This is a genomic window from Streptomyces sp. NPDC052910 (assembly GCF_055585605.1).
Genome location: NZ_JBVJJR010000006.1, coordinates 5,550 through 62,736 on the forward strand (window position 1 = coordinate 5,550; position 57,187 = coordinate 62,736).

General features: G+C 72.8%; 45 protein-coding genes and 5 pseudogenes (1 of these 50 running past the window's edge). 32 read left to right on the plus strand and 18 right to left on the minus strand.

Annotated features, from left to right (window positions below):
* Window positions 1-158 precede the first annotated feature (158 nt).
* Both ACZ6X9_RS21870 and ACZ6X9_RS21875 read right to left on the minus strand, forming a co-directional pair.
* Complete coding sequence (locus tag ACZ6X9_RS21870; RefSeq protein ID WP_469779659.1) at window positions 159-815, minus strand: HhH-GDP family DNA glycosylase; 657 nt, start codon at window positions 813-815, stop codon at window positions 159-161.
* Window positions 816-832: 17 nt separating this feature from the next.
* Window positions 833-2,974 (minus strand): catalase, encoded by a 2,142-nt coding sequence (locus tag ACZ6X9_RS21875; RefSeq protein ID WP_469779660.1) that lies wholly within the window; start codon window positions 2,972-2,974, stop codon window positions 833-835.
* A 510-nt stretch (window positions 2,975-3,484) separates the two neighbouring features.
* Here ACZ6X9_RS21875 and ACZ6X9_RS21880 point away from each other — a divergent pair.
* From ACZ6X9_RS21880 to ACZ6X9_RS21930, 11 genes and pseudogenes are all read left to right on the plus strand, one after another.
* Window positions 3,485-4,450: a UDP-glucuronic acid decarboxylase family protein gene (locus ACZ6X9_RS21880; RefSeq protein WP_469779661.1), complete on the plus strand. Its 966-nt coding sequence runs from the start codon at window positions 3,485-3,487 to the stop codon at window positions 4,448-4,450.
* A gap of 59 nt (window positions 4,451-4,509) precedes the next feature.
* On the plus strand, window positions 4,510-6,165 hold the full coding sequence (locus tag ACZ6X9_RS21885; protein ID WP_469779662.1) for a carbamoyltransferase family protein: 1,656 nt from the start codon (window positions 4,510-4,512) through the stop codon (window positions 6,163-6,165).
* On the plus strand, window positions 6,162-7,262 hold the full coding sequence (locus tag ACZ6X9_RS21890; RefSeq protein WP_469779663.1) for a glycosyltransferase family 2 protein: 1,101 nt from the start codon (window positions 6,162-6,164) through the stop codon (window positions 7,260-7,262). Before ACZ6X9_RS21885 ends, ACZ6X9_RS21890 begins: the two co-directional genes overlap by 4 nt.
* The gene (locus ACZ6X9_RS21895; protein WP_469779664.1) at window positions 7,259-8,548 is read left to right on the plus strand and encodes a D-glycero-alpha-D-manno-heptose-1,7-bisphosphate 7-phosphatase; all 1,290 of its coding nucleotides are present in this window, start codon (window positions 7,259-7,261) and stop codon (window positions 8,546-8,548) included. The genes ACZ6X9_RS21890 and ACZ6X9_RS21895 overlap by 4 nt, the downstream gene beginning before the upstream one ends.
* The gene (locus ACZ6X9_RS21900; RefSeq protein WP_469779665.1) at window positions 8,545-9,612 is read left to right on the plus strand and encodes a glycosyltransferase family 9 protein; all 1,068 of its coding nucleotides are present in this window, start codon (window positions 8,545-8,547) and stop codon (window positions 9,610-9,612) included. Before ACZ6X9_RS21895 ends, ACZ6X9_RS21900 begins: the two co-directional genes overlap by 4 nt.
* The gene (locus ACZ6X9_RS21905; RefSeq protein ID WP_469779666.1) at window positions 9,609-10,571 is read left to right on the plus strand and encodes a glycosyltransferase; all 963 of its coding nucleotides are present in this window, start codon (window positions 9,609-9,611) and stop codon (window positions 10,569-10,571) included. The genes ACZ6X9_RS21900 and ACZ6X9_RS21905 overlap by 4 nt, the downstream gene beginning before the upstream one ends.
* Window positions 10,568-11,800 (plus strand): glycosyltransferase, encoded by a 1,233-nt coding sequence (locus ACZ6X9_RS21910; protein ID WP_469779667.1) that lies wholly within the window; start codon window positions 10,568-10,570, stop codon window positions 11,798-11,800. The genes ACZ6X9_RS21905 and ACZ6X9_RS21910 overlap by 4 nt, the downstream gene beginning before the upstream one ends.
* Complete coding sequence (locus ACZ6X9_RS21915; protein WP_469779668.1) at window positions 11,797-12,408, plus strand: D-sedoheptulose-7-phosphate isomerase; 612 nt, start codon at window positions 11,797-11,799, stop codon at window positions 12,406-12,408. The genes ACZ6X9_RS21910 and ACZ6X9_RS21915 overlap by 4 nt, the downstream gene beginning before the upstream one ends.
* A 25-nt stretch (window positions 12,409-12,433) precedes the next feature.
* Window positions 12,434-13,816 (plus strand): annotated as a pseudogene (gene rfaE2, locus ACZ6X9_RS21920) (D-glycero-beta-D-manno-heptose 1-phosphate adenylyltransferase); the annotation flags it as partial.
* 491 nt (window positions 13,817-14,307) lie between these two features.
* A complete protein-coding gene (locus ACZ6X9_RS21925) occupies window positions 14,308-15,309 on the plus strand; it encodes a glycosyltransferase family 9 protein (protein ID WP_469780056.1) in 1,002 nt (333 codons plus the stop codon).
* A gap of 252 nt (window positions 15,310-15,561) precedes the next feature.
* Window positions 15,562-15,789: a DUF6480 family protein gene (locus ACZ6X9_RS21930; RefSeq protein ID WP_469779669.1), complete on the plus strand. Its 228-nt coding sequence runs from the start codon at window positions 15,562-15,564 to the stop codon at window positions 15,787-15,789.
* A gap of 352 nt (window positions 15,790-16,141) precedes the next feature.
* On the opposite strand, the gene ACZ6X9_RS21935 is transcribed toward ACZ6X9_RS21930, so the two are convergent.
* Together ACZ6X9_RS21935 and ACZ6X9_RS21940 are read right to left on the minus strand one after the other, a co-directional pair.
* A complete protein-coding gene (locus ACZ6X9_RS21935) occupies window positions 16,142-17,518 on the minus strand; it encodes an MFS transporter (RefSeq protein WP_469779670.1) in 1,377 nt (458 codons plus the stop codon).
* A 493-nt stretch (window positions 17,519-18,011) separates the two neighbouring features.
* The gene (locus ACZ6X9_RS21940) at window positions 18,012-18,623 is read right to left on the minus strand and encodes a helix-turn-helix domain-containing protein (protein WP_469779671.1); all 612 of its coding nucleotides are present in this window, start codon (window positions 18,621-18,623) and stop codon (window positions 18,012-18,014) included.
* Between the two features lie 139 nt (window positions 18,624-18,762).
* On the opposite strand from ACZ6X9_RS21940, the gene ACZ6X9_RS21945 reads away from it, so the two are divergent.
* From ACZ6X9_RS21945 to ACZ6X9_RS21960, 4 genes are all read left to right on the plus strand, one after another.
* A complete protein-coding gene (locus ACZ6X9_RS21945; RefSeq protein ID WP_469779672.1) occupies window positions 18,763-19,752 on the plus strand; it encodes an alpha/beta fold hydrolase in 990 nt (329 codons plus the stop codon).
* A gap of 360 nt (window positions 19,753-20,112) precedes the next feature.
* Window positions 20,113-20,838, plus strand: coding sequence for a dienelactone hydrolase family protein (locus ACZ6X9_RS21950; protein ID WP_469779673.1), 726 nt, complete (start codon window positions 20,113-20,115; stop codon window positions 20,836-20,838).
* A 261-nt stretch (window positions 20,839-21,099) separates the two neighbouring features.
* A complete protein-coding gene (locus tag ACZ6X9_RS21955) occupies window positions 21,100-21,879 on the plus strand; it encodes an ABC transporter ATP-binding protein (protein WP_469780057.1) in 780 nt (259 codons plus the stop codon).
* Window positions 21,876-23,807, plus strand: a complete 1,932-nt coding sequence (locus ACZ6X9_RS21960) for an FtsX-like permease family protein (protein ID WP_469779674.1) — start codon at window positions 21,876-21,878, stop codon at window positions 23,805-23,807. Before ACZ6X9_RS21955 ends, ACZ6X9_RS21960 begins: the two co-directional genes overlap by 4 nt.
* Window positions 23,808-24,258: 451 nt before the next feature.
* Here the strand turns inward: ACZ6X9_RS21960 and ACZ6X9_RS21965 are convergent, their stop codons facing one another.
* Window positions 24,259-24,849, minus strand: coding sequence for an alpha/beta fold hydrolase (locus ACZ6X9_RS21965; RefSeq protein ID WP_469779675.1), 591 nt, complete (start codon window positions 24,847-24,849; stop codon window positions 24,259-24,261).
* A gap of 52 nt (window positions 24,850-24,901) precedes the next feature.
* Between ACZ6X9_RS21965 and ACZ6X9_RS21970 the strand changes: the two are divergent.
* From ACZ6X9_RS21970 to ACZ6X9_RS21980, 3 genes and pseudogenes are all read left to right on the plus strand, one after another.
* Window positions 24,902-25,746, plus strand: a pseudogene (locus tag ACZ6X9_RS21970) (IS5 family transposase).
* A gap of 263 nt (window positions 25,747-26,009) precedes the next feature.
* Window positions 26,010-26,171, plus strand: coding sequence for a hypothetical protein (locus tag ACZ6X9_RS21975; protein WP_469779676.1), 162 nt, complete (start codon window positions 26,010-26,012; stop codon window positions 26,169-26,171).
* Window positions 26,172-26,182: 11 nt separating this feature from the next.
* Complete coding sequence (locus ACZ6X9_RS21980) at window positions 26,183-26,458, plus strand: hypothetical protein (RefSeq protein WP_469779677.1); 276 nt, start codon at window positions 26,183-26,185, stop codon at window positions 26,456-26,458.
* A gap of 203 nt (window positions 26,459-26,661) precedes the next feature.
* Here the strand turns inward: ACZ6X9_RS21980 and ACZ6X9_RS21985 are convergent, their stop codons facing one another.
* Complete coding sequence (locus ACZ6X9_RS21985; protein WP_469779678.1) at window positions 26,662-26,856, minus strand: hypothetical protein; 195 nt, start codon at window positions 26,854-26,856, stop codon at window positions 26,662-26,664.
* A 55-nt stretch (window positions 26,857-26,911) separates the two neighbouring features.
* Entirely contained in the window at window positions 26,912-27,496 is a 585-nt protein-coding gene (locus ACZ6X9_RS21990) for a Vgb family protein (RefSeq protein ID WP_469779679.1), read from the minus strand.
* Between the two features lie 243 nt (window positions 27,497-27,739).
* On the opposite strand from ACZ6X9_RS21990, the gene ACZ6X9_RS21995 reads away from it, so the two are divergent.
* Window positions 27,740-29,245 carry an endonuclease/exonuclease/phosphatase family protein gene (locus ACZ6X9_RS21995; RefSeq protein ID WP_469779680.1) on the plus strand — a complete coding sequence of 502 codons (1,506 nt, stop codon included), beginning with the start codon at window positions 27,740-27,742 and terminating at the stop codon, window positions 29,243-29,245.
* A gap of 198 nt (window positions 29,246-29,443) precedes the next feature.
* Here ACZ6X9_RS21995 and ACZ6X9_RS22000 read toward each other — a convergent pair whose 3' ends face one another.
* Window positions 29,444-30,772 carry a GDSL-type esterase/lipase family protein gene (locus tag ACZ6X9_RS22000; RefSeq protein ID WP_469779681.1) on the minus strand — a complete coding sequence of 443 codons (1,329 nt, stop codon included), beginning with the start codon at window positions 30,770-30,772 and terminating at the stop codon, window positions 29,444-29,446.
* Between the two features lie 588 nt (window positions 30,773-31,360).
* Between ACZ6X9_RS22000 and ACZ6X9_RS22005 the strand changes: the two genes are divergently transcribed.
* The 7 genes and pseudogenes from ACZ6X9_RS22005 (at window position 31,361) to ACZ6X9_RS22035 (ending at window position 45,676) form a co-directional block, all read left to right on the plus strand.
* Window positions 31,361-35,593, plus strand: a complete 4,233-nt coding sequence (locus ACZ6X9_RS22005) for a DUF6603 domain-containing protein (protein ID WP_469779682.1) — start codon at window positions 31,361-31,363, stop codon at window positions 35,591-35,593.
* On the plus strand, window positions 35,590-37,560 hold the full coding sequence (locus tag ACZ6X9_RS22010; RefSeq protein WP_469779683.1) for a hypothetical protein: 1,971 nt from the start codon (window positions 35,590-35,592) through the stop codon (window positions 37,558-37,560). The genes ACZ6X9_RS22005 and ACZ6X9_RS22010 overlap by 4 nt, the downstream gene beginning before the upstream one ends.
* A 1-nt stretch (window position 37,561) precedes the next feature.
* Window positions 37,562-40,951 (plus strand): hypothetical protein, encoded by a 3,390-nt coding sequence (locus ACZ6X9_RS22015; RefSeq protein WP_469779684.1) that lies wholly within the window; start codon window positions 37,562-37,564, stop codon window positions 40,949-40,951.
* On the plus strand, window positions 40,948-42,306 hold the full coding sequence (locus tag ACZ6X9_RS22020) for a hypothetical protein (protein ID WP_469779685.1): 1,359 nt from the start codon (window positions 40,948-40,950) through the stop codon (window positions 42,304-42,306). The genes ACZ6X9_RS22015 and ACZ6X9_RS22020 overlap by 4 nt, the downstream gene beginning before the upstream one ends.
* 68 nt (window positions 42,307-42,374) lie before the next feature.
* Complete coding sequence (locus tag ACZ6X9_RS22025) at window positions 42,375-44,372, plus strand: endo-beta-N-acetylglucosaminidase (RefSeq protein WP_469779686.1); 1,998 nt, start codon at window positions 42,375-42,377, stop codon at window positions 44,370-44,372.
* A 110-nt stretch (window positions 44,373-44,482) separates the two neighbouring features.
* Window positions 44,483-44,967 (plus strand): annotated as a pseudogene (locus tag ACZ6X9_RS22030) (IS5 family transposase); the annotation flags it as partial.
* 141 nt (window positions 44,968-45,108) lie between these two features.
* Window positions 45,109-45,676, plus strand: a pseudogene (locus ACZ6X9_RS22035) (transposase).
* A gap of 108 nt (window positions 45,677-45,784) precedes the next feature.
* On the opposite strand, the gene ACZ6X9_RS22040 reads toward ACZ6X9_RS22035, so the two are convergent.
* Window positions 45,785-46,255 (minus strand): Lrp/AsnC family transcriptional regulator, encoded by a 471-nt coding sequence (locus ACZ6X9_RS22040; RefSeq protein WP_469779687.1) that lies wholly within the window; start codon window positions 46,253-46,255, stop codon window positions 45,785-45,787.
* A 113-nt stretch (window positions 46,256-46,368) separates the two neighbouring features.
* On the opposite strand from ACZ6X9_RS22040, the gene ACZ6X9_RS22045 reads away from it, so the two are divergent.
* The 3 genes from ACZ6X9_RS22045 (at window position 46,369) to ACZ6X9_RS22055 (ending at window position 48,927) form a co-directional block, all read left to right on the plus strand.
* The gene (locus ACZ6X9_RS22045) at window positions 46,369-48,009 is read left to right on the plus strand and encodes a GNAT family N-acetyltransferase (RefSeq protein WP_469779688.1); all 1,641 of its coding nucleotides are present in this window, start codon (window positions 46,369-46,371) and stop codon (window positions 48,007-48,009) included.
* Window positions 48,006-48,230: a hypothetical protein gene (locus tag ACZ6X9_RS22050; RefSeq protein WP_469779689.1), complete on the plus strand. Its 225-nt coding sequence runs from the start codon at window positions 48,006-48,008 to the stop codon at window positions 48,228-48,230. The genes ACZ6X9_RS22045 and ACZ6X9_RS22050 overlap by 4 nt, the downstream gene beginning before the upstream one ends.
* A gap of 145 nt (window positions 48,231-48,375) precedes the next feature.
* Window positions 48,376-48,927, plus strand: coding sequence for a DinB family protein (locus ACZ6X9_RS22055; RefSeq protein ID WP_469779690.1), 552 nt, complete (start codon window positions 48,376-48,378; stop codon window positions 48,925-48,927).
* A gap of 537 nt (window positions 48,928-49,464) precedes the next feature.
* On the opposite strand, the pseudogene ACZ6X9_RS22060 reads toward ACZ6X9_RS22055, so the two are convergent.
* The 3 genes and pseudogenes from ACZ6X9_RS22060 to ACZ6X9_RS22070 all read right to left on the minus strand — a co-directional run.
* Window positions 49,465-49,743 (minus strand): annotated as a pseudogene (locus ACZ6X9_RS22060) (transposase); the annotation flags it as partial.
* A gap of 122 nt (window positions 49,744-49,865) precedes the next feature.
* Window positions 49,866-50,363, minus strand: a complete 498-nt coding sequence (locus ACZ6X9_RS22065) for a hemerythrin domain-containing protein (protein WP_469779691.1) — start codon at window positions 50,361-50,363, stop codon at window positions 49,866-49,868.
* Between the two features lie 125 nt (window positions 50,364-50,488).
* A complete protein-coding gene (locus ACZ6X9_RS22070) occupies window positions 50,489-50,911 on the minus strand; it encodes a winged helix-turn-helix transcriptional regulator (RefSeq protein ID WP_469779692.1) in 423 nt (140 codons plus the stop codon).
* A 102-nt stretch (window positions 50,912-51,013) separates the two neighbouring features.
* Here ACZ6X9_RS22070 and ACZ6X9_RS22075 point away from each other — a divergent pair, with 102 nt between their 5' ends.
* The gene (locus tag ACZ6X9_RS22075) at window positions 51,014-51,871 is read left to right on the plus strand and encodes an alpha/beta fold hydrolase (RefSeq protein WP_469779693.1); all 858 of its coding nucleotides are present in this window, start codon (window positions 51,014-51,016) and stop codon (window positions 51,869-51,871) included.
* 220 nt (window positions 51,872-52,091) lie between these two features.
* Here the strand turns inward: ACZ6X9_RS22075 and ACZ6X9_RS22080 are convergent, their stop codons facing one another.
* The 3 genes from ACZ6X9_RS22080 to ACZ6X9_RS22090 form a co-directional block, all read right to left on the minus strand.
* Entirely contained in the window at window positions 52,092-52,757 is a 666-nt protein-coding gene (locus ACZ6X9_RS22080) for a UdgX family uracil-DNA binding protein (RefSeq protein WP_469779694.1), read from the minus strand.
* On the minus strand, window positions 52,754-53,719 hold the full coding sequence (locus ACZ6X9_RS22085) for an SDR family NAD(P)-dependent oxidoreductase (protein ID WP_469779695.1): 966 nt from the start codon (window positions 53,717-53,719) through the stop codon (window positions 52,754-52,756). The genes ACZ6X9_RS22080 and ACZ6X9_RS22085 overlap by 4 nt, the downstream gene beginning before the upstream one ends.
* A gap of 129 nt (window positions 53,720-53,848) precedes the next feature.
* Window positions 53,849-54,376 carry a DUF1360 domain-containing protein gene (locus ACZ6X9_RS22090; RefSeq protein WP_469779696.1) on the minus strand — a complete coding sequence of 176 codons (528 nt, stop codon included), beginning with the start codon at window positions 54,374-54,376 and terminating at the stop codon, window positions 53,849-53,851.
* Window positions 54,377-54,550: 174 nt separating this feature from the next.
* On the opposite strand from ACZ6X9_RS22090, the gene ACZ6X9_RS22095 reads away from it, so the two are divergent.
* The gene (locus tag ACZ6X9_RS22095; RefSeq protein WP_469779697.1) at window positions 54,551-55,561 is read left to right on the plus strand and encodes an SMP-30/gluconolactonase/LRE family protein; all 1,011 of its coding nucleotides are present in this window, start codon (window positions 54,551-54,553) and stop codon (window positions 55,559-55,561) included.
* 45 nt (window positions 55,562-55,606) lie between these two features.
* On the opposite strand, the gene ACZ6X9_RS22100 is transcribed toward ACZ6X9_RS22095, so the two are convergent.
* Both ACZ6X9_RS22100 and ACZ6X9_RS22105 read right to left on the minus strand, forming a co-directional pair.
* Window positions 55,607-55,930, minus strand: a complete 324-nt coding sequence (locus tag ACZ6X9_RS22100; protein ID WP_469779698.1) for a plasmid stabilization protein — start codon at window positions 55,928-55,930, stop codon at window positions 55,607-55,609.
* A gap of 164 nt (window positions 55,931-56,094) precedes the next feature.
* Window positions 56,095-56,601, minus strand: coding sequence for a DUF6328 family protein (locus ACZ6X9_RS22105; protein WP_469779699.1), 507 nt, complete (start codon window positions 56,599-56,601; stop codon window positions 56,095-56,097).
* A 224-nt stretch (window positions 56,602-56,825) separates the two neighbouring features.
* On the opposite strand from ACZ6X9_RS22105, the gene ACZ6X9_RS22110 reads away from it, so the two are divergent.
* On the plus strand, window positions 56,826-56,981 hold the full coding sequence (locus ACZ6X9_RS22110; protein WP_004955622.1) for a hypothetical protein: 156 nt from the start codon (window positions 56,826-56,828) through the stop codon (window positions 56,979-56,981).
* Window positions 56,982-57,129: 148 nt separating this feature from the next.
* Here the strand turns inward: ACZ6X9_RS22110 and ACZ6X9_RS22115 are convergent, their stop codons facing one another.
* Window positions 57,130-57,187 carry the 3' portion of an HAD family hydrolase gene (locus ACZ6X9_RS22115; RefSeq protein ID WP_469779700.1) on the minus strand. The gene runs 623 nt beyond the window's last position, so 58 of the gene's 681 nt are visible here — the last part of the coding sequence; its start codon lies off the right edge, out of view — the gene reads right to left on this strand; its stop codon occupies window positions 57,130-57,132.

Genomic DNA, 57,187 nt, shown 5'->3' on the forward strand with positions numbered 1-57,187 from the left:
CAACGCGCGGCACGCGCAACGCGCGGCACGCGCAACGCGCGGCACGCGCAACGCGCGGCACGCGCAACGCGCGGCACGCGCAACGCGCGGCACGCGCAACGCGCGGCACGCGGCTTCGCCGCTCCCGCGCCCCGGTGTCCGCGGGCGGTGGGCCGCCCTCACTCCCCCGCGCGGCGCCGTACGTCGTCCGCCACCGCCTGGTCGAGTGCGGCGCGGACGAGGGCGGCGGCGAGGGCCGGGGTGTCCTCGGGGGCGACGAGCCGGGCGAGGGCGTCGGGCCGTCGGGGGAGGCCGAGCCGGTCGGCGCCCTGGAGGGCTTTGTCGTCGAGGTAAGGCAGGAGTTCCGGCCAGACGCCCTGGACCTCGCGGAGGAAGATGCTCGCACCGGCCGGGCCGAGGCCGGGGACCTCCTGGAGGATGTCCGGGAGGCGGCCGGGGTCGCCGTCGGCGGCGGCGCGCATCCGGCGGACGTCGCCGCCGTACCGGTCCAGCAGCAGCTCGGCGCCGTCGCCCAGTTGGGTCGCGGTGCGCTCGTCGTAGCGGCGGTAACCGCCCGCGCCGAGCGCGTCGACCCGCCGCTGCCACGTGGCCTCGGCCATGCGGCGCGGGTCCTTCAGGCCCGCCTCGGCGAGGCTGCGGGCGGTGGCCACGGCGACGGATGCCCGGATCCGGGCGCTGAGCAGGCAGGCCAGGACGAGGAGGCGGTACAGCGGCTGCGGGGTGTCCCGCAGCCGGATGCCCGCCTCCTCGGCGTAGGTGCGGCCGTGCGCGTCGAGCAGTGCCCGTACCGTGCGCCGGTCGCCGTCGGCGTTCACCGTGCGTTTCCCCGGGGTCAGTTGAGCAGGCCCGGGCGGCGCGGGAAGCGGTGCAGCGCGATCGCGGCGGCGAAGGCGTCGGCGACGTCCTCGACGGAGGCGGTGCCGTCGCCGGCGAACACGCCGTAGGAGGGCGCCGACTCGCCGAGGACGACGTCCTCGGGCAGCCGGGCCGCCGTCAGCAGGCGCGTACCGTCGCCGAAGACCGCGAGCGGCTTGCCGTGCCGGTACGCCTCCTCGACGAACCGTACGGCCGCGGGGTCGGCGGCCAGCACCGGCACCGCCTGGGCGCCGCCCGGCACGAGGACCGCGTCGTAGAGGACGGACGCCATGGTGGGCATCGCCCGGTCCACGTCGAGGACTTCGCCCCCGGCGCCCCGGACGGAGCCGTCGCGGGCGGCCAGCACCTCGACGATCGCGCCGTGCGCGGCGAGCCGGCCGCGGGCGGCGGCGACCTGCCCGGCGTCCGTCCCGTCCGCCACCAGCACGGCGATCTTGCGGGTGCGGATGCCCTCGCCCATCAGGTTCTCCTGGCTCAGGGCGGGGGACGCGGCGGCGGCCGTCTTCCCGGCACCGCCGGAGTCCGCGGCGGGCGCCGGCGCGGGCAGGCCCAGGCCCTCGGCCACCAGGGCGGCGAGCTCGCCGTCGACGTGGGCCAGGTTGCCCACCATGCGCTCGCGCACCTCGATGGACATGACCTTGCCCAGCTCGAAGCGGAACGCCTCGACGATGTGCCGCTTCTCCCAGTCCGCCATGCTGTGCCAGAACAGCGCCGCCTGGCTGTAGTGGTCCTGGAAGCTCTCGCTGCGCACCCGGATCTTCTCGCCGTCCACCCGTTCGGCGTAGTGCCGGAAGACGCCCGCGCCGCCGCCCGCGCCCGCGTGCGCCGGGCAGCCGCCGCCGAGGGAGTTGGGGAAGTAGTTGGTGCCGGGGTGGATGACCTGCTGGCCGAAGCCGTCGCGGTGGTTGTGGTGGACGTCCGCGATCGGCCGGTTGACCGGCAACTGGCTGAAGTTGGGGCCGCCGAGCCGGATGAGCTGGGTGTCCAGGTAGGAGAAGTTCCGGCCCTGGAGCAGCGGGTCGTTGGTGAAGTCGATGCCCGGGACGACGTTCGCCGTGTGGAAGGCGACCTGCTCGGTCTCGGCGAAGAAGTTCTGCGGGTTCCGGTTGAGGACCATGCGGCCGATCGGGCGGACCGGCACCTGCTCCTCGGGGATGATCTTCGTGGCGTCGAGGAGGTCGAAGTCGAAGTCGAACTCATACTCCTCGGGCACCAGTTGGACGCCGAGCTCCCACTCCGGGTACTCGCCGGCCTCGATGGACTCCCAGAGGTCCCGGCGGTTGAAGTCGGGGTCGCGGCCCGCGATGATCTGCGTCTCGTCCCACACCAGGGAGTGCACGCCCAGCTTGGGCTTCCAGTGGAACTTCACGAACGTGCCCCGTCCGTCCGCCGTGACGAAGCGGAAGGTGTGCACGCCGAAGCCCTGCATCATCCGGTAGCTGCGCGGGATGGCCCGGTCCGACATCAGCCACATCAGCATGTGGGTGGACTCGGGCTGGAGCGAGCAGAAGTCCCAGAACGTGTCGTGGGCCGACGCGCCGGTGGGGATCTCGTTGTGCGGCTCCATCTTCACCGCGTGCACGAAGTCCGGGAACTTGATGGCGTCCTGGATGAAGAAGACCGGCATGTTGTTGCCGACCAGGTCGTAGTTGCCCTCGCGGGTGTAGAACTTGGTGGCGAACCCGCGGACGTCGCGCACGGTGTCGGCGGAGCCACGCGGCCCCTGCACCGTCGAGAAGCGGACGAAGACGGGCGTCCGCCGGCCGGGCTCGGCGAGGAAGTCGGCGCAGGTGTACTCGCTCATCGACTGGTAGGGCTCGAAGTAGCCGTAGGCACCGGCACCCCGGGCGTGGACCACGCGTTCCGGGATCCGCTCATGGTCGAAATGGGTGAGCTTCTCCCGGTTGTGGAAGTCCTCCAGCAGCGTGGGGCCGCGGCGTCCGGCCCGCAGCGCGTTGTCGGTGTCGTCGACGCGCACGCCTTGGTCGGTGGTGAGCGCGTCATGCGCGGGAGCGGCGCGGAACCGTTCCAACTGCTGGTCCTTGGCGTCCTGCGCTGCCGGGTCGTTGGTCCGGCCTGACTCGGGTTGAGCGGGCACGCGCGTCCGTCCTTCCTGGTCGTTGCCTCGTCGCGGCGGCCGTCGGCCGTGGCGTCCCGCGTGCCGCGGTTCCCGCCGCCGACGCGACCGCCCGGAGGGCCGGCGTCCGTGCGGCGCCGATCACCTCCTCAGGCTCACCCGCCTGCCCCGGGCGGGCAAGCCGAAACGGGCGGGGCGGACTGGTGCCAACGGGTGCACACCCGCCCATGCCTGCCCCAAGTGGCCCAACCACCGGGGCTGTGCGACGCTTCTTGCCTGAACGCATTCGCTACGGCGGGTCACGACCGCGAGCCCCGGGTGAACCCCCGGGCCGGGTGACCGCCCCCGCGCCAGCCCTCCCGCGGCCGGTCGCAGAGCAGAAGCAGAACTCCATTCCGCGTCGTCCCCGGGCCCCGGTCACCGGACGGTCCGATGCCGCGGCAGCCCTCCGACGGGACGACGAGGACCGGTCCCGTACCGGTGGGCCGTACCGCACCGGGATCCGGTGCCCGTACGCGAAGGAGTGAGATCATGGACGAACGACGCTGGACCCGTGCGGTGATCACCGGAGGAGCGGGTTTCGTCGGATCCCACCTGTGCGAACGGCTGCTGGCCGAGGGCACCGAGGTGTGCTGCGTGGACAACCTCGCCACGGGATCGCGCGACAACATCGCTCATCTGGAAGGGGATCCACGGTTCTCCTTCGTCCGCGCCGACGTGTCGGACCCGGCCGCCCTGGCCGCCGTCCCCGGCCCGGTGGACCTGGTCCTGCACCTCGCGTGCCCGGCCTCGCCCGTCGACTACCTGCGGCTGCCGATCCAGACGATGGAGGTGGGCAGCAACGGCACCCGGGCGGCCCTGGAGCTGGCCCGCCGGAACGCCGCGCGTTTCCTGCTGACCTCCACCTCCGAGGTCTACGGCGATCCGCTCGAACACCCGCAGCGCGAGGACTACTGGGGCAACGTCAACCCGATCGGCCCGCGCAGCGTCTACGACGAGTCCAAGCGCTACGCCGAGGCCCTGGTCGCCGCCTACCGGCGCACCCACGGCACGGACACCGCCATCGTCCGCCTCTTCAACACCTACGGTCCCCGGATGCGGGCCGACGACGGGCGGGCGGTGCCCAACTTCATCCGGCAGGCGCTCGACGGCCAACCGCTGACGGTGGCCGGTGACGGCAGCCAGACGCGGTCCCTCACCTACATCGACGACACGGTGGACGGCATCCTGGCGCTCGCCGCCCGCGGCCACCCGGGCCCCGTCAACATCGGCGGGACGGACGAGACCACCGTCCTCGACCTGGCCCGGTTCATCGTGGACCTGACCGGCTCGGCCTCGGTGATCGAGTTCGTGGACCGGCCGGTCGACGACCCCGGCAAGCGCCGGCCCGACACCACGCTGGCCCGCCGCCTCCTCGGCTGGTCGCCCCGCGTGGACTGCGCGGAGGGGCTGAAGCGGACCGTCGAGTGGTTCGCGCGGACGGCCCCCTCCGCGTAACCCCCTCCCCCGGCCCCGCGAGTCCCGGCGTCCGACCCCCACCTGAGACGGAGCACGGCATGCGCATCCTCGGTATCAACGCCCTCTTCCACGACCCGGCCGCGGCGCTGGTCGCCGACGGGCGGATCGTCGCCGCCGCCGAGGAGGAGCGGTTCTCCCGGCGCAAGCACGGCAAGCGGCCGGTGCCGTTCGCGGCCTGGGAACTGCCGGCGCTCTCCGCCCGGTGGTGCCTGGAGCACGCCGGGCTCGACCCCGGCGACCTGGACGCCGTCGCCTACTCCTACGACCAGGCACTCGCCCTGCCCGCCGCCGAGATGGGGCTCGACGACCCGTGGGACCACCTGCGGCAGACCTACGCCCGCGAGGCGCCGGGCTTCCTCGCCGACGCCCTGCCGGGCCTGGACCCCGCGCGTGTCCGCTTCGTCCCCCACCACGTGGCGCACGCCGCGTCCGCGGGCCTCGCGGCCCCGCACGCCGACAGCGCGGTCCTCGTCCTGGACGGGCGCGGCGAGTGCGCCTCGCACCTGGCCGGCCGCTACACCGGCGGCGACCTGGAGGTGCTGGCCACCCAGCGGCTGCCGCAGTCCCTGGGCCTGGTCTACGAGGAGCTCACCGAGCATCTGGGCTTCCTGCGCAGCAGCGACGAGTACAAGGTGATGGCCCTCGCGGCGTACGGGAAGCCGCGCTTCCTGACCGAGGTGCGCAAGTATCTGCACGCCACGGAGGACGGCGGGTTCCGGGCGAGCGCGGTGCCGTGGGCGGCGCTCACCGAGCCGCGCGCCCCCGGCCAGGAGTGGACGCAGGACCACGCCGACCTCGCCGCCAGCACCCAGCAGTGCCTGGAGGAGCTGCTCCTGGACCTGGCCTGCTGGCTGCACGGCCGCACCGGCGCCGAGTCGCTGGCCATGGCCGGCGGGGTGGCCCTCAACTGCGTCGCCAACTCGCGTATCGCCGTGGAGGGTCCGTTCCGCCGGGTGTGGGTGCAGCCCGCCGCCGGTGACGCGGGCACGGCCCTGGGCGCCGCGCTCCAGCTCGCGGCGGACGGCGGGGCCCCCACCGCGCCGATGGACGGCGCCGACCTGGGCCGCGGCTGGTCCGACGAGGAGCTGCGCGGCTGGCTGGAACGGGCCCGGGTGCCGTACGAACGGCCGCCGGACATCGCGGCGGCCGTGGCCGAGACGCTGGCCGCGGACGGGATCGTCGCCTGGTTCCAGGGCCGGAGCGAGTACGGGCCCCGGGCGCTCGGCCACCGGTCGCTGATGGCCCATCCCGGGCGGGCGGAGAACCTGGAACGGCTCAACCACGTCAAGGGGCGCGAGGAGTTCCGGCCGGTCGCGCCGATGGTCCTCGCCGAGCGGGCGGCCGAGATCTTCGAAGGGCCGCTGCCCAGCCCGTACATGCTGTTCGTGCACGGTGTGGCCCGGCCGTGGCGGGACCGGATCCCGGCGGTCGTGCACGTGGACGGCACCGCCCGGATCCAGACCGTGGAGCCGCGGCGGGAGCCGCTGGTGGCCCGGATGCTCGCCGAGTTCGAACGACGTACCGGACTGCCCGTCGTCGTCAACACCAGCCTCAACACGGCCGGCCGGCCGATGGTCGACGACCCGCGCGACGCGCTGGAGTGCTTCGGCTCAGCGCCCGTGGACCTGCTGGCCATCGGGCCGTACGCGGTCCGGCGCGGCGGGGCGTACGCCGGAGGGAGGGCCTCGGCATGAACTCCTCGCCCGGCATGAACTCCGTTCCCGGAACAGCGGGTTCCTTCTCCTACGCGGTGGTGATCCCCACCGTGGGGCGGCCCTGCCTCGCCGACTGCCTCGACGCGCTGGCGTCATCGGCCGGCCCGGAACCCCGCGAGGTGGTCGTCGTCGACGACCGCCGGGGCCCCCGGCACGCCCGGCCACCCCTGCCCCTGGCGGCCCTGGGGACGCTGCGGCCCCGCGCGTCCGTGCTGAGCGCGGGCGGCCGGGGGCCGGCCGCGGCCCGCAACACCGGCTGGCGCGCGGTGGACAGCCCCTGGGTGGTCTTCCTCGACGACGACGTCCGGGTGGGGCCCGCCTGGCGCGACGACCTGGCGGGCGACCTGCTCCGGGCCGGCCCCGACGTGGCGGGCGTCCAGGGCGTCATCGAGGTGCCGCTGCCGTCCGGGCGGCGTCCCACCGACTGGGAGCGCAACACCGCCGGACTGGCGGACGCCCGGTGGGCCACGGCCGACATGGCGTACCGCACGGCCGTCCTGGAGGCGGTGGGCGGCTTCGACGAGCGCTTCCCACGCGCCTTCCGCGAGGACGCCGACCTGGCGCTGCGCGTCCTGGCGGCCGGCCGGCGGCTGGAGCGCGGCACCCGGACCACACGGCACCCCGTGCGGCCCGCGGGCCCGTGGGTGTCGGTGCGCACTCAGGCGGGCAACGCCGACGACGCGCTGATGCTGCGGCTGCACGGCTCCGACTGGTGGGAACGGGCGGGCGCGCCACGCGGGCGGCTGCGCGGCCACGCGGCGGTGACCGCGGCCGGGACGCTGGCGGTGGCCCTCGCGCTGTCCGGCCATCCAGGCGCGGGCGCGGCGGCGGCCGCCGGCTGGGCGCTGGGCACGGCCGAGTTCGCCTGGGCTCGGATCGCCCCGGGCCCGCGCACCGCGCCCGAGGTGGCGGCGATGCTCGCCACCAGCGCCGTCATCCCGCCGCTGGCCGTCTGCCACCGGCTCCACGGCACCTGGCGGCATCGCGGCGTCCGCCCGGTCCGGCCGGCGGCACGCGGCCCGCGCGTCGTCCCGGTGACCGTACGGACCGCCCCGCGCAAGGGAGTACGGCCGTGACGGCCCGCCGGCTCCCGGCCGCCGTGCTGTTCGACCGGGACGGCACGCTGGTCCGCGACGTGCCCTACAACGGCGACCCGGCCCGGGTCGTCCCGGCCCCCGGCGCCCGGCAGGCCGTGTCCCTGCTGCGGCGGCTGGGCGTGCCCCTCGGGGTGGTCAGCAACCAGTCGGGCGTGGCGCGCGGGCTGTTGACACCCGCCCAGGTGGAACGGGTGAACGCCCGGGTGGAGCGGCTGCTGGGCCGGTTCGACGTGTGGGCGGTGTGCCCGCACGGTCCGCACGACGGCTGCCCGTGCCGCAAGCCGGCCCCGGGCCTGATCCTGACGGCCGCCCGCACCCTGGGCGTCGACCCCGAGGACTGCCTGGTCATCGGCGACATCGGCAGCGACATGGAGGCCGCGGCGGCGGCCGGTGCCTCGGGCGTCCTCGTCCCGACCCGGGCGACGCGGTTGGAGGAGGTGGCACGGGCCGGGTGCTGGGCCCCGGACCTGCCGTCGGCGGTGCGGATCGCGCTCGCGCGCCGCGCGGGCGGGACGGACACCGCTGAGGGACCGGCGGGGGCTCCGGCCACCACCGGCGCGCCGGGCCCCGCCCGTACGGCGTCCGGCAGCGGCATCCCGCCCGGGGCGGGTGCCCGGGCCGCGGGCGGCGGTGCCGACGGCACGGGCGGGAGCGGGTCCGCCCGCGTCCGGGCCGTCCGCAAGGCGCTGCCGGCCACGGTGGGCCGTGAACGGCGCCGCGCCGCGAGCGTCCGTGAGCCGTCCGGAACCTCGCTCCGTCAAGACTTTTCCCCCGCCACGCCGGGCGCGGTCGGCGACGCTGACGCCGGAACGGCCGGCGCCGCGCTCCGCCACGGCGACGGGACCGGACCCGGGCGCGCGCCCGGCGAGGCCCCCGGCGCCTCGGGCCGGCCCGGACACCCGCACACCCGTCCGGCCACTCTCCGTCCGGAAGCGCCGACCGGCTCGCCCGCCGCCGCACCGACCGGCAAGAACGCCGGCGCCCCCGGCCCCCACGGACACCCGGCCGCCCACCCGGAGACCGGCCCCGCCACGCCCGCGCCGGGTGGCGGGCGGCCGGCCGGTGACGCGGCCGGCGCCGTCGCGCCCCGGCCGGCCGGCGGGTCGGCCGGGGCGGGCGGACCGGCCCAGGGCCCGTACGACGGCGGCCGTGCCGTCCGGCGGCCGGGAGCCGGGACCGGAGCGACGCCGCCGGTCCCGGAAGCGGGAAGGACCGCCGGTGCGGGTGCCCTCGCCCCGGATCCGGCGGAAGGGGGCCGGCCGTGAAAGCGCTCGTGGCCCGTCTCGACAGTTTCGGGGACGTCCTGCTCGCCGGTCCGGCGGTGCGGGCGGTCGCCGCGGGGGCCGGCCGGACGACGCTGCTGTGCGGGCCGCGCGGCGCGCCCGCCGCGCGGATGCTGCCCGGGGTGGACGAGGTGGTGGTGTGGGACGCGCCGTGGGCCGGTTTCGAGCCGCCCACGGTGGAGCGGGCGGACGTCGAGGCGTTCGTGGCGCGGATCGCCGCGGATCCGCCGGACGTGGGCCTGATCCTCACCTCGTTCCACCAGAGCCCGCTGCCCCTGGCGTTGCTGCTGCGCCTGGCCGGGGTGGAGCGCCTGGCGGCGGACTGCGTCGACTATCCGGGCGCCCTGCTGGACGTACGGCACCGCAGGGGCCCGCGCCGGCACGAGGTGGCCGCCGCGCTGGACCTCGCCGAGGCGGCCGGTTTCCCCCTGCCGGAGGGGGACGACGGGCGGCTCGCCGTCCGCGAACCGCCGGGCCCGCTGCCGGAGTTGCGTGACGCGTCCGGCTACATCGTCGTACATCCGGGCGCCGCCGTCCCCGCCCGCCGCTGGGGCGCCGACCGGTGCGCGGCGGCGGTCCGGGCGCTGGCCCGGGCCGGCTACCGGGTGGTGGTCACCGGCGGCGCCGGGGAGCGCGAGCTGACCTCGGCCGTCGCCGGCGGCTTCGCCCTCGATCTGGGCGGGCGTACGGGCCCGGCCGAGCTGGCCGGGGTGCTGGCGCGGGCCGCCGCCGTGGTCGTGGGCAATACCGGCCCGGCGCACCTGGCGGCGGCCGTGGGCACACCGGTGGTGTGCCTGTTCGCCCCCGTCGTGCCGGCCGAGCGCTGGGCGCCGTACGGGGTGCCGCACGTGCTGCTCGGGGACGAGCGGGCGCCCTGCGCGGGCAGCAGGGCCCGGGTCTGCCCGGTGCCCGGCCACCCGTGTCTGAACGGGGTGTCCCCCGAGGACGTGCTGGCCGCCGTGGAGAAGCTGACCGGGCGCACGCCCGGCCTGGAGCCCGGCCCCGCCATGACGGGCCGGCCGGAACGGACGGAGCGCACGCCATGAGGATCCTGCTGTGGCACGTGCACGGCTCGTGGACGACGGCGTTCGTCCAGGGCCCGCACACCTACCTGGTGCCGGTGACGCCGGACCGCGGCCCGGACGGGCTGGGCCGCGCGGCCACCTTCGACTGGCCGCGGTCGGTCGTCGAGGTCCCGCCGGAGGAGCTCCGGGACACCGACGTCGACCTGCTGGTCCTCCAGCGCCCGCACGAGATCGAGCTGGCCCGGGAGTGGCTGGGCCGCCGGCCGGGCATCGACGTCCCCACGGTCTATCTGGAGCACAACGCGCCGGGCGGACCCGTCCCGGACACCCGGCACCCGGCCGCGGACCGCCCGGAGCTGACGATCGTCCACGTCACGCATTTCAACCGGCTGATGTGGGACTGCGGGACGACGCCCACCGTCGTGATCGAACACGGCATCGTCGACCCCGGCCCGCTGTGGACGGGCCGGCTGGAGCGGGCCGCCGTGGTCGTCAACGAGCCGCTGCGGCGCGGCCGGACGACCGGCACGGACCTCCTCCCCTACTTCTCCGAGGCCGCGCCGCTGGACGTGTTCGGCATGGGCACGGAGGGGATCGCCGCCAGGCTGGGTGTCCCGGAGGACCGCTGCCGGGGCCGGGAGCTCGTCCAGAGCGCCCTGCACCACGCCCTGGCCGAGCGCCGGGTGTATCTGCACCCGGTGCGCTGGACCTCACTGGGCCTGTCGCTGCTGGAGGCGATGCACCTCGGCATGCCGGTGGTGGCGCTGGCCACCACGGAGGCGTGCGAGGCGGTACCGCCGGGCGCGGGGGTGCTGTCCAACCGGTTGGACGTGCTGCACGACGCCGTCCGCGGCTTCGTCGCCGAGCCGGAACTGGCCCGCGAGACGGGCCTGGCGGCCCGGAAGGCGGCCCTGGCCCGGTACGGGCTGCCCCGGTTCCTCGACGACTGGGACCGGTTGATCAAGGAGGTGACGCGATGAGGATCGCCATGGTGTCCGAGCACGCGAGCCCGCTCGCCGCGCTCGGCGGCCCCGACGCGGGAGGCCAGAACGTCTACGTGGCGCGGCTGGCGGACCTGCTGGCCGAACGCGGCCACGAGGTGACCGTCTACACGCGGCGGGACGACGCGGCGTCGCCGGACCGGGTGCCGCTGCCGTCCGGGGCGGTGGTGGAGCACGTCCGCGCCGGCCCCGACCGGTACGTGCCCAAGGACCGGCTGCTGGCCCACATGCCGCACTTCGGCGGGCACTTGGCCCGTGCGTGGCGGCACGACCGGCCGGACGTGGTGCACGCACACTTCTGGATGTCCGGCCTGGTGGCGCTGATGGGCACGCACGGGCTCGGGGTGCCGGTCGTCCAGACGTACCACGCGCTGGGCACGGTGAAGCGGCGGCACCAGGGCCAGGCGGACACCAGTCCGCCGGAGCGGCTCGAGGTGGAGCGGACCATCGGCGCGTCCTGCGCGCGGGTGCTGGCCACCTGCTCCGACGAGGTGGACGAGCTGGAGCTGATGGGCGTGGGCCGGGACCGCTGCTCGGTGGTGCCGTGCGGCGTGGACACCGAGCACTTCTCGGCGCGCGGCCGGATCTCCCTGACGCCGGCCCGCCGGGCCCGGCACCGGCTGCTGGTGGTCGGCCGGCTCGTTCCCCGCAAGGGCGTCGACCTGGCCCTGAAGGCACTCCAGCGCATCCCCGACGCCGAGTTGGTGGTGGCCGGCGGGCCGCCCGTCGACGGGCTGCTCAAGGACGCGGAGGCGGTCCGGCTGCTGGGTCTGGCCCGCCGGCTGCGGGTGGCCGACCGGTTCGTGCCGCTGGGCTGCGTACCGCACGAGGAGATGCCCGCGCTGATCCGCAGCGCCGACCTGGTGCTGTGCACGCCGGTGTACGAGCCGTTCGGCATCGTGCCGTTGGAGGCGATGGCCTGCGGCGTCCCGGTGGTGGCCACGGACGTCGGCGGCCACCGCGACACGGTGGCGCACGGCGAGACCGGGCTGCTGGTCCCGGCCGGGAACCATGTCGAACTGGCCGACGCCGTGAACGGGTTGCTCGCCTCCCCCGAGCGGCTGGCGGCGTTCGGCCGCGACGGGCGGGCGCGGGCGGTGGCCCGGTACGCCTGGGAGACGGTGGCCGAGGGCGTCGAGCAGGTCTACGAACAGGTCGTGGAACGGGTCGCGGAACCGGCCCCCGTCCCCTCGGGAGGTGTGCGATGACCGTCACCCGTACCGTACGGCCGCCGGACACCGCCGGCGGCGACCACTGCGGCCGGCTGCTGTCGGCCCTGGAGCTGTTCCGCGCGGAGCAGGCGGCCGTCGCCGAGCGCTGGGGCCGGCGGCTGGCCGGGGTGCTGTCCGCGGGCGGGCGGCTGCTGGCCGCCGGCAACGGCGGCAGCGCCGCCCAGGCACAGCACCTGACGGCCGAGCTGGTCGGCCGCTACCGCGACGACCGGCCGCCGTTCTCGGCCATCGCGCTGCACGCCGACACCTCCAGTTGCACGGCGATCGTCAACGACTACGGCCCGGACGAGCTGTTCGCCCGCCAGGTGCGGGCGCACGCGCGCCCCGGCGACGTGCTGATCCTGTTGTCGACGAGCGGGACCAGCCCCAACCTGCTGGCCGCCGCGGCGGCGGGCCGCGCCTCCGCGACGGAGGTGTGGTCACTGACCGGACCGGCACCCAACCCGCTGGCCGACGCCGGGCACGAGCGGCTGTGCGTGGCGGCGGGGACGACGGCGAACGTCCAGGAGCTGCACCTGGTCGCGGTGCACCTGCTGTGCGCCGCGTTCGACGCGGCGCTCGCGGCGGATCACCGGATCACCTGAGGAACGGCGACAGTAGGGAGCCCCCATGACGTCAAGGACCCCGACCCCCCTGCTGGTCGTCGGCGACGCGCTGCTCGACCGCGACCTGGCCGGCACCGCGGGCCGGCTCGCGCCGGACGCGCCCGTCCCGGTGCTCGACGACTGCGAGGAGCGGCTGCGGCCGGGCGGCGCCGCGCTGGCCGCCTACCTCGCGGCGCGGGCGGGCCGTCCCGTCACGCTGGTGACGCCCCTGGGCACCGACCCGGCCGCCCGTCAGGTGCGCGAACTCCTGGAACCCTGGCTCAGGTTGATACCACTGCCGGCCGACGGGCCGCTGCCGGAGAAGACCCGGGTGATGGCCGGCGGCCGGCCCGTGGTCCGGCTCGACCGGGGCGCCGGCCGGGCGGCCGGCACCACCGCGCGGGCGCTGGAGGCCGTCGCGGAGGCGCCCGCGATCCTCGTCGCCGACTACGCCCGGGGAACCGCCGACGTCCTGCGGGACGCCCTCGCCGCCCGGGCCCCGGCCACGGCCCTGGTCTGGGACCCGCACCCGCGTGGCCGGCCGCCGGTGCGCGGCGCGCGGCTGGTGACCCCGACCGGCGAGGAGGCGCGCCGGTTCGCGGCGGACGGCCCCCGCGGGGCGGACGCGGAGGACGACGCGCTGGGCGCGGTCGCCCGCACGGCGGCCGAACTGGTGCGCCGCTGGCACGCGGTGAGCGTCGCGATCACCCTCGGCGGGCGCGGCGCGCTGCTCTCGCAGGGCGACAGCCCGCTGCTCGTGCCGACCGCCGCCCGGCACAGCGGCGACGCGTGCGGCGCGGGCGACTGTTTCGCCGCCACGGCCGCCGGCCTGCTCGGCGACGGCGCCCTGCCCGCCGAGGCCGTCCAGGAGGCCGTCGCGGCGGCCACCCGGTACGTGGCGGAGGGCGGCCCCCGCGCGGTCTCGGGCGGCCCCAGCCCCGCCCCGCCCTTCACCGGCGGCACCGACACCGACGCCCTGCGCCTGGCCCGCCGGGTCCGCGCCGCGGGCGGCACGGTCGTGGCCGCCGGCGGCTGCTTCGACCTGCTGCACGCCGGCCACGTCAGCCTCCTGCAACAGGCCCGGGGCATCGGCGACTGCCTGATCGTCTGCCTCAACTCCGACGCCTCCGTCCGCCGCCGCAAGGGCGACGGCCGGCCGATCAACCCCCTCCACGACCGCGTCCGGGTGCTCCGCGCCCTCCAGTGCGTCGACGCGGTCGCGGTCTTCGACGAGGACACCCCGGAGGCCCTGCTCGCCGGACTCCGCCCGCACATCTGGGTCAAGGGCGGCGACTACGCCGTCGAACAGCTCCCGGAAGCCCCCCAACTTGCCTCCTGGGGAGGCCAGGCCGTCCTCCTCCCCTACCTCGACGGCCGCTCCAGCACCCTGCTGGCCACCCGGGCGGCCTCATGCGTGGAGCGCGCTGCCGACGGCGCCGAGGACGAACGGACGGCCGGCGCCGCCGGCACACCGGACCCGCCCCCGGCCGAAGACCCGAAGCCGGGCGTCCACCCCCCACCGGCCCGGACCACACCGGCCGCACCGGGTGCGGAACCGGCCACGAAGGCGAGCGGGGCGACCGTACGGGACACGGGCACCGCGACCGCCCCGGCCCGCGGCGCGCGGGCCGGCCGCATGGCCGGACGCGCGGGAACCGGCCCGGGCGTGGACCCGGCCGGCGCCGCCGACGGCGCGACGAGCGGCGCCACAGCCGCGAACCCGCCGCCCGACACCGGCCCCCCACCGGTCCGCGGCACACCGGTCGAACGTCCGGCCGCGAACGCGGAACCAGCCACCAAGGCGGCCGACGCGGCCACGGCGACCGCGCCGGGCAGGAGCCCCGGGCGGCGGGCACCGCGCTCCGCCCGTGCCTCGCGGGACGGGCAACGGTGAGCGACATGCCGGCCGAGGGCTCCCGGGGCGCGCCGCCGGGCCGCCCCCGGGTGCTGGTGCTCCGGGCCCTGGGGCTCGGGGATCTGCTGGCCGGGGTGCCCGCGCTGCGGGCGCTGCGCGGGGCCTGCCCGGAGCACGAGATCGTGCTCGCGGCGCCCCCGGACCTCGCGCCGGCCGCCGCCGCCACGGGCGCCGTCGACCGGCTGCTCCCGGCGTCCGCGCCCGGGCGGGCCGTCCCGCGCGCGCTGCCCTGGACCGGCCGCCCGCCGGAGGTGGCCGTGGACCTGCACGGCAACGGGCCGCCGAGCCACCGGCTGCTCTCCGCCCTGCGCCCCGGGCGGCTGCTCGCGTTCGCGCACCCCGACACTCCCGACATCGACGGGCCGCCCTGGCGCCCCGACGAACACGAGCGCGACCGCTGGTGCCGCCTGCTGCGCGCCTACGGCATCCCGGCGGACCCGGGTGACCTGGCGCTCCCCCGCCCCGACAGCCGGTCCCCCGCCCCCGGCGCGGTGCTCGTCCACCCTGGTGCCGCGTCGCCCTCCCGCCGCTGGCCGGCCGGCCGGTACGCGGCGGTGGTGCGTGCCCTCGTCGCGGCGGGCCGTCGGGTGGTGGTCACCGGGGGCCCGGGCGAGGACGGACTGGTGCGGGAGGTCGCGGTGGCCGGGGCACGCCCGCTGGCCGGCGGCCTGCCGTTCGCCGCCCTGTCGGCGCTCGTCGCCGAGGCGGGCGCGGTCGTCAGCGGCGACACGGGCATCGCCCACCTGGCCGTGGCGCACACCACCCCCAGCGTGACCCTCTTCGGCCCGGTGTCACCCGCCCTCTGGGGCCCCCCGCCCTCACCGCGCCACGCCGCCCTCTGGCATCCGGGCCCCCCGGGCGACCCCCACGGCCGCAGTCCGGATCCGCAACTGCTGCGGATCACGGTGGAGGAGGTCGTGGAGGCGGTTTCGGCTGTCGCGGACCGGCCCACGCTCCCGGGGAGCCCGAGAGCCGCCACGGCCTGACCGGGCCCGCTCGGATGCGATCAGGGAAGCGGCGCCTCGTTCCCGGTCGGTCTGCCGGGACCGTCGGGCCGCCGGGAGCCAGGGCCGGCGGCGAGACGGGCCCGGCGGAACCGGTGAGAAGGGAGGGGGACCCTGGCGCACGCCACCGGCCCGCGTGGCCCGCGTCGCCACCACGCGGCACCCTGGAAGGCGGGGCTCCTGCCCCACACCACCGACCACCGGGGGACGCGTCCAGCAGGAAGGCGAACCGCGATGACCGCCAGCAACCCCGATCCCGACCCGGCCCGCACACCCGGTCTTGAGCCCGGTGGCGGCGTACCGCCGGGCGAGACGCCGCCCGGCGAGGACAGCACGAGCGGCGCGGGCCCACGCGAGACCCACAATCCGACGCGCGGCTGGGCGAAGGGGCCCCTCATCGCGATCGGTGCCCTCGTTCTGGTCTTCGTCGTGACGATGATCGTCTGGGCGGCGCTGGTGTGAGCCGCCCTCGGGGAGGGGGGGGAATCCGCGTTCGGGTGGACCGGTCGGTCCGTCCTCATCGGCGAGCGACGGGACACGAGCCCGCCGGCCGCCGCCTCGTTCCCCCGTCCCGCCGTGCGGAGGCGCGCGGGCCCGCCGGAATCACGGCGGCCCGGCGGCGTCGTCCCGGGCCGGATCCGGGCGCGTACCGGAGCGGGCCGGCCCGGCAGGCCCAGTGGGCGGGGCGGCCCGGTCCCGGCCGCGCGGCGCCCGGGGGCGCGTTTCGGCCGCCCCCTGACCGTTCTCGGGTGACCGTCCTCAGGCGGCCGTCAGACCGCCCTCAGGCCGCCGCCAGACCGCCGTCGGACCGCCCTCAGGCCGCCGTCTGGAAGGCCGGTCCGGCCACCGGCGGCACCGGCGCCACCGCCGGACGGACGACCGGCGCGCCCCGCCGGCGGCGGAACAGCATGCCCGCGCCGATGACGGCCGTGATGACCACACCGCCGACGACGAGCGCGCCGCGCTCGCCCGCGCCCTGGACGAGGAGGCCCAGCAGCGGCGGCCCGGCGAGACCCCAGGCGGTGCTGACGCTGCGCCAGACGCCGAGGACGCGCCCGCGCATGTGCGGCGGCGGGTCGGTCTGCAGGACGGTCGTGGTGGCCGTGTCGGAGACGGACTCGACGATGGCCATCGGCACGACCATCACCAGCAGCATCATCAGCATGGGGCTGACGCCGGCCGCGATCTGGAGGACCGCGCCGGCCGCCGCCAGCAGCGCGACGAGCCGTACGGTCGGCTTCCGCAGCCGGCCGGCCACCACGGCGCCGACGATGCCGCCGACGGCGAGCAGCGCGGAGACCAGTCCGTAGGCGCCGGCGCCGCCGTGCAGCGGCCCGGTGACGAGGGTGGCGAGGGTGAGCTGGTAGTTGCGGCCGAGGACGGCGCTGACGGCCGCGATCACGGCGAGGGCGACCAGGGTGCGGCGGCTGAGGAAGAAGGCCAGGCCACCGCGGCCCTCCGAGGCCGCCTCGGCGGGTGCCGCCTCGGCCGCCGCCCGGGCGTCCGGGTGCAGTCGGAGGAAGGGGATGACCGCGGTCACGAACAGGAACGACACACCGTTCACGGCGTAGGCGCCCGCGGTGCCGATCGTCGCGATGCCGACGGCCGCGAGGGCGGTGCCGGCCAGCCGGCCGACGCTGTGCACGACCGAACCCAGGGCGATGGCCGAGGGCACGTCCTTCTCCGGGACGAGGTCGTTGCCGAGCAGCGAGGTCGCCGGTCCGTCGACGGTGGCGATCAGGCCGGTGACGGCGGCGAGGATCATCAGCACGGGCAGGGTGAGCATGCCGCAGCCCACCAGCACGGCGGTCGTGAAGGCCACGGCGGCCAGCAGCGCCTGGCTGACGGCGGCGGTGACCTTGCGCGGCAGGCGGTCCACGACGGCGCCGCCGAGCAGGCCGAAGAGCAGGCCGGGCGCGGCCTGGACGGACAGCGAGAGGCCGGTCGCGGCGGCGGAGCCGGTCAACTGGAGGACCAGCAGGTTCTGCACGGTGAGCTGCATCCAGGTGCCGAGGTTCGACACCAGGTTGGCCGCCGACCACCAGCGCATGCTGCCGCTGCGCAGGCAGCGCCAGGGCGACCGGTCGCCCTTGGCACCGGCCGGACGGCGGGTGAGCAGGGCGCGGACCGGGCGCACGCGGGCGGCGGGGTCGGTCGTGAGGGCGGCGGGCTGGGCGGGCGTGGGGCGCAAGGGTCCGTCCGTGGGTGGGTAGGGGCGGGCGGGCCGGCACGTTCGGGCCCCACGCGTCCGCGCGCCGCGATGGTCGCGTGCGGATCGGTCGTCCGGGCGTCGAAGACCCCGCCGCGATGCGCGACGGGGGCCGGGGACGCCGTGGACGGGCTCGCGCGGTGGGCGGCGCTCCTGGCGTCCCGGATATCGTCACAAGCGGTTCCCCGCCGGGAGAAGCGCAGGGGGTGTGCGGTGGGTCACCATGGGCGAATTCGCAGGTGGGGGGCTTGATCGCGGGTCAGTAGGCCCGGTCACAGGGTGAGGGTGCCCCGGTCCGCCCGTCCTTTCCCCGTTCCTGCCGCGGCAAGCCCCCTCGCCCTCACGCCGGCGTCGCGGCTCCGCACGCGCGCCCGAGCCGCCCGGGGGCCCGCGCCCGCCGCGCCACGCGGGCAGCCGCCGAGACGTGAAGCCGCGGCGCGCGGTCGCGGAGGGGCCCCCGATGCTGTGCTCTGCCCTACCGGGCCCCGCGGTCGGGGGGCGGGGTACGCGGTCGCAGGCGTTCTCCCTGGGGCCCGAACATGATCAGGTATTCGACCGGTCCGCCGGGTCCGGCGTTCGCGACCCCATGGGCGGTGCGGGTGTCGAACTCGGCCACCTCCCCGGCGCTCAGGACGAGATCCCGCTCGCCGAGCGCCAGCCACAGCCGCCCGTACAGGACGCAGAGCCATTCGTACCCGTCGTGGGCCACCTGCCGCGGCCGCGCCGGCGGCGCGTCGACGGCGGGCAGGACGTGCTTGTGGGCGTGCAGGCCCCCCACGTACCGGGTCAACGGCAGCACCCGCTTGTCGTCACCGGGACGCGGCGGCATCGGGAGGCGCGGTCCGGCCGCGGCGACGGGTACGGTGCCGGCCAGCTCGTCGAGGGAGATGCCGTACGCCTTCGCGAGGCGCAGCAGCGCCTCCAGGGTCGGCTTGCGCCGACCGGTCTCGATCCGCGACAGCGTGCTCGGCGAGATGCCGGTCGCGCGGCTGACGTCGGTGAGCGTGGCGCCGCGCTGTTCGCGCGCGGTACGCAGCCGAGGTCCCATGCCCGCCGGCGTGCCGGCTGTGCCGTCGTCCGTCACCATCGCCCCGCTCCCCCCGGCCGCGCACCGCCGCGCCGCGCCCTGCCAGTTTGCCAGGATGGCAAGGGTCCTCGCGTCGGGCGCCTGCCGCGCCGCAAGATCGGTGGGCAACCGCGGCCGCCCGTGAACACGAGGAGAAACCATGCACCAGTCCGCGCCGTCCGCCGACCCGCGCCACCGCGTCATCGAGGCACCCGCCGGGCGCCTGCATCTGGTCGAGCAGGGCACCGGCCCCCTGGTCCTGCTCGTCCACGGCTTCCCCGAGTCCTGGTACTCCTGGCGCCACCAGCTCCCGGCCCTCGCGGCGGCGGGGTACCGGGCCGTGGCGCTCGACGTGCGCGGCTACGGGCGCTCCTCCAAGCCGGCCGCGACCGATGCCTACCGGATGCTCGACCTGGTGGAGGACAACGTCGCCCTGGTGCGCGCCCTGGGCGAGGAGAAGGCGGTGATCGTCGGGCACGACTGGGGCTCCGTCATCGCGGCGACCTCCGCCCTGCTCCACCCCGGGATCTTCCGCGCCGTCGGCCTGCTGAGCGTCCCCTACGCGCCGCCCGGTGGCCCCCGCCCCAGTGACGTCTTCACACGGATGGGTGGCGAACAGGAGTTCTACGTCTCGTACTTCCAGGAGCCCGGCCGGGCCGAAGCGGAGATGGAGCCCGACCTCCGGGGCTGGCTCGCCGGCTTCTACGCGGCCATGTCCGCCGACACCATGCCCGCCCCGGGCGAGCCCGACCCCCACTTCGTGGCCCGTGACGGCGGCAGGCTGCGCGACCGCTTCCCCGCCGGCAAGCTGCCCGCCTGGCTGACCGAGGACGTCCTCGACGTGTACGCCGGGGAGTTCGAACGCACCGGCATGACCGGAGCCCTCAACCGCTACCGCAACATGGACCGCGACTGGGAGGACCTCGCCCCGTACGACGGCGCCCCGATCAAGCAGCCGTCCCTGTTCATCGGCGGCGCCCTGGACGCCTCCACGACGTGGATGTCCGACGCGATCGCCGCCTACCCGGCCACCCTCCCCGGCCTGGCCTCCGTCCACATCCTGGACGGCTGCGGACACTGGATCCAGCAAGAGCGCCCCGAGGAGGTCAACCGCCTGCTGACCTCCTGGCTCGCCTCCCTCCACGACTGAACGTCGGGCATGCCTCCGGCCGGACCCGGCCGGAGAAGACCCCCGGCCGGCACACCCCAGGGCAGCGCCCGAACCTCACACCCGCCCAGCGCCACGCGTCCCCGGTGCGAGCGGTTCCGATCCCCTCGGCGACGGCCACCGCCGACGGCGTGAAGTACCAGGCAGCGACGGACGTTTACCACCTCCTCGTGCCTGGACCCGGCCGGCAGCACCGGCAGGGACGCGTTCTCCTCCCCGAGGCGGGTCGGTGCGAAGAGCGCCGGCACTCGGGCAGCTCCCGGAACGCGCCGGAGACCTGCCTTCCGCCGGCGGCGGGAACACCGGCCCGACCGGGCTCGACGATCACTACAGTCCAGGCTCATGACGACCGTTACCACGCGCACGATCGCCTACACGGCCGACGGCCTGACGATGTTCGGGCACCTGGCGCTCCCGGCCGGTACCGGCCGCCGGCCCGCAGTCCTGGTCGGACCCGAAGGGGTGGGGCTCAGCGACGTCGAGCGCCGCCGGGCCGACGCGCTCGCCGAGCTGGGATACGTGGCCCTGGCCTTCGACCTCCACGGCGGGCGCTATCTGGGCGACCCCGACGAGATGCTGGCCCGTTGCATGCCGCTGCTCGCCGACCCCCACCGGATGCGAGACATCGGCCACGCGGCACTCGACGTGCTCCGCGCCGAGCCGCGGACCGACCCGGACCGTATCGCCGCCGTCGGCTACGGCACCGGGGGCGCGATCGCGCTGGAACTCGGGCGCGACGGCGTCGGCCTGCGCGCGATCGCGACAGTCAACGGACTGACCACGGGCCGACCCGGCGAGACGGCGCGCATTCAGTGCCCGGTGTGGGCCGGGGTCGGGTCGGAAGATCCGATCATGCCGCCCGCGCAACGGGACGCGTTCACTGCCGAGATGCAGGCTGCGGGCGTCGACTGGCGCCTCGTGGTCTACGGCGGCGCCTTGCATGCCTTCCATCACCCACCGGTCGACCACATCGTGCGTCCTGGGGTCGGTTTTCACGCTCAGCACGCGCAGCGAGCTTGGCGGGACGTCGTCGACCTGCTCGCCGAGTGCCTGCCCATACCGGAGTGATCCGGTCGGCAACCACGATCCCGGACCGCGAACCAAGCCGGGCGACCGGCGGTTTCGGCAAGCCGCGAGCGTGCGTACCGGACGCCGCTGCGCAGATGGAGGTTTGTTCAGCGGCCCTTAGGTGGTCACACCAGTTAACTAGGCTAGGGTGCACGGGATTTACAACAAGCGCCACAACGTCACTGGGCGTCAAGGTCCCCGGGGCGAGAGAGGGCAAGCGTGAACGAGCACGGCGGCGCGGAAGCCGATCGCATCGGGCAGTTGCCTCACCGGTGGACGACCCAGCGGCCTGGAACTCCGGCGCGGAGTCATCCTTGGGCGGTCCGACTGCAGGGTGTGAGCAAGACCCATGGGAAGGGGCGGAACGCGGTGTCCGCCCTCGACGACGTCTCCGCCGAGCTGCCCTACGGCACCTTCACCGCTGTTATGGGACCGTCCGGTTCCGGCAAGAGCACGCTCCTGCACTGCGCTTCGGGGCTGGAGAAACCCGACAAGGGAACCGTCGAGATCGGCGGCCGGCCCCTGGGCGGCCTGAACGAGAAACAGCTCACGCTCCTGCGGCGCGAACGCATCGGCTTTGTCTTCCAGGGCTTCAACCTCCTCCCCGCGCTGACCGCCGAACAGAACATCACGCTCCCTGTCCGACTGGCGGGAAGCCGACTGCGACTGGACCGCGACTGGCTCGATCGTCTGATCGAGTACACGGGACTCGCGGAGCGCCGCCGACACCGGCCCAGCGAGCTGTCGGGCGGGCAACAGCAGCGAGTGGCCATCGCCCGAGCTCTGATCAGCCGACCCGAAGTGGTCTTCGCCGACGAGCCCACCGGTGCGCTGGACACCACCACCGGACGTCTGGTGCTGCGGCTCCTGCGCGCTCTGGTGGACGAGGTCGGCCAGACCGTACTCATGGTCACCCACGACCCTGTCGCCGCCTCCTACGCGGACGCGGTCCTGCTGCTACAGGACGGGCGCGTCTTGGAGGTGCTCCGGTCCCCCACCGCCGAGGCGATCGCCGAGCGCATAGCCCGGCTGGGGGCATGACGATGGCGCTCCTTCACCTGGCCTGGCAGACCGTACGGGCCCGGAAGGTCTCGTTCGCCGGTTCCTTCACCGCCATGGTCTGTGCCCAGGCACTGATCACGGCGTGTGCGGTGCTGCTGCGGTCCGGACACCGCGCACCGGCCGGGCAGGGTGGTACGGACATGGTGTCCTTCGCCGTGCCGTTCGGTTTCATCTGCCTTTTCGTCGCCGCGTTCGCGGTGTCCGGGACCTTCTCCCTCTCTGTCCGGCAGCGCACCCGCGAGATCGCCCTCCTCCGCGCGGTCGCCGCGACCCCGGGGCAAGTACGCCGTCTGATCGCGCTGGAAGCCCTGGTGGTAACTGGGATTTCCGCCGTACCGGGCTGCGGCCTGGGAGTGTTGCTCGCCACCGGGATCCGGGCCGTGCTCGTCGAACAGTCGATGGTTCCGGACACCGTCCGACTATCGGTCGACCCACTGGGCCTGCTGGCCGCTGTCGCCCTCTGCTGGGTGAACGCCGAGATCGCTGTATGGGGCAGTGGGCGGCGGGCCGCGCGGGTACGGGCCGTCCAAGCGCTCGGCGAAGCGGCCGTCCCCCATCGCCGGGCCGGACCGGTGCGTACAACCGTCGGTCTCGTGGCGCTGGCCGGCGGCGTGTGGGGACTCGCGGCGATCGCGGACTCCGGGCAGTCCGACGCCGCCAACACAGCCGTGGCCATGGTCATGGTCCTGATGGTCGCCGTGGCCCTGCTTGCGCCGTGGATCGGCCGGCTGGCCAGTGTCGTCTTCGGGGCCTTGTGCCAGGTCATGTTCCCCGGGGTCGGATTCCTCGTCAGGGCCAATCTGAACCTGGGCCATCGGCGTCTGGCCGCCTCCGTGGTGCCGCTCGCCCTCACCGTCGCCTTCGCGGGTGTCGCCCTGCTCGTACCGCAGATGAAATGGCGGGAATTCCAGCGCCAGGACACCGGGCGCATGGTGGCCGATCACGTGGTGCAGGCATCGGGTGACCGGCTCCCCGTCACCACGGCGGAAACGGTGGCCCGTCTCCCCGGAGCCGTCTCCGCTGTCGGCACCACCACCACGTACATCGAGATTCTCACAGGTGGCGGTTCTGAAGCGACGGGCGGCGACGCCACCGCCCAAGCCGTCACGGAAGGCCGTCTCGGTCAGGTCCTCAACCTCGGCGCGGCCGAAGGTTCACTCGACAGACTCGGCATTCACGACATCGCATTGAGCACAAGGACGGCTCGCAGCGCCCACGCGCGAATCGGTGATGAACTGCGTGTGCGCATGCCGGATCACAAGACGGAGCGCGTCCGGGTCACGGCGGTCTACACCCGCGATCGCGGCTTCGGAGATGTCGTCCTCAGTCAAAGGCTGTCGACCGCGCACTTGGCAGTCACCCGGAAGGGGCTGGACGCGGTATACCTCCGCACGAACACCGACAGCGGAAAGACGGTCACCGACGGGCTGGCCGCACTCCACCGTGATCATCCGGAGTGGCGGGTTCTCGACCGCGAGGCGTACAGGGCCGAGGCGAAACGCCGGCAGGACGCCTCGATGACCGCGACGTATGTGCTCCTGGCCGTGATCACCCTCTTCACATCGATATCAGTGGTCAACACCTCGGTCATGACCACGATGGAGCGGTCCGGGGAATTCGCCCTCCTCCGCCTCGTAGGAGCGACGCGCCGGCAGGTCGTCCGCATGATGCGCCTGGAGAGCGCGGTCACCGTCCTGGCCGCACTACTGGTGGGCACGACAGTCGCCTGGGCACTCCTGGCCACCGTCAGCCGCGCGCTCACGGGCTCCACGGACCCGTATGTACCGGCGACAACAGCGGCACTCATCTTGGCCGGAGCGGGCGCGCTCTCCCTGACAACAGGGGTCCTGACCACACGCATCGCTCTGCGCCAAGGCCCTTCGACGGCGTTGCGCGGAACGGAATAGCCGTATCCGAACGGCGGCGGCCTCAACAGGCATTGCGTTCGAGTCGCCGCGCCGCCCGCTGTTCACATGCCGGCGCGTCATCGGGCCCGCGCAGACAAGGCGAAACGGCCGCCTTCGTCACCGGTGACGGCCGTTTCGTCGGTCCTCCGCGGCTTCTGGGGCTCAGGCCGCTTCTTCTGAGGCTCAGGCCGCGCCAAGTCCCCTCGCACGGTGAGTCGGTCGGAGGCGGCGGCGTATACGACGGGCGCGCGGCGTGGCCGGCCGGTCCGGGGTGGTCGCTGCCCGGCGCCTGGTGCCGGGGCCGGTGTTGCTGCCGGGCCTTCTCGCGCTGTGAGCAACAGGACGGGGGGAATCCGGTGTAGGCACTGTTGCCACACGCATCGGTCAGACGACTCAGACGACTCAACGGAGAGGTTCCGGAACGCGCCCGAGATGGTCCGGCCAGTCGCGCTCAGCCGTCGAGCGAGCCGATGAAGTGGTCCAGCCGAGAGACGACTTGCCGCAGGACCTCGGCCGATCCTGTGGCATCGTCCGTGAGCTCCAGGCCGTGGTCCGCCGAGGGCACTTCCAGGATGTCGTGTCGCAGGGACGCGGCGATTCGGAAATCCCAGACCTTGTCGGCACTTCCGCCGATGAGGAGGGTCGGTTCGGTGGCTCGCCGGAGGGCCGCGGCGACGTGGTCGATGGTCAGGAGCGGGGTGAGCCAGGCTGCCGGGAGGTTTCTGTCGGCTGCGACGCCGCAGGCGAGGGAGCCCAGGGACTTGCCGACGACGAGCCGGCAAGCCCCCGCCTCGGCTTCGATGGCCTCGGTGACCTGCCGCTCCACCCATGCGATCCGATCGGCCACCGTGAACTGCGCGAAGTCGTCGGGTATCCGCCACCACAGCTCCTGGACCGTCCAGCCGTGCTGGAGCAGAACGCTCCGGGCGAAGTGCAGCAGCGGCCGGGCAGGCGAGTAACCGACACCTGGCACGACGACTGCGACACGGTCTCGGTCTCCGTCGAAACGGGTGGGCACGGCGAAGGGAGCGGGATCGGACATGGCCGCAGACTACTAGGCCGTTTCTTTCGGATCATCTGATCGTTGGCCTGGTGTGCCGTTGACGGATGCGCAGTGGGCGCGGATCGAGCCGTTGCTGCCGGACCGGACGCCGAAGCGGGGTGGTCGGTGGCGTGATCACCGTGAGGTGATCGACGCGATCGCCTGGAAGTTCCAGACCGGGTCGCAGTGGGTCCACCTTCCGGAGAAATACGGCTCATGGAAGGGCGCTTACACGCGGCTGCGGAACTGGGCGATCGACGGCACCTGGGAACGTGTCTTCACCGCTCTGCTCGCCCAGGCCGACGCGGATGAGGACCTGGAGTGGGTGGTCGCGGTCGACTCGACCATCGTGCGCGCGCACCAGCACGCGGCCGGGGCCCGCAAAAAGGGGCCCCGGCCGGCGAGCCCGGCGACCATGCCCTCGGCCGGTCCCGCGGCGGGCTGACGACCAAGATCCACCTGGCCGCCGACGGCCGCTGCCACCCTCTGTGCTTCGTCCTCACGCCCGGACAGGCCGGTGACGCCCCCGCCTTCCAGCAGGTCATGGCCAAGGTCCGGGTGCCACGGCCCGTTGGAAGGCCCCGCATCAGGCCGGATGCGGTCCTGGCCGACAAGGCGTATTCGTCCCGTGCCATCCGCGAACACCTGCGACGACGCGGGATCCGGGCAGTGATCCCCGTCCCCGCCGACCAGCGGGCGCACCGCAAGCGACGTGGCAGCCACGGCGGCCGGCCACCCGCCTTCGACCGCGAGGCATACAAGCAACGCAACACCGTCGAACGCTGCATCAACCGCCTCAAGCAATGGCGCGGCATCGCTACCCGCTACGAGAAGACCGCCACCGTCTACCTCGCCGGACTCCACCTCGCAGGCATCTTCCTCTGGTCAGCACGCTGATCAAAAGAAACGACCTAAGCCGCCGACGGACCACAGGGAGGCTCCTCAGCCGTCGCTGCCGTCACGGAAAAGCCTTGGTCGTCGTTACCGAGTCCGAGATGCCGGAGCGTGCTGCGATGTCGCCGGCGGACATTCCGGCATCTAGGAGGGCCACGTGTGCCGCGGCGGGCGCGGAGTCGACGTTGAGCGGCGCCCTGCCGCTGTGCCGAATCGGGCGGCTTGTCGCTTCTCCTTCGGGGTTTTGCAAGCCCTGGCGTGCGGACATGGAACACACCCAGATGCCCGAGCCACTGCGCCGGGCGATCCATCACCTGGTCTCCGGGAGCGTGCACTGCCAGGAGGTGCTCCGGTACACCGAGCCCGACCAGGCACACACCTGGAAGCGCATGACGCTGTACGGCCCACGGACGCGGCGGACACCATGAACATGGTGGCCATGCTGATCGCCGCGTACTGCCAGCGCACCGGCATGGCCGCCGACAGGCCACAGAGCTACCTCCAGGTCGGGCAGCAGGAACTCCGCTCTGCCGGCCCACAGGACGACGATCGCGCGCACGTGGCCGGCCTGATGGATGAGGCGCTCTCCTACGAGGCGGTGCGAGCGCCAGCGAACCGAATGCGGCACCACCGGGCCAGCGGCAGGCAGCGCAGGCGTAGCGGCCCGAGGACGATCCGCAGATGCTGTTCACCGAGGCGTGCCTGCACGGGCTGAAGGCCCGGCTGTGTGACGACGTCGACGCGCTGGCAGCTACCCGCCGCCGTACATCGTGTCGCTCGCGCGGATGGTCGCCAGCGTGTCGGAGGAGCCGCGCCCGCCACCACATGATCGGAGGCGCAGCGTCTTTGGGCGGTGTGCCCCCGGCCCGACCCCACGGGAGTCACGGTTGGTCTCCCCGGGACCGTGGTGTGTCGGGGTCAGTCCTTCCCGGACGCCGTGGCAGCGAGCCAGGCGGCGGCTTCGGCGTCGGTCTTCAGCAGGAGCTGCGTCGGGTGGGCGGGGCCGTGCTGGACGACGTGAGCGCGGCCCGGGAGCGGATTGCTCTTCGGGGCGGGGCCGGCTATCGGGCCGAACCCCTGCCAGGTGCCGGCGGTGAACCGCGCGAGGATCACGGTGGCGAACTGCTCGGGGGCGGCGGGGATAAGGGCGCCGCCCGCGACTTCTGCCTCACTTTGCTCCTCCTTCCAACGCTCCGGTCCCGCCAGCCCAGCCAAGGAACACAGAGATCCGCGTCGCGGACCTGCGCGTCGAACCTCGCGCGTAGAACGCGAGTTGGGCGATGCCGCCATGCTCCAGGGCCGTGTACAGGGCGCCGGCGGGGCCGAACGCCAAGACGCGGGGCTCAGCCCCGGCGTCGGGGAGGGCGTACTCCGTCACCTGCCCGTCCGCCGTGATCCGCCCGATGCGGTCGGTGGCCCACGCCGTGAACCAGCAGGCCCCGTCCGGCCCGGCGGTGACCGCGTGCGGGCGGCAGGTGGGGTCGGGCAGTACGAACTCGGTGATCTTGCCTCCCGGCGCAACCCGAGCGATGCGGCCCGCGCCGATCTCGGCGCACCACAGCGCCCCGTCCGGCCCGGCCGTCAGCCTGACAGGCGCGGCGCCGGCCGTCGGTAGCCGGTGGACGGTGACTTCGCCGCCAGGCGTGATCCGGGCGACGGCATCGGGCTGATTGAGCGTGCACCACAGCGCGCTGTCCGGGCCGGTCGCGATCACGGGGGGGGGCCGCCCTTGATACGGATTCGTAGAGAGCATCGAGCGCCCAGGCGGCGTATGGCAGCGGCGGCACGAACCCGCGTGAGCCGGACCGGCCCGGTGTACCGGCCCGGTGTACCGGTCCGGGCACGTACGGCCGCCTGTGACTGGACGCGGCCGCCGGCCTCCCGCAGCGTGGTGCGGGAGGGACGCGCGGGGCGGGATGTCGGCCGTATGCCGGGCATCCGGCAGACGCGTTGGGGGGCTTCTCACCGACCGGACGTGCGACCACGGGAGTGGGTCATGCCAGAGGACGAGCAGGACAACCGGCTGTCGTTGTTCACCAGTGAGCCGGTACGGCCCGGCGTCGACATCCCGGTCTTCTACCAGAGCCAGGAGAGCAAGCCGCACAACTGGATCGGCCTCCATCGCCAGGGCGAGGACGAGTACTGCGCCTTCGCCTACGCGCCGGGCAGCGCGGGCGTGGCCACGTTCTCGGGTTCCTCGTTCGATCGGCGCGGTGGGGTGGGGCCCGGGGACTACCGGCTTTACCTCTACGAGGGCGACGGCCGCGCCGTGTTGGCGGGCCCGGTGGCCCTGCGCCTGACCAGCGCCCCGTACTTCCTCGTGGAATCGCTGACGGCCGCCAACGTCGCGGCCGGGCGGGAATGCCGGGTCGCCCTGCGCGGCCTGCTGGAGTCTTTCGGCCAGGAGATCACTTTTTCCAAGGTCCGGGGGGACTTCTGGCTGGAGGTCACGGGTGACGGCACCGTCGTCGGTGTCGCGCCCGAAAGCGCGGCGGGCCGCTACGGGCTGATCACCGTCGCCGCGCAAGCGCGGTCGAGCGGGGAGCGCACCACCGTGACGGTACGAGTGCCGGTTCGCCCCGAACAGGGCCCGCTGGTCGAGGAGTTGCGCGTGGCCACCTGGAACCTGTGGTACGACGCCACCAGAGTGTGGGCGGCCAAGGCGAAGGTACTGCGCGTGGTGACGGAGTTGAACCTCGACATCGTCGCGATGCAGGAGGTCCGCCGGGAGTACGGCACCGTCAAGGAGCTGGCGGAGCGCCTGGGCTGGTATTTCCAGGAGCACCCCGGCACCAAGGACGTGGGCATCATGAGCCGCTATCCCATCGACGAGAGCCTCAGCGGCCACGGCGCGGAGTTCCTGCGCAGCGCCGTGTCGGTGGACGATCTGCTGGTGCACGTGTGTTGCGTCCACCTGGATTACCACGCCTACGGTCCGTTCAAGGCTCCCGAGGGCACCCGCCGGTTCACCGCCGCCGTCCAGCAGGAGGAGACGCAGTCCAAGCGGGCCGCCGAGACGCGCGACAAGATCCTCGCCGACATCGCGCCGCAGCTCGACGCGGCCTACCGGAGTCCGATCATCGTGCTGGGCGACTTCAACTGCCCCTCCCACCTCGACTGGACTTCCGAGGTCACTTCGGAGCCCGTCAACTGGCCGGCGACGCTGCTGATGGAGAATGCAGGTCTGCACGACTCCTATCGCGTCGCCCACCCCGACCCGGCCGCCCACCCCGGTCTGACCTGGTCCCCCGCGCAGCCCTGGGACGAGACGTACCTGGACCCCGCACGGGTGGAGCCGCAGGACCGGGTCGACTTCATCTTCCACAAGGGTGACCGGCTCCAGGTCGCCGACTCGGTGACGTACGTCGCCGGGCAGCCGGCCCCGGCCGAAGACCACCCTCAGTGGAAGGAGTCCTCGTCCTGCCCGGCCCCGCTGTGGCGGTACAACGCCTGGCCCTCCGATCATGCCGCCGTGGTGACGACCTACCGCGTCGACCGCTGATCCCGTGTCGTTCGGGGGTGTTCGGGGGCCGGGACTCGGCGGCATCCAAGGTCGCCTCCATGACGAGGACCACGCCCGCACGCTCTCTCGACATCGAGACCCTCTTCCCCGAGGAACCACGGCGAGGGCGATCGTGACGGCCTCGAGGCACCGGCCGAGTCGGCGCGCGCGTCTTGTACGCGGCGCCGGGCACGGCCCTCACACCGTGCCGCGGGTACCGCTTTTTTCTTCCAGCTTCATTTCACTGACCTTGCCGCCCGCCTTGTCCGTACAGAGGTAGCTCTTCCGGGAACCCGATGTGGCTTGCGCGTAGTACTTCGTGAGGCATGTGCCCAGCGCCTTCTGACCGTAGGCATTGGGGTGCATGGATTCCTCCACCTCCCCCTGCCTGGTTTTGAAGACGTTGAGGACCTTGGTGACGAACCGGATCCATTCGGATGCCGTATCGGGTCGGCGGTTCCCCGAGTGATTCTCGCTCTGGGCCTGGTCCACGCCGGTACGGCAGAGCGTATGATGCTCGAAAGCCTGGTGCAGATCCAGGAAATCGACTCTCTTCTCCTTTGCCACCTGCTCAAGCATCCCGGAGAGGCGGGTGACGACCTCGTCGCGGGCCCACGTGATATCCGTATCGAAGAAGGGGCAGCCGCCGGGCGACCAACGCGTGGAGTCGAACGAGTGGTCGTTCTCGTCGTAGCGCATGTCCTCCGCGCGCGGCAGGGTGGCGGGGTAGGACTGCAGGAGGATTCTGTACGTGGTGTTCAGCCCGCTTTTGCCCATCGTGCTGATGATTTTGTCGAGGGCCCGCTCCACCGCGGTGCGAACCACCCCTCCCTTGGCGATACCCTTTTCGACCGGATCCCGCCACTTGCTTTTACACTTACGGACGACCGGGTAGGCGATAAATTTTGCCGCGCAATCCTCGATGATGTGCGAGAACTGCATGTCGTTTCCGCCGATGGAGACATGGACGGCCTTGATGTCGTATTTTCTCTTCAGGTCGTCGAGTTGCCACGCCTGCGGAAGTTCGTTTCTCGTGTAAGTGTTGACGATGTTCGCCGCCACGGCACCCGAGCAGGCGATGTTGAGTTTTGCCACTTCTCTGCCGGCGACCTTCCAAGAGGCGCTCTTGATTTCCGCGACGTCCGACCGGTGACAGCCCGCGGTCGGGTTCTTGCTGCCTTTGGTCGGGTCCCGGTAGGAATTCCCGTACGTTCGGTTGGGGTCCTTCCTGCAGCGTTCGCCCCGGACACAGCCGTGCGCGGCGCGGTCTGTGCCGTACATGTCCTTCGTCTCGTTGTCGGACAAATCGACGTTGCCGTACCAGCGGCCGGCCTCGCCGGAGATGAAACTGTCCCCCATCGAGACGACGGCCGGATCGAGGTTGCGGGGGGCGGCTCCAGGGGCGGCGGCCTTTCCGGCCGGTGCCGCGAGCAGGGCCGGAGCGGCGGCCGCAGTGACGGCCATGGCGAGCAGGAAGCCGGTGGAACGAAGAGGAAGGCGGGGAAGGCGGGGGCGGGCTGAACGCATGACGCTCCATCGCGAAGTCCAGGCTCGGCGACGGGCCTGGGGACGGCCGTGGGGGGGGAGATCCGCGGCGGGGCCTGACAGGCCCGGCGGGTGGGGTGAAAGTACCGACCGCACTGGACCGGTAGGGCGCGGCACGCCGGGGTGCGCCCGGTTGGGCAGGCCGGGTGCCGCGGTGAAGCGGGGAGCGGGGAGCGGGGAGCGGCGATTGTCTCCTCAGGCTGTTGCGGCCGACCTTGACGTTGGTGGCGCATCCGCGGAGCGGCCGGGCGGGTGACGTGCTGTGCCGGCGGGCTTGAACGCTCGGTCAGCCTGTTTGACCCGCGCCACGCGCTGGAATAGGCAAGTGTCATATTCACTGCCCCTCTGACCGACGCCCCGGCCCGGAGAAGGTGTGTCGCCGTCGACTCCGGCGGTCGGCCGGTGTTTTCGGACGTGGCGGCCGGGGTGGAAGTGGCGGCCGGGACGGCTGAGGCGACAGATGCCGGCCAGGGCCCGCGTGTCCGCCACGGCTCGGGACAGCACTGTTCGTTCCGTCCTCCGGCGCTCCCGGCACGCCGCGTTCCGGCTCGTGGAAAGGTGACCGTCACCATGGCGCTCAGCGTTGAGGAGTTGTGCAGACGGCTGAACGCGCTCACGGGAGACGCGGCGACGTTGAGCGTCACCTGGGACGAGCTCGATCTGCCCGGTGTCAAAAAGGTCTTCTCCCCGTACGTCGGCACGCAGGGCGTCACCCTGACCAAGGCCGAGCGCCAGGGCACCTACGGCGCCAAGGGGCAGGTGACGGTCGACGGCTCGACGGCGGACGGCACCGTCTGTTTCTTCACCGACAGCTCCTCCGTGCGGGGCCTGACATTGAGCAAAGCGCAGACGGACTGGAAGCTTCCCAGCCTGCCGGGCATCGACCTGACGTTCCTCAAGACGAAGGTCGCCGGCGGCTCGTCCGTTGCCCTGCACTTTCTGCTGGTGGCCGAGCCGGAGCCGGACGGCACGCTGTCGCCTTACACCTCTGCGAGGTTGGACTTCTCCCTCCTGTCCCCGGGCGACGTGCGGATGACGATGGCTCGGGGGGCCGACAAGTCCAGGGCCACCTTCAGGTTCCAGTTCCCCAAGGGAGTGACGCTGAAGGACTTGGCGACCCTCACGGCCAAGTTCGCCCCCTTGAAGGACCAGCAGCTCGCCGCGTTGCTGCCCACCGACTTCCCGGCGCTCAAGGGACTGTCGCTACGGACCGTGCAAGCAGAGGTCAGCCCCAGCGCCGGGACCGTCCGTCGGGCGTCGGCCCGGGTACAACTGGACTGCGACGCCTGGAAGCGCCTGCCCCAGGCCCACCTCACGGACCTCTCCGCGTACTTCGTCCACACCATCGGCGGCGGGACGCGGCTGACGATGGACGCCACCTGCACCCTCTACCGCCTGGCGCTGAGCGCCCACGTCGACGTCACCGGCGGCCAGCTGTTCGCGGCGCTCGAAGGGCCCGTCTCCCAGCCGTCGGAGGTGAGCACCTATCTGGGCGACACACCGCTCAAGAACGCCCGCCTGACGGACATCACCGTCGGAGCGGACCTGCGCAGCCTGGGCTACTCCTTCGACGCCGACCTGGACGCGGACTGGGTCATCGACTCCGCCGACGACATCGCGCTGACCCGTCTGAGGCTGCACTTGGACGGCGTCGGCGCGGACACGGCCAAACTCACCGCGCGCATGGGGGCGACGCTGCGGGCCGCCACGGCCGAGCTTGAGGCCGCGGCCATCTACACCGACAAGAAGTGGAGCGCCACGGCCGGTGTCCACGGCATCGCCTTCGCCCCGGTGGCCGCCTGGCTCGAAAAGCGCAAGGTGCCGGTGCCCAGTGGTGTCGAGAAGCTGGAGCTGGTGAAGCTGGCCGCCGCCTGGCGGCAAGGCGGCCCGATGGCCCTGACCGTGCAGGTCCGCTTCCCCTTGGAGGGGGCGCTGGTGGACTACCTGGGCACCTTCACCAAGGACAGCACCTGGTCGTCCCGACACCGGCTGCGGCTGACTACCGGCCATCGCGAGATCGATCTCACGGCGCAGATCCAGCCGAACAGCGTCCAGGCCACGTGGTCCGCCGGCCGGGAACCGGGCGTACCCGCGGCCGACCTGCTGACGGCGTGCGGCGTCCCGGTCCCCGCGCTGCCTTCGTCGATGCTGCCGGCCCTGCGGTCGTTCGCCCTGTACTACGACCGCGCCGCCCACACCCTGGTGGTCTACCTCGCGGCGGACAAGGTACGGATCCTGTTCGGCCGCCTCGGCGCCACCACCGCGGACCGGCGCCACGCCGTGCAGGCCGATGCCGACGTCCCGTCCACCGTGCCGGCCCGGCTGTCGGCCCTGCCCCTGCTGAAGGGCCAGCTACCGCCCTCCGAGGACATCTCGGTGACCGGCCTCGCCCTGGAATCGGCCGCTCTGAACGACGGCGACGTCAAGACCCTCAACGAAGCCCTGGGCAAGCTCACCACCAAGGACACTTTCGGTACCTTGGCCAAGGGCACCACCGTGCGGGTCACCGTGAACCTCATGGGCTCGCCCCGCACCCTCGTCGCGAGCACGGGCGCGGACGGCTCGTCGTCCGCGCCCGCCGAAGGCCCGGCCGGTGCCCTCGCGTACGCGACCGGGCCGCTCCCGGCGGCGTCGGCAGCGGCGGCGGTGACCTGGCTGAACGTCGGCAAGAGCCTGGGGCCGCTGCGGGTCGAGCGGGTCGGCCTCGGCCTTGACGGCACCCATCTCCAGGTCCTCTTCGACGCGTCCTTGACGCTGGCGGGGCTGACGTTCGGTGTGCAGGGCCTGGCCATGAAGGTCTCACTCGCGGACGAGAGCGTCTCCGCCGGGCTCCAGGGCCTGAGCCTGGCCTACCGCAGTCCCGCCGTCTCCCTCGCCGGCGCCGTCGTGGACCGCTCGGGCTCCGACCCCGACTTCGACGTGGACCTGGCCGGCATGCTGGCCGTGACCACCCCCAAGCTGGCCCTGGCCGCACTCGGCGGCTACCAGCACCACGTACCCCCCGACGAGTACACCTCGGTGTTCGTCTTCGCCCGCGTCGGCGGCGAGCTGGGCGGCCCGCCCCCGTTCGTGCTGGAGGGCCTGTGCGGCGGGCTGGGCATCAACAACGCCCTGGTCGTCCCCGCCCTGGACAAGCTCGGCGGCTTCCCGCTGCTGACCGGGATCGGCGGCGACCAGGATCCCGGCAAGATCCTGGCGGACCTGCGGACGTGGCTCAAGCCGGCGCCGGGGGCGATGTGGGCGGCGGTCGGGGTGGACTTCACCTCCTTCCGCTACGCCGCCTGCAGCGCCCTGCTCGTCGCCGAGTTCGGGCCGGACCTGACGATCGCGCTGCTGGGCCGCCTGAGTGCCTCGTTCCCCCTCAAGGCCGAGGTGCCCGGCCTGCGTCCCTTCGCCCAGGTCCGACTGGACCTGCGGGCGGTCTACCAGCGCTCCCAGGACCAGCTCAGCGTCGAGGGCCGGTTGACCCCCCAGTCGTACCTGCTCAGCACGGACTGCGTGCTGCACGGCGGGTTCGCCTTCGACAACTGGTTCGGCGCCAGCACCCACCCCGGTGACTTCGTCTGCACCATCGGCGGCTACCACCCCGCCTTCAAGGTCCCGGACCACTACCCGCGTCCGGCGGAGGTCGGCTTCACCTGGAACCCGGGCGGGGGGCTCACGGTGGACGGCGGCAGCTACCTGGCCCTGACCCCGGGGGCGGTGATGGCCGGCGGGCACTTGCGCGCCGCCTACAGCACCTCCGGTTCCCTGGGCAGCCTGACGGCCGGTTTCACGGTGCAGGCCGACGTCCTCGTCGAGTGGGACCCCTTCCACTTCGAGGCCGGTTTCACCGCACGGGCCTGGTACCGCGTCGTGTCGGGCCTGTTGTTCTGGCACGGCGGGGAGATCAGCGGCGAGGTGCAGTTCTCGCTCACGCTGTGGGGCCCGCCCACCGGCGGGACCGTGCACATCGACGTGTGGAAGTTCTCCTTCGACGTGCCCTTCGGCGAACCGCGACCCGACCCGCCGGAGCTGGGCTGGGACGACGTCAGGGAGCGCTACGGGCCGTGGCTGCGCGTCCACGCCGGGAGCGGGGTCCTGCCGCGGTCCGGCAAGGACACGGCCGGCCCGCTGGTGGTCTCCGGACAGGGGGTCTCCTTCACCACCCACTGCACGATGCCCGCCACCAGCCTGGCCTTCGTCACCACCCGCAGGCAGACCGCCGGCGGCCACCGGGTGGACCTCCGCCCCCTCAAAGGCGTGGACGGCCTCTCCTCGCTGCACACCGCGACCCTCACCCGCCTGTCCGCCACGGCGCCCCGGGACTGCGACCACTGGGGCAACCCCTCGTGCACCCACTGGGAACCGGCCCCCCAGGAGCACTGGCAGGCGAGCACCGTCAGCGGCAAGGCCCCCGCGGCCCTGTGGCGCCGCCCGGCGAGCCCGTCACCGGTGCCACAGGCGAGCGACGCGCTGGTCGACGCCGTCACCGGCTGGCGCGTCACCGCCGTCCGGCCCCGGCGCACGGACGACAACCTGGCCGCCGCCCGGAGCCACTTCACCGCGCTGCCCCAGCCCGGGGGCGGTCTGCCGCTGCGTGCCGACAGCTCCGTCCAGGGGCCCGCCGCCACAACCGACCCCGACGCCCTGAAAAAGACCGCCGAGCAGCTCGTCAGCAAGAAGAGCACCCGGAACGAAACCTGTCTGGCCCTGCAAAAGGCCCAGATCACCGGACTCGACGACGAGGAACTGACCCGGCTGAGCCGGGACCTGGGCCACTACCTGGCGCATGCGCCCCTGCTATGTGGAGCCGCCGCATGACCGCACCCGCCGCCGAGACCACCCGCCCGCCGACTCCCACCGCGATCCCCGCCGAAGAGCCTCCCACCCACGAAACCCCCACCGACGAAACCGCCACCGACGTCCTGGTCTTCCACAGCAACCTCGTCCCGGCGGTGCCGGCCGGGCACTACCGCCTGCGGGCCGAGCACACCGCCCAGCACACCCTCCTGGGCAACGAACCGCAGCAACTGCCGCGCGTCGACCAGCACTTCGAGGTCCAGGCCCCGCGCTTCAGCCTGGACCCCGCCGTCGTCCACGCCCGCTACCCCGCCCCCGGCGCCACGGGCACCTTCGACACCACCCTGGCACACATCAGCCTGGAGCGCGCCACCCTTCCCTGGGAACGCGCAGTGCCCGGGCAGGGCGAACAGACGCCGTGGCTGGCGCTGTTGCTGTTCGCCGAGGCGGAACTGCCCGCCGACCCGCAGGCCCAGGCCCTGACGGAGCCGTTGAGCATCACCCGGTTCCTCACCGAGGCAGGCCGGCCCGCCGAGGTGGCGGGCCAGTGCGCCACCATCCGGGTGCCGAAGACGGTCTACGACGCGGTCGCGCCGGGCGCGAAGGAAGCACGATGGCTGGCGCACGTGCGGGAAGGCACCGTGGACACCCCCGGGGCGAGCCCCGATCCGCCGGGCCCGGACGGCTACGCCGTGGTCGTCGCCAACCGTTTCCCCTCCCCCAAGGGTGGCAGGTACGCCGCTCACCTGGTCTCCCTGGAGCTGACCGGCACCACCGACGCCGGCGAGGTCCGCCTGCTGTCCCTGGCCGCCTGGTCGTTCACCTCCCAGGCCGACCGGGGCCGCTCCTTCGCCGCCGTCGCCGCCGGGCTGGTCGCGGAGAACGCCCGCCCGCCGTACTCGGCACTGCGCCTGCCCGACATCCCCGCCGGCACGAGCACGGTGGAGAAGGCGGTGGCCGAACGGCTGGGGACGGGGCAGCACGCGCTGCCGCTGCACACCTGGTCCGGTGAGCGCGGCTTCGCGTTCTACCGCGGTCCGCTGACCGCGGCCCGCCCCCGGCCGCTGCCCCGGCCCGACGGCAAGCCGCTGCTCTCCCAGGGCATCCCCGACGCCGCCCGGCTGCTGGTCTACGACCAGACCCTGGCCGCCTTCGACGCCGGTTACGCCGCCGCCTTCACCCTGGGCCGGCTGTTGGCCCTCGGCGACGCCGACTTCACCGCCGCCTATGTCCGCCTGCTGCGCCACTACCACCCGCGCCGCACCCTGCGCGCGCCCCGCATCAAAGGCCCCGCGCCCCTGCGCACCCCACAGCACGACGACGCCGACCTGGAGCGCGTGCGCACCTGGCTGGCGGCCCTGCGCGAGCTGCGCCCCGTACCGTTCTCCTACCTGGTGCCCGACGGCCGGCTGCTGCCGCGGGAATCGGTGCGCTTCGCCCACGTGGACGAGGACTGGCTGCAAGCGCTGGGCGACGGCGCCTTGAGCGTCGCCCTCAGCGACACCCAGGCCCTCAAGGCCCGTGACGCGGTCAGCGCGAAACTGGCCGCCCTTCCCCCGGCCAAGCAGCTCCCCCGCCCGGTCGCGGCCCTGCTCGTCCGCTCCGAACTCATCGCGTGCTGGCCGGCCCTGACCTGTGCCGCCGCCGACGACGGCAAGAAGGCGGCGAAGGTGACCCGGTGCGACCGCGGGCCGGACACCGCCCTGTTCCTGTTCGACCGGGTACCGGCCACCGTCACCCTCGGCGAGCCGCACCAGGGCTGGCACTTCGGCATCACCGCCGAGGGCGTCGAGTTGCGTCAGACCAGCGGTACGGACACGGGCAAGCCGACCGGGAAGACCGTCTCCGTCTCCTGGCGCGGTGGTGAGCACCGCGTCCTGGACGTCACGGCCCAGCGGACGGCCCTGGGGAGCGCCGGGGCCTCGCCCGCCGCGTTCGCCCTGCAGTTCATCGCCTCTCCCCAGACCCTGACCTTCACGAAGAGCTGAGATGACCAAAGAGCCGGCACCGCTGTTCGTGCCCATCGAAGTCCACGCCCTGGTCGTCAACGAGGAGGTGCGGAAGGCCGAGGGGTTCCGCCGCTGGCAGCCCTCCTTCGACAACGCCAACCGCCACGCCCCCGTCGAACCCGAGCCCCTCGCCGAGAGCGGCCACGAGGAGCCGCCCGGCCTGGGCGTACACCTGCGCTGGCAGCTTCCCGACGCGCTGTGCCGCGCCGGGGCGGCCAAGGCCGGCGCCCCGGACGGGCGGGCCTCCTTCCCGCGCCTTCCCAACCGGTGGCTCGTCCTGCGCTACGGCGACAAGGCCCCGGGCACGGGCACCGGACGCGGTCTCCACGGAGTCTGGCTGGTGGAAAGCGACTACCAGGGCCCTAAGGGCAAGACGTGGCTCCCCCTCAAAGGGGATTCGGGGAAAGTGACCACCACGGGGCTGGGCCAAGTGATCGACCTGCGCTCCGGCGCCACCTGGAAGGAGCCGGGCCCCGGCTCCGTGGTCCTGACGGCCGAGACCACCGGCCTGCCCACCTTCGCGGCCTTCCAGCCCTACCACCGCGGGGTGTTCTCCCTGCACGACCCCCTCGAACCCTTCACCGGGGACCACCGCACCACGCACAGCTACCTGGTCGCGGGCTGGTACGCCGGCCCTGACGTGCCCGCCACCTGGAGCCTGGCGGACTTCCGGCGCTACGGCTGGAATCTGCCGGACACGAAGAAGCTGCCGGAGGAGGGGATCCGGAGCCTGTACGTCGGCACCGTCCGGCACGTGCCGTGGAACCTCAAGGCGGCGCTGCCGTCCGACCGGTCCCGGCCGCGCGACGACGACGTCATGGCCGCGGTGGGCTCCAGCGGAGTCGACGCCTTCGCCGCTGTCCTGGGCCACAGCGACACCCTCCGACGGCTGGGAGTGAAGGACCCGCCCGACCTCAGCGGCGGCAACCTCGACCGCGACACCGTACGCGCCCTGCACCACGGCATCCTCGACGCCCTGGCCGGCGATGTGGACAACACCTTCCGCTTCGACCAGTACGTCCACCAGGCCGCCTTCAGCACCCGCCCGGCCGGCCACTGGTGGACCCTGACCGACCGCGGCGAGCCCAAGAAGGCCGTCACCCCGCAGGTGCTCCGCGACCTGGCCGACCTGAACACCAGGCAGGCCCGCTACGAACGGCAGGACGCCGAGCTGCGCGCGCAGCAGCACACCCTGCTGTACTGGTCCCACCTGGCCGCCCTCGACGCGTACGCCACCCCGCCGGAACTGTCGCCTGAGATCATCGCCGCGGCGCGCGACACACTGGCCGGCAAGGTCACGACCGCTCGCAAGAACGTGGACACACTGCGCGCCGCCCTGCCCGATCCGTCCGACCCCGCCGACCTCCGGCTTCCCGCGTCCCTGCGCGGCCGGGTCGTGGCGGCCCCCCTGCCCGCCTACCAGCGCCCCGCGGACCCCGTCGTCCTGCTGCTCGGCGCCCATCCCGGCGCCGGCGCCGCCACAGCTCCGGGGCCCCTGCGCTGCCGCTGGAGCGAGCACCTGCCCAAGCCCTACAGCCCCTGCCCCGCCGCGCTGAAGAACATGCCGGCCGGTGTGCTGCGCGCGCTGACCGAGCTGATGGACATCGACACCAACGGCAAGAGCTCCGGCACCCTCCAGCCCCAGTTCGGCACCGCCGCGTGGACGGACCAGCCCTGGCAGCCCCTGTACCTGGAATGGCGCGTCGAGTACCACCCCGTCGCCATGAACCACGTCGTAAACGGTCAGCAGGTTCCCAACTGGGTGTTCGACGGCGCCGACTACGTCCGGCTGGAGGACTGGGAGTGGCCGACGGTCAGTGACATCACCTGCAAAGGCCGGCAGCTTCTCGGCCCGCACCTCTCCCGCACCCTGCTCGCCAACATCGACCGCTACCGCGCCACCCACCCCGACCTCAAAGGCACCGACGCCGAGCAGCTCGACAAGCTCGTCGCGGCGGTCACCACCATCGACCCGCTCTCCCAGGCTCTCTCCGGGCTGACCGACCAACTGGCCCAGCGCCGTCCGCCGGCCGGCACCCCGCCCCAGGGCAAACTCGCCGAGGCCGTCGACCGCGTCCCCGATCACCGCCCCACCCCCGGCGCCCTGCCCTCCCACGGCTCCTGGCCACCCTCGCGATTCCAGGACCTGCGCGCCGGTCACTTCGTCTTCACCGACCTGGAAGTCATCGACGCATTCGGCCGCACCCTGAAAGTCATCACGAAGGACAACTGGCAGCTCGAACGCCTCCTGTTGCCGCCCGACCTCAGCGGAGCCGACGACACCGTCGTCGACGGCTTCCAGCGCACGGTGCGGCTGCGCCCCCGGCTGACGCAACCGGCGCGCACCCGCTTCGACTTCATCGACGCCACCGACGACACCGACGCCGGCGCCGCGGCCAACCCCCTGTGCGGGTGGGTCTGGCCCAACTACGTGGACAGCAGCCTGCTGTTCTTCGCCCCCGACGGACAGCCGCTGGTCAGCCTCGTTCCCGCGGCCGGCGCCGCCAACGGCGTCGCCGCCCTGCCCCTGCCCGGCTTCCCCCACCCCGATCTGAAGGACGTCACCGACCCGCGCCTGCGCCACCTCAAAGCCCTCATCGACAAGGCCGTCTCCGCCTCTCCCACCTCCGCCTTCTCCTTCGCCACCCTCTACGCCGCCATCCACCGGCTGCTGCCCACCATCACCCCGCACCACCCGCAGGGCGCACAGCACCACGCGTCCCTCATCGGCCGCCCGCTGGCCCTGGCCCGCGTCCGCCTGGGCATCGAACTCGACGGCCCCCCGCTGACCGACCCGAGCTGGGAGTACGTCCAACAGCAGATCAAAAACAACCAGCCGCCGCCGGTCCCGTCCTTCACCCGGCACCCCTGGCCCGTCCGGCTGGGCGAGGCGGACCGTCTCGCCGACGCCTTGATCGGCTTCTACGCCTACGAACAGGACGGCCTCTCCGCCTTCGCCCCCTTGCAGGCGGCGGGCCCCAAGGCCCAGGTCACTTGCACTCCCACCGCCGCCGCCCGACACCTGACCCTGCTGATGGACCCCTACGCCACCGTTCACGCCGCCACCGGCATCCTGCCGGTCGCCGAACTGCGGCTGCCGGACGCCCTGACCCGCACCCCGCTGTCCCGCCTGCGCATCTCCTACCGCATGGGCCCCCTCCTGGCCGGCCGCCGCGACGGCCACCTGGTCATGCCCCTGCCCCCGGCCTCCACCGGCACCTGGGTCTGGGCGGCGACGCGCACCGGCACCTGCGACTGGTCCTACCAGTCCCTGGTCCGCGCGGACACCACCGCCCGCCTGCCCGGCGACCCGCCCTGCCTGTACACCGGCCACCTCCACTGCCAGACACCCCAGGAGCACCAGTCATGACCTCGCCTTCGGCCCCGCTGCTGAGCTACCAGATCCTCACCAGCCCCAACCCCTTGCCTGTTGCCACGACCAAGGTGCCCAGCACCGGCATCGTCCACCTCATCGTCTTCAATCCTCACGAACAGGCCGTCGACTGGAGCTCCATCCAGGTCGTCGTCCCCCAAGGCACCGGTTCCCAGGATCTGACCGGTGACGCGGCGGCCATCACGCCGGGCATTTACTCCGACGACGAAAGCCGCTTCCAGCGCGGCGACAGCTCGAACCTCTTCCTTGCCCTGCCGCCGGCCGGCAAGACGACGTCACGGCTGTCGCGCGGTGCCTCCCTGGTTCTGATCCTGGACAACGTCAAAATTAACGAGAAACCGGGCCTGCCCCTCCTCGGCATCGTGGAGACCGCCGAGGGCGGTTCCCCGAAGCAGCCGCAAAAACCCCGGCCCACTTGCGCCGGCGTCCTCAAACTCGCCGCCGACAAAGTCCCCCCGCCCCCGCCGCCGAACGTCCCCCGCAACTTCCGGGCGAAATACCCTCTCGTCAACTACCACACGGACACCGGCAACCCGGAGTTCCCCCTCATTCTCGAGTGGGACGGCCCGGACGACCTGAGCTACTCCATCCGCATCCCCGGCTTCAAGGACGACGTGAACATCCAGACCGGCTACCGGCAATGGGCCCCGGACGAAAACGACACCGCTTACCACCCCAAGCGCGCCACCACTTACACCCTCCTCGCCGGACACCAGGGCAAACCGCCGCTGTACCAGCTCACCACCACCGTCCAGGTGAGACGCCCCACCCTCGACGACGGCGTCTACACACCCTGGCTCCAGCAACAGCCGAACGAGCCCTACATCTCCCTTGAGAAAGAGCAGATCCGGCTCGTGCACCTGGGCGGAATGGCGAAGGTTTCCCTGGGCACCCTGACGGCCGAATCCGTGGGAGCCACAACGGTGACAGCCGAAACGGTGGCGTCCAAATCCGTGAAAACCTCGAAAGTCGACGCGGGGACCGGCGGGTCGTACATCGCCCTGACCAACGCGAACGTCGAGATTCGCCAATATGATTCCCTGGGCGACCTCACGGTCAGCCAGGTCACCACGGACGGCATCCGGACATACGACGTCAAGGCGCCTAACGGATCGACGCGCATGCTGCTGACATCGGAAGAAACCCGCGTCCTCTCTGGTACCTCCGGATGGGTGAGACTGGACGAGAAGGTGACCTCCACCGTCGTCTACGGCGGCTGTCTGATGATGGGAACCGGGGGCGTCATCCAGTACGACGACAAGTTCCGCTTCAAGAAGGGCGACAGCGGGACATACGCCCGCCTCGAAAGCAGCGGATACGACACGCGCTGACGTCTGGGATCCACCTCGGCCCACCGCACGAGTCTGCCCCCCTTACCCCCTCACACAGAGGACAGCACATGGACGCCCCCGACCCCGGTTCCGGAACCCCCCCGCCTCCCGACGCCGTGTCCCCCGACCGGACGGGCACCCTCGACGCCCCTCCCTATGTGCCGCACTGGCATCCCGGCCCCACGGAGCTGCCCGACGGCTGCAAGGCCATCCTGGACTGGTCACCCGCGACGGACCCCAACGCGCCCTTCAACCGCAGCCGTGTCCCTTTGCGCTCGCGGGCACAGCGGACGGAGCTGCGGGCGTCCGGGCGAGCCGGAAAGGGGCGGGTCATGTCGTGTGCGGAATTTTGGACCACCGACAAGAACCCGCCCCAGGGCGTGCCGGACCACCGCTACTACGCGTTCGGGTACTGGCAGTACGTGGACGTGCTGGTCTTCTGGGCCGGAGTGGGGGACAAGGGGCTGATCTGCCCGCCCAACGGGCACATCACCGACGCCGCGCACCGCAACGGCGTCAAGGTCTACGGCAGCGTCTTCTTCCCGCCGGTCCGCGACGCCGGAGGCAAACCCGAGTGGGTCACCGACTTCGTGCAGCTGGGCACCACCGGCAAGTGCTACCCGGTGGCGGACAAACTCATCGAGGCGGCACAGTACCTGGGCTTCGACGGCTGGTTCATCAACTACGAGACGCCCACCGACGCGGAGACCGAGGCCGCGCTGCGCGCCACCCTCGCCTACGCCCGGAACCGCTCCGAGATCGAGTTCGCCTGGTATGAGGCCTTTCGCTACGAACTGGCCGACAGCGGCCCCGACCGCAACGAGTTCTACCTGCAGGACGCGGGCCGGCGGGTGTGCGACTCGGTCTTCATCGACTACGGCTGGAGCAAGGAGCACATCGACCGTTCCATCACCACGGCCGCGAAGATCAAACGCAGCAAGTTCGACGTGCACTACGGGCTGGAGCTGGTGCGCAAGGTCCCCGAGAACCCGGGGCTGCTGGAGCTGGTGTGCCCGGCGGGAGGCGAGCACCGCGGCGGGCTGGCGCTGTATGCGGCACATACCGTCTCCAACCAGCCCAAGGAGCCCAAGGACGCCTGGCTGGGGCACTTCTACCGGGCGGAGGCCGATTTCTGGACCGGCCCGTGCCACGACCCCGGCGACGACGGCTGGCCGGGCATCGCCGCCCGCGTCGCCGAGCACACTCCCGTGCTCGGCCTGCCGTTCGTCACCCACTTCAATACCGGCCACGGCACGTCCTACCACCACGCCGGGGCGAAGGTGGGCGACGGCGGCTGGGCGAACCTGTCCTTGCAGGACGTCCTGCCCACCTACCGATGGATCACTCGCTGCACCGGCAATTCCCGCATGCACGCCGCCCTGTGCTTCGACCAGGCCTGGGAAGGCGGCTCATGCCTGCGCCTGACCGGTGCTCTGGCCCCCGGCTTCCACGCCGCGGTACGCCTGTACCAGACCCGGCTCGACGTCGCGGCCGGCACCAAGCTCACCGTACGGGCCCAGACCCCCTCCGCCGCCGACTTCGAGTTCGCGGCCCTGATCGCCCTCGACAAGGAACCCACCGAGCTCGTATGCCTCCCACTGGCCACCACCGACACCGGAGGCTGGAAGACCTACACCGCCGACCTGTCCGGCTACGCGGGAAAGAAGCTGGTGCAACTCGGTCTCCGCCTGCGCCTGGCAAGCAGCGCGAAAACCGACCTCGCCTACGACATCAGAGTGGGCCAACTGGCGGTCCACACCGGAGCCTTCACCACCCCGCCCGCGCCCACGAACCTTACCGTCGACCACAGCACCACGCTCAGCGACACCCGCAGGGCCCTGCGCCTGTCCTGGAAGGCTCCCGCCGGTGCCGACGCCATCCACCACTACACGCTCCACCGCGGCACCGGCAGCACCCTCGCGCACCTCGGCGCCACCCCTAACACCGTCCACTATCTCTCCCGGCTCGACAGGAACAACGACACGAAGACCACCCTCACTCTCACCTCCGTCGGCCCGGACGGCACTCACAGCACCACCGCCGCGACGGCCGTGGTCACCTGGTGACGCCTCCGAACTCCGCGTCTGCCAAGGACGGCCTGGTCCGGGACGCGACGACCGACCCGGTGGGCGACGGGGTCGTGCTTTTTTTGCGGGCCCCGGCCGGCGAGCCCGGTGACCATGCCCTCGGCCGGTCCCGGGGCGGGCTGACGACGAAGATCCACCTGGCCGCCGACGGCCGCTGCCACCCTTTGCGCTTTGTCCTCACGCCCGGGCAGGCCGGCGATGCACCCGCCTTCGAGCACGTGATGGCCGAGGTCCGGGTGCCACCACCCGTCGGAAGGCCCCGAACAGGCCGGATGCGGTCCTGGCCGACAGGGCCTATTCGTCCCGCGCGATCCGGGGACACCTGCGACGCCGCGGGATCCGGGCAGTGATCCCGGTCCCTGCCGACCAGCAGGCCCACCGCAGACGACGCGGCAGCCATGGCGGCCGGCCACCCGCCTTCGACCGCGAGGCATACAAGCAACGCAACACCGTCGAACGCTGCATCAACCGCCTCAAACAGTGGCGGGGCATCGCCACCCGCTACGAGAAGACCGCCACCGTCTACCTCGCCGGACTCCACCTCGCAGGCATCTTCCTCTGTTCAGCACGCTGATCCGAAAGAAACGGCCTAGTAGGGCTTGGTCAGGTTTGGTTGGCGGTGGTGTGCCCTGATGATCGGTTCGTCCGTTGATCGGCTGCGACGCCTGAGGAGCCGGCTGCGGGTGGGTGCGATGGGGAGGACTTCGCGGAGGAGGTGTTCGAGCCGTTCGCACGGGCGGACCAGCGTCGGTAGGGCGGGGTCTATCTGCGGGGACTGCTCCTGGACGGGCAGCGCAAGTCCATCGAGCCGTTGGCGACCCGGCTCGGGACGGACGGCAACCGGCGGGCCCTCGCGCACTTCGTCACCTCCAGCCCCTGGGACCCGGCACACCGGCCGCAGCGGCTTCCAGCGGATGTACGGGCGGTTCGTCGTCCAGCGGATCCGCCCCGCCGGACGGAAGGCCCGCCAGGCTGTCCGCGGTGTGGAACTGCCCCCGTGCTGACTGCTGGCCGGATGGCCCGCCACCGAGTCCGAGCCGGTCCAGTTCTGGCTCTCGAACCTGCCCGCCGACACCCCGCTGACCACACTGGTGCGGATGGCGAAGCTCCGCTGGAGGATCAAGCACGACGACCGCGAGATGAAACAGGCCCTGGGACTCACTCACTTCGAAGGACGGACCTGGAACGGATGACACCACCAAGTCACCCCCGTCTCCACTGCCCACGCCTTTCGCACCCTCCAACGCCTGGCCAGAGCCCCAAAAGAAACGGCGCCGGCCTGAGTCTCTACCGGATCGTCCGCGAACTGCAGACTCCCCTCGCCACCTGGACCGGCGCCTGCCCCACCTGCCACCACGACATACCCACGCTCACACCAACCCGACCAAGCCCTACTGGTAGTTGGGCGTGGGAAGGCGTGCGGGGGCGGTGTTGCTCACCTGCTGAAAAATGACCGAGGTGCGGAAGCCGGTGATTTCACCGCGCTTGCTGAGCCGGTCGGTCAGGAAGGCGTGCAGGTGGTCGAGATCCTGCACCGCGACGTGAAGGAGGAAGTCGTCGCCTCCGGAGAGCACGAACACGTGGAGGACTTCCGGTAGGCCGCTGGCGAAGCCCTTGAAGGCGTCGATGACAACGCGGCTGAGGGGACGTACCTGAACTGACACGAGCGCCTGAACGCTGCGATTGAGGGCCGCGGGGTCGATGTCGGCGTGGTAGCCGCGGATGACGCCCCGTCGGTGGAGTGCCCGAACCCGCTCCAGGCAGGTCGAGGGGGCGATGCCGAGTTGCCGGGCGAGTTCCCGGTTGGACTGCCGTGCATCTGTCTGGAGAAGCCGGACAATCCCCGAATCAAGTTCGTCCATGGCCGACAACCGTATCCCCTTGTCACTCAATCGTTCGGCTGTGGCCCCATTCAATGAATCGTCCGTGCACCATGACGCCACCAGGCCGAACGAATGAAGGGACGGGCGAGTTCATGTTCGATCACGAGCAGGTCGCGATCCACACCGGTCGGCGCTCGCGGCTTCCGGTGATCGTGGCTGTTCACTCCACGGCACTCGGTCCGGCAGCCGGCGGCCTCCGGTTCTGGCACTACCCCGATTGGCGGGACGGCCTCACCGACGCCCTTCGCCTGTCGGCCGCGATGACCTCCAAATTCGCCGTGGCCGGGCTGCCCAGCGGCGGCGGGAAGGCCGTCGTGGTCCTGCCGGAGGGGATGAAACTCGAGGCCGGCCGACGTCGCGACGTGATGCGTGACGTGGCAGACGTCATCGACTCGCTTGACGGGGCGTACGCCACTGGACCGGATGTCGGGACCGGCCCCGACGACATGGCACTGATCGGGGAAACCACCCCCCATGTGTTCTGCCGGCCGGCGCATCTGGGCGGCAGCGCCGACTCGTCCCCGCACACCGCGCAGGGGACACTCGCCGCGCTGCGCGCCGTCAACCGACGGCTGTACGGCACCGCGAGTTTGGACGGCCGCAGTCTCGCCGTGGTCGGTCTGGGCCGCGTCGGCGCCGGTCTCGCCCGCCTTCTCGCCGCAGAGGGCGCCGCCCTGACGGTCACCGACATCGACCCGGACAAGCGCAGCACCGCCGACGAGCTCGACGCTGTCTGGCGATCGCCCGACGAGATCCTCGCCGCGAACGTGGACATCCTGGTCCCCGCGGCTCTCGGCTCCGTCCTGACCAGACAGACAGTGGCGGAGCTGCACTGCCGCGCCGTGGTCGGACCGGCCAACAACCAGCTCGCCACGCCCGATGTCGCAGACCTGCTGCACCACCGCGACATCATCTGGGTGCCGGACTATGTCGCGAGCGCAGGAGGAGTCATCAACGCCATCAGCACCGAGCTCCACCACCTCAGTGCCGACGACGCCCACGCACGCGTCCGCGCCATCGAGGACACCGTCGACGACCTGCTGGACACCGCGCAACGCCGCGGCAAGACCCCGGCGCAGGCGGCCGGCGAGCTGGCCATGCGCCGCCTGCGCGCCGCCTCGGCTCCGGCCAACTCACCCACGCCATCGCTGCGGCTGCGGGCAGCGGGGCCCGGCGACGCCGAGAACGTGGCGCTGCTGCACGCCGAAAGCTGGCGTCGGCACTACCGCGGCGCCTGCTCCGACGCGTTCCTGGACGGTGACGTGGTGGCCGACCGGCGGTCCGTCTGGTCCTCGCGTTTTTCCGCCTCGAATGGTGGCGGCGCGACGGTCGTGGCCGAGGACGACATGGGACTTGCGGGCTTCGTCCACGTCGTCTTCGACGAGGACAGCCGCTGGGGCAGCCTCGTCGACAACCTGCACGTCGCCCAACACCGTCGACGAACGGGCCTTGGCACCGCGCTGCTCTCCCACGCTGCGCAGGCCGTTGTCGAACGCGCGACGGGCAACGCCCTGTACCTGTGGGTGCTCGAACAGAACACAGCGGCCCAGGCGTTCTACCGAACCCTGGGCGGCATCTGTGTCGAAAAGGCGCCGGTGTCGCCCCCCGGCGGCGTACCGTCCCGGCTCGCCGACTCACCCACCAAGCTCCGCTTCACCTGGCCCGACGCGTCGCTGCTCGCGCAGACCGACGTACGACGAGGCGCACGGACAACCCCGAGGAACACGCCATGACCACCGATACGGGTACCGCCGTCGACCACTACGACCGGCTGCTCGCCGAGCACTACACCTGGATGCTGGGCGGCGACGTCCACGAAGTCGCGGACCGGCAGGTCACGCTGCTCTCAGAACTCGGCCTGGCGGGGTCGAAGACGGCGGGACGGCCATTGATCCGGGCTGCGGCTCCGGTGCGCAGACGCTGGCCCTGGTCCGCCTCGGCTTCTCCCCCGTGATCGCCATGAACACCAGCAGCCGCCTGGGTGAACACCAGGTGCCCCGGCGCCGATCAGACGTGATGGACAACAACGGCTCCAAGATGCGGTACGCGGCCGTGACGGTCACGGCCACACGCGCACCGGCGCGAACTGAAGGGCGGACATGACCGATCCCACCAGAAGAGGCGAACTGTTCGGCGGCGCAGACAGTGTTCGCCGGTTCACCGGCCCGACGACCGGCGACGAACGGCGCATACTCATCGACGTCCTGCGCGCCCAACGCGCCACACTGCAGATGAAGTGCTCCGGCCTGGGACCGGAGCTGTCCTTGCGATCCGTGAAGCCGTCCACGCTCTCGCTGCTCGGCCTGGTCCGACACCTCGCCGAGGTGGAACGCCGCTGGTTCCGGCGGGTCCTGGCCGGGCAGGACCCGCCGGCCCTCTTCTCCTCAACGGCCGAGCCCGACGGGGACTTCGACGGCGCCACAGACCGCCCAGGCGCCGTCGCGGCGGCGTGGGAGGCTTGGCGGACCGAGGTGGCCTTCGCCGAACAGTTCGTCACCGAGGCCCCCGACCTCGACGTCCAGGGTGACGACGCCTGGCGCGGAACAGTGTCGCTGCGCTGGGTCCTCATCCACATGATCGAGGAATACGCCCGCCATAACGGCCACGCCGACCTGCTCCGCGAGCGCATCGACGGAGCGATCGGCATGTGAAACCGAGACAGCCTGGCCGCTGACGTCGCGCGCCGTCGGCCGTTGCGTCCCGGCCGTCGGCAGCAGACCTGTCGCCGGTCATATGCGTCGTGACGCGCCGGGCCACCGCGCCGACGTTCGCCGCGGCGGACATGACCACGCCGCCAATTGCGTGAATGCACAGATGCAGTCTGCGCTCCCACAACACCCACCCATCACACCGCCAGGGGGCGGAACGGACGTCACCACCCATCCAACCGCTAACCCGGTGAACCTATATGGTTCCAGCACTAGTAGGGCTTGGTCAGGTTGGTGTGAGCGTGGGATGTCGCGGTGGCGGGTGGGGCAGGCGCCCGGTCCAGGTGACGAGGAGGGTCTGCAGTTCGCGGACGATCCGGTAGAGACTCAGGCCGGCGCCGTTCTTTTGGGGCTCGGGCCAGGCGTTGGAGGGTGCAAAAGGCGTGGGCGGCGGAGACGAGGGTGACATGGTGGTGTCATCCGTTCCAGGTCCGTCCACGGACAGCCTGGCGGGCCTTCCGTCCGGCGGGGCGGATCCGCAGGACGACGAACCGCCCGTACATCCGCTGGAAGCCGCTGCGGCCGGTGTGCCGAGTCCCAGGGGCTGGAGGTGACGAAGTGCGCGAGGGCCCGCCGGTTGCCGTCCGTCCCGAGCCGGGTCGCCATCGGCTCGATGGACTTGCGCTGCCCGTCCAGGAGCAGTCCCCGCGGGTAGACCCCGGCCCACCGACGCTGATCCGCTCGTGCGAACGGCTCGAACACCTCCTCCGCGAAGTCCTCCCCATCGCACCGGACCGCAGCCGGCTCCTCAGGCGTCACAGCCGATCAACGGACGAACCGATCATCAGGACACACCACCGCCAACCGAACCTGACCAAGCCCTACTAGGGTCCCGTCGTTGAAGTGATCTTGCCCGGAGGAAAACGACAACGGGCGGGAGATCACTCGCTGTTCGAAGCGACCAGGCTGCGCACGTTGTCGATGTTGCCGCATTCGTCGTTCAGGTACTTCGCCCGGGCTTCGCGGAACGCCTCGCCCAACCGGGCACGGCGGTCGTCGGCGACGTTCTCCCGCGCGTCGTTGAGCAGGGTCCGCTCTTCCTCGTCGGCGTGGTGATTGACCGCGGTGACGAGCTCTTCCAGCTTCTCGTCCCATTCGTCGGAACCGATGTCGTCGACTTCCAGCAGGGCGAGCAGCGCCTCGTTGGCCTCCTGGTGCTCGTGGACGCTGTGATCGACGTCGTCACCGTCGACGTTCTTGTAGCGGCGCAGGGCCGGATAGACCTCGTCCTCCTCGGCCGAGGCGTGGGCGATGAGCAGATGCGCGAATTCTTCGAGAGCAGCGGCGCGGTCGGCCTCGGCGTTGCGCATGGTGCGGAAGAGATCTTCCATCTTGCGGTGGTCCCGCAGAATGAGTTCGACGACGTCGGTGGACGGCACGGGGACTCCTTGCTCCTTGAAAAACGTGACCCGGTGTCGCCCGGGTACCCCGGATTTCGCCGGTCAGTGCTCAAAAGCCATCGCGAGCCCTCGCGCCACCAGGGCCGGGCACGGAACCGGCCTGCCTACCCCTCGTCGGCTTCCTCGTCGGCTTCCCGGTCGGCGGCTTCGTTGGCGCGGTCGATCTCGGCCATGTGCTCCTCCGCCCAGGTCCGCAGCCCCGCGAGCGCGGTTTCCAGGGACAGCCCGAGTCCGGTGAGCCGGTAGAAGACCCGCGGCGGAACGGTCGGTTCGACCCGGCGCGACACCAGCCCGTCACGGGTCAGGCTTCGCAGCGTCACGGACAGCATCTTCTGTGAGACGCCGGGCATCCGGCGTCTCAACTCCGCGAAGCGGACCTCGTCCGGTGCGGCGTCGGCGAGCGTCTTGACGGCCATGGACGTCCACTTCGTACCGATGCGGTCCAGCAACTGCCGCGTCGGGCAATGGGGATCGAACAGGTCGCCGCTCACCCCGCGACCGGCGGCCCGGACTCCTCGGGTGGTCACCTGCGGCTCACCACCTTTCCTGAAAGTGCCGTCTGGGAAGCGGCCGGGCAGTTACCTATCGTTAGGTGGTCACCAATGGTAACCGCCCCCGGAGGAGCCGTCGTGCCCGTCACCACCGCACACCACCTGCGTCGCATCGCGACGAACGGCGTCCGGCTCAATGTCGCGATCGCCGGGGACGGGCCCGCGGTTCTCCTGCTGCACGGCTTCCCCCACACGTGGCAGCTCTGGAGTGACGTCATGGGCCGACTGGCCGGGCGGTACCGGGTCATAGCTCCGGACCTCCGAGGCTTCGGCGGCAGCACCCGTGCCGTCGAGGGTTACGACGCGGGCACCCTCGCCGCCGACGCCGAAGGGCTGCTCGACGCACTCGGCGAGCCCTCGGCAGCGGTGGTCGCCATCGACGCGGGCACCGCCCCCGCCGTCCTGCTCGCGCTGCGCCGGCCCGGCCGCGTCCGGCGCCTGGTCGTGATGGAGGCGCTGCTCGGCCACCTGCCCGGAGCGGAGCACGCCACCGCAGGGGGTGCCCCGTGGTGGTTCGGCTTCCACGCCGTCCCCGGCCTCGCCGAGACCGTCCTGGCCGGCAACGAGGCCTCGTACATCGACTGGTTCCTCGACTCGGGGACGCTCGGGCGCGGAGTGCCCGATGACATCCGGGCGGCCTTCGTCCACGCGTACACCGGGGCCGAGGCCCTGCGCTGCGCGTTCTCCTTTTACCGGGCCCTGCCCGCCAGTGCGCGGCAGATCCAGGACGCCGTCGCGACGGCGCGGCTGACCATGCCCGTCATGGCCGTCGGTTCGCACCCCGTCGGCACCGGGCTCGAACGCCAGCTCCGTCCCATCGCCGATGATCTGGTCGGACACCACCTCCGGGACTGCGGCCACATCATCCCCCTCGACCGCCCCGACGCGTTGTCCGCGCTCCTCGCTCCCTTCCTCTCCGCCGATTTGCCGAAGTGACAGGGAGAAGTGACCAGAAGAAGTGACCGGGAGAAGTGGCTGGGAAAATGGCCGGGCGAAGTGGCTGGGAGGGGCCGAAAAGTTCTGGAGGGGGCCGAAGAATCACGGTCGGTGGTTCGCGGGCTTTCGCCCCGGGGATGAGATGTCCAGGAGTGCCGTACCAGCATCAGCGCCGCGCACAGTGACGGGTGCCCTTTCCGGGCGAGTGGCCGGAACATCCTCACCCCAGCAGCCGCCCCGCCACCCGCAGATCCGCGACCAGCCCCCCGTACAGCTCCGCCCGCCCCGCCTCGTCGGCCCGCAGGACGGCCGACGGGTGGAGGGTGGCGACCAGCACCCCCTCCCCCGAGGGCAGCGTCAGGGGAAGGGGGACACCCCGGTCACGGGTGACCCGGAACCCCGGCCCCAGCAGCGACTTCCCCGCCGTCGCACCGAGTGCGACGACCACCTCGGGTCCGACCAGCCGCAGTTCCTCCGCGAGCCACGGCTTGCAAGCGCTGATCTCGCGGAGGCCGGGCGCCTTGTGGATCCGCCGTTTGCCGCGGGCCGCGGGCTCGAACTTGAAGTGCTTGACGGCGTTGGTGACGTACGTCTCGCCGGGTGCGATGCCCGCTTCGGCGAGCGCCCGGTCCAGGACGCCGCCGGCCGGTCCGACGAAGGGGTGGCCTTGGCGGTCCTCCTGGTCGCCGGGCTGTTCGCCGACGAGGAGGAGGCGGGCGGAGGTGTCGCCGGTGCCGAAGACGGTCTGTGAGGCGTCCCGGTGGAGGGGGCAGCCGCGGCAGCCGGCCGCCGCGTCGCGCAGCGTGCCGAGGTCCGCGTCGGCGGGGACCCAGGGTGAGGCGTCGTAGGCCTCCTCGCCGCCTGCCGCGGGGGAGCCGCGGGTCACGGCTCGGTCCGCTGGTTGTAGCGGCGGGCGGCGCGGTCGTTGAGGACGGTGAGGCGGGCGACCGCGGCGGAGCCGAGCCGGCGGGCGGCCTGCCGGCCGGGCACGTCGTGCGCGGGTCCGGGCCCGCCGCGCGGCAGCAGCCGGGCGCCGAGGGTGAGGGCGCGGGTGGTCGTGGCGGGGGCCAGGCCGTGCAGCCGGACGGCGGCCTTGGCGACGGGGGTGAGCACCAGTTCCGGGCGGCGGCGTTCGGCGGCGCGCACGATGGCGCGGGCGGCCCGCTCGGCGTCCATGGACAGCAGCGGGAGCCCGGAGGAGACCGCGAACCAGGCGTACTCCTTGGCGGTCTGGCCGCTGAAGCGGGCGGCCGTGTGCGAGCCGGTGCGCATCAGGCCCGGCAGGACGGTGGTGACGCTGATGCCGTCGGCGGCGAGTTCCGCGCGCAGCCCCTCGGAGAGGCCGGTGAGGGCGAACTTGGCGCCGATGTAGGGCAGCAGGTGGGGCGCGGCGACCCGGCCGCCGATGGAGGCGATGCTGACGATGCGTCCCCCGCCGCGTTCCCGCATCCCGGGCAGGGCGGTGAGGACGAGCCGCAGCGGCGCGAAGTACATCGTTTCCATGGCGTCGCGGAAGTCCGTCTCGGTCATCGCGGAGACCGGACCGACCTGGATGTTCCCGGCGTTGTTGACGAGGATGTCGAGGCCGCCGAACGCGGCGGTCGTGGCGTCGACGAGCCGCCGGGCGGCCGAGGAGCCGGTGACGTCGCAGGCGAGGGCACGGACCTCGGCCCCCTCGGCGCGCAGCATGCGTTCGGCCCGGCCCAGTTCCTCGCCGTCGCGGGCGCAGACGAGCACCTTGCAGCCACGGCGGGCGAGTTCGCGGGCGATCAGCAGGCCGAGGCCGCGGGAGGCCCCGGTCACCAGCGCGGCGCGGCCCGTCAGGCGGTCGTGGGACGGATGCGTCATGGCACTCTCCTCGCGCTCGCGGCTCACGGCTCGCGCTTCGTTTTCGGTCCCCCTCCCCTCCCCTCCCCTCCCCTTTCCTCCCCTCCCCGCGGGGTCCGGCGCCCGGGGCGCCGGACCCCGGGGCGGTGGCTACTCGCCGACCGACTGCTGCATCCGGACCCGCAGGAACTGCAGCAGGTCGGCGCCGGTGAGCGCGGTCAGGGCGGCGGCGGCCAGCCGGGTGGGCCGGGGGGCGAAGACCAGTCCGGCGGCCAGCCCGGTGACGACCCACATGCCGGTGCAGAACGGGCAGGTCAGCAGCTCGCCGACGACCTTGCGGGCGCCGTCGCCGCGTACCTCCTCCTGGACCTCGCCGGGGCCGCCGGCGCCGCGGAAGCGGGCGAAGGGCACCCGCAGCGGGCTGGTCACGGAGTCCTTGGTGAGCAGCCGGGACAGCCGGTGCGTGGCCCCGGCGCACAGCAGCACGTCCCAAGGGCCGGGCTCCGGCACCGGGCGACGGGCGAGCCGGGCGGCGCCGGCCAGCGCCGCGATGCCCGCGACGTAGACGCCCATGGCGCCCAGGTAGCCGCCGACGGGGTGCCCTTCGCCTCCGTAGGCCTCGCGTTCCTCGTCGGCGGCCCGCCGCAGGCGGTTCTCGGCGTCCTCGGGGCTCGGCATGGGTGCCTCCTGCTGTGCGTGCGTCGGTCGGTTCGGGGTCCGTGCCGCGCCCGCCCACCGTGCCATGGGGTGGCGGTACGCGCACGTCGGCCGCTGACGGCCGCTGTCGGCCGGTTTCCGGGCGGGGGCCGCGGGTACGCTCCCGGCCTCGTCCCGCCAGGAAGGGTTCTCCCGATGTCCTCGCGCAAACCCCCTCTCCGTCCGGTCGTCTGGCATCCACCGCGGCGCGTCCGGGGGCCGGTCCCCGGTGCGGATCCGGTCGTCCTGCCCCCGGTGCGGCGGCTGCCGCTGGGCGCCACCGGCCCGGAGGACGTCCGGTGGGACGCCCGCTCGGGCCGGCTGCTGACCGGGGTGGCGGACGGGCGGATCCTGTCCGTGGACCCGGGCGGCGGGCCGGTCCGGACGCTCGCCCGCACCGGCGGCCGGCCGCTGGGTCTGTGTCCGCTCCCCGACGGCCGGCTGCTGGTGTGCGACGCGGAGCGCGGGCTGCTGCGCCTGGACCCCGCGTCCGGCCGGATCGAGACGCTGCTGGGCCCGGGCGGCGATCCGTCGTGGGTGTGCAGCAACGCGGTCGTCGCGCCGGACGGCGCCGTGTACGTCAGCGACGCCTCGGCCCGGTTCCCGCTGAAGCACTGGATGGGCGACCTGCTGGAGCACTCCGGCACCGGCCGGCTGCTGCGCTACGAGCCGGGGGCCGTCCGTCCCGAAGTGGTGCTGGACGGCCTGCAGTTCGCCAACGGTGTCGCCCTGACCGGCGACGGCTCCTCCGTCGTGGTCGCCGAGTCGGGGGCGTACCGGCTGACGCGCCTGTGGCTGACCGGTCCGCGGGCGGGCCGCCGCGACGTGTTCGCCGACGCGCTCCCCGGCTTCCCCGACAACCTGTCCACCGGCCCGGACGGTCACGTCTGGGTGGCCCTGGCGGGTCCGCGCGAGCCGCTCCTCGACCTGCTGCACCGGACGCCGCCGGTGCTCCGGCGGGCCGTCTGGGCGCTGCCGTCGGCGCTGCTGCCGGGGCCTCGGCCGGTCACCCGGCTGCTGGCGCTGGACGCCTCGGGACGTGTGGTCCGGGACCTGCGGCGGCCGGGGCACGGCTTCCGGATGGTGACCAGCGTGTGCGAACACGCGGGACGGCTGTACCTGGGGAGCCTGGTGGAGCCGGCGGTGGGGGTCGTGGACCTGCCGTGACGTCCCCCGGCCGCGAGGGGGAAGCCCGGCGCCGTGGAGGGCGGTTCAGCGGCCGAGGGCCCGCTTCAGCTCGTCCTTGGTCATCTGCGACCGTCCTTCGACGTTCTTCTTCTTGGCCTCTTCGTACAACTGGTCCCTGGTCGGCCCCTTGGCCCCGGAGTGCGACCGCTGACCGCCCCGCTTGGAGGACGACATGTCCTGGAGGGACGTGCGACTGGCGGTCTTGGACTCGCCGGCGCGGGCGCGCTCCTTGTTCACCGTGCGACTCGCGATCTCCTTGGCGCGCTTCTCACCGGCGCCGCGCGCCTCCGCGCTGTCCTTGATGTGCTCGTACTGCCGTTCGCGCTTGGGGCTGGATCCTGCGGGCATGGTGGTGCTCCTTCGCTCGCTTCGCTCGTTCCCCCCTGGGCTCGTCTGCCCTCACCGTGACACGCCATGCGGGCCGCCGCCGGGTCGGACGGGACCGATCGGGGGTGGCCCGCGTGGTGCCGGAGGGGGCGGTCAGGCGCGGGGCCGGCCGCCAGCGAGACCGGTCACTTGTGGGAGCGGTAGCGGACCAGCGCCCAGCAGGGCAGGGCGAACCAGCAGAGGACGAACCACACCACGAGCCCGGCGACCACCCACGGCACCGCCGGACCGCGCAGGGCGACCCGCAGGATCAGCAGCAGCGCCGAGGTCACCGTGGCCAGCAGGAGCACGAGGCCGACGACGGTCAGCCGGGACACCCAGACCACCGTCTCGGGCTTCAGCCGCCGCCCGGTGACGATCCGGTGGAAGGAGACGGGTCCGATCAGCGAGCCGGTGGTGGCGGCGCCGAGGACCACCGTGACGACGTAGATGGTGCGGTCGGCCGGGGCGAGGGTGGTGAAGCGCGGGGTGAAGGCGACGGTCAGGAGGAAACCGAAGAGGATCTGTACGCCGGTCTGCGCGACGCGCACCTCCTGGAGGAGCTCGTTCCAGCGCCGGTCGGCGCGTTCCTCCGGTGACTCGTCGCGTCCCCTGGTCCGCGCGCGGCCGTCGCGTTCTCCGGGCGTGGGCATGGGGCGTCCTCCTCTGGCCGGGGCGGGTACCCCCGCGCGCGCCCGGTCATGCACGCCCCGGGGCGGCGCCGGGTCACGCGCCGTGCGACGGGAGGGCTTCCTTCCGCCGCCCCTCCCCCGGAATCCGTGGGCGGGCGGCCAGGACAAAACGGATCAGGCGGAGGACACTGGAGGTGCACAGGCCGTCCCCATGGCGGGTGGGCGACCGACAGGAGGTGATCACTGTGGTGCCGCTGCTCCTGGTCCTGATCCTCGCGATCATTCTCTTCGGCGCGGGTTTCGCGGTGAAGATTTTGTGGTGGATCGCACTGGCCGTGCTGGTCATCTGGCTGCTCGGCTTCCTCGTCCGCTCCGGCGGAGGCCGGTGGTATCGCTGGTAGCACGGACCCGCGCCCGGCAGCCTGCCGGGCGCGGGTCACCGGCGTCGCACCGCCCGCCGTTCTCCCCTCGCACGGCGGGGTTACCGCCGACGCGACGGGGAGGGGCGGTCGGTCTTCCTCCAGCGGTCGGCCTTCCCCCAGCGTCGGCTCAGCCTTGCTCCAGCCGTGCGAAGGGGCTGTCATCCAGCCTTTCCAGCAGGTCGGCG

Bases quoted from the DNA above. Each gene is read 5' to 3' on its own strand.
- ACZ6X9_RS21945 (WP_469779672.1), top strand. From the start codon at position 18,763: ATGCACCAGTCCGCGCCGTCCGCCGACCCGCGCCACCGCGTCATCGAG.
- ACZ6X9_RS22050 (WP_469779689.1), top strand. From the start codon at position 48,006: ATGACCACCGATACGGGTACCGCCGTCGACCACTACGACCGGCTGCTC.
- ACZ6X9_RS22105 (WP_469779699.1), bottom strand. From the start codon at position 56,601: ATGCCCACGCCCGGAGAACGCGACGGCCGCGCGCGGACCAGGGGACGC.
- ACZ6X9_RS22020 (WP_469779685.1), top strand. From the start codon at position 40,948: ATGACCTCGCCTTCGGCCCCGCTGCTGAGCTACCAGATCCTCACCAGC.
- ACZ6X9_RS21995 (WP_469779680.1), top strand. From the start codon at position 27,740: ATGCCAGAGGACGAGCAGGACAACCGGCTGTCGTTGTTCACCAGTGAG.
- ACZ6X9_RS21980 (WP_469779677.1), top strand. From the start codon at position 26,183: ATGCTGATCGCCGCGTACTGCCAGCGCACCGGCATGGCCGCCGACAGG.
- ACZ6X9_RS21905 (WP_469779666.1), top strand. From the start codon at position 9,609: ATGAGGATCCTGCTGTGGCACGTGCACGGCTCGTGGACGACGGCGTTC.
- ACZ6X9_RS22100 (WP_469779698.1), bottom strand. From the start codon at position 55,930: ATGCCCGCAGGATCCAGCCCCAAGCGCGAACGGCAGTACGAGCACATC.
- ACZ6X9_RS22010 (WP_469779683.1), top strand. From the start codon at position 35,590: ATGACCGCACCCGCCGCCGAGACCACCCGCCCGCCGACTCCCACCGCG.
- ACZ6X9_RS21925 (WP_469780056.1), top strand. From the start codon at position 14,308: ATGCCGGCCGAGGGCTCCCGGGGCGCGCCGCCGGGCCGCCCCCGGGTG.
- ACZ6X9_RS22005 (WP_469779682.1), top strand. From the start codon at position 31,361: ATGGCGCTCAGCGTTGAGGAGTTGTGCAGACGGCTGAACGCGCTCACG.
- ACZ6X9_RS21890 (WP_469779663.1), top strand. From the start codon at position 6,162: ATGAACTCCTCGCCCGGCATGAACTCCGTTCCCGGAACAGCGGGTTCC.
- ACZ6X9_RS22055 (WP_469779690.1), top strand. From the start codon at position 48,376: ATGACCGATCCCACCAGAAGAGGCGAACTGTTCGGCGGCGCAGACAGT.
- ACZ6X9_RS22040 (WP_469779687.1), bottom strand. From the start codon at position 46,255: ATGGACGAACTTGATTCGGGGATTGTCCGGCTTCTCCAGACAGATGCA.
- ACZ6X9_RS21975 (WP_469779676.1), top strand. From the start codon at position 26,010: ATGGAACACACCCAGATGCCCGAGCCACTGCGCCGGGCGATCCATCAC.
- ACZ6X9_RS22090 (WP_469779696.1), bottom strand. From the start codon at position 54,376: ATGCCGAGCCCCGAGGACGCCGAGAACCGCCTGCGGCGGGCCGCCGAC.
- ACZ6X9_RS21990 (WP_469779679.1), bottom strand. From the start codon at position 27,496: ATGCTCTCTACGAATCCGTATCAAGGGCGGCCCCCCCCCGTGATCGCG.
- ACZ6X9_RS21960 (WP_469779674.1), top strand. From the start codon at position 21,876: ATGACGATGGCGCTCCTTCACCTGGCCTGGCAGACCGTACGGGCCCGG.
- ACZ6X9_RS21965 (WP_469779675.1), bottom strand. From the start codon at position 24,849: ATGTCCGATCCCGCTCCCTTCGCCGTGCCCACCCGTTTCGACGGAGAC.
- ACZ6X9_RS21880 (WP_469779661.1), top strand. From the start codon at position 3,485: ATGGACGAACGACGCTGGACCCGTGCGGTGATCACCGGAGGAGCGGGT.
- ACZ6X9_RS21950 (WP_469779673.1), top strand. From the start codon at position 20,113: ATGACGACCGTTACCACGCGCACGATCGCCTACACGGCCGACGGCCTG.
- ACZ6X9_RS21885 (WP_469779662.1), top strand. From the start codon at position 4,510: ATGCGCATCCTCGGTATCAACGCCCTCTTCCACGACCCGGCCGCGGCG.
- ACZ6X9_RS22000 (WP_469779681.1), bottom strand. From the start codon at position 30,772: ATGCGTTCAGCCCGCCCCCGCCTTCCCCGCCTTCCTCTTCGTTCCACC.
- ACZ6X9_RS21915 (WP_469779668.1), top strand. From the start codon at position 11,797: ATGACCGTCACCCGTACCGTACGGCCGCCGGACACCGCCGGCGGCGAC.
- ACZ6X9_RS22095 (WP_469779697.1), top strand. From the start codon at position 54,551: ATGTCCTCGCGCAAACCCCCTCTCCGTCCGGTCGTCTGGCATCCACCG.
- ACZ6X9_RS21930 (WP_469779669.1), top strand. From the start codon at position 15,562: ATGACCGCCAGCAACCCCGATCCCGACCCGGCCCGCACACCCGGTCTT.
- ACZ6X9_RS22015 (WP_469779684.1), top strand. From the start codon at position 37,562: ATGACCAAAGAGCCGGCACCGCTGTTCGTGCCCATCGAAGTCCACGCC.
- ACZ6X9_RS22025 (WP_469779686.1), top strand. From the start codon at position 42,375: ATGGACGCCCCCGACCCCGGTTCCGGAACCCCCCCGCCTCCCGACGCC.
- ACZ6X9_RS21940 (WP_469779671.1), bottom strand. From the start codon at position 18,623: ATGGTGACGGACGACGGCACAGCCGGCACGCCGGCGGGCATGGGACCT.
- ACZ6X9_RS22085 (WP_469779695.1), bottom strand. From the start codon at position 53,719: ATGACGCATCCGTCCCACGACCGCCTGACGGGCCGCGCCGCGCTGGTG.
- ACZ6X9_RS22045 (WP_469779688.1), top strand. From the start codon at position 46,369: ATGTTCGATCACGAGCAGGTCGCGATCCACACCGGTCGGCGCTCGCGG.
- ACZ6X9_RS21910 (WP_469779667.1), top strand. From the start codon at position 10,568: ATGAGGATCGCCATGGTGTCCGAGCACGCGAGCCCGCTCGCCGCGCTC.